The organism is Corynebacterium tuberculostearicum (assembly GCF_022347235.1).
GTDB classification, from domain to species: domain Bacteria; phylum Actinomycetota; class Actinomycetes; order Mycobacteriales; family Mycobacteriaceae; genus Corynebacterium; species Corynebacterium tuberculostearicum_F.
This window is the reverse complement of the sequence record NZ_JAKRDX010000017.1, coordinates 1-51,069: the sequence shown is the minus strand read 5'-3', so window position 1 is coordinate 51,069 and position 51,069 is coordinate 1. Positions and strand designations below refer to the sequence as shown.

Here is a 51,069-nt window from a genome sequence, read left to right as displayed (position 1 = left end):
AGACATCACTTTTTGTCGCGGCCGGGCAAATTTAACTTCAGAGTTTTCTACCGGATCGATGTAATGAGACATTAGTGCTGGTTAGACCGGAACTATCTCATAAGACATGCGGAACGATGTCTCCGAACCAGACACCGCCCCGGGCACCCTGAGCAGTTGAACAAACTGCGACACCGGAGGTAACAAACTCGAAAGGGTCCGTGACCTCCGGTTTTCCTAATTTTAGGCGTTGTCTTGGTCACCTGGGTGCGGTTGGGGGGGATCGACCTGGCGACTCAGATGAGGGGCCAAGTGTCGATGTAATTCCCAGACGAATTCGCGTTTGGTTTCGGACAGATTCCAGTCTTGCCTTAAAAACCTAAAACAGGTTATAACTCAGTCGGGGTATGGCAGTCTTAATTAGCGATATAGCGCTGTTACCTACTAGGGGTTTAGTCCATTTTGGGTTAGTACATCGGCGACCTGTTGGTAGGCTTCTGTACCTGCTTTCTCAGCGAAAGCTGCTCCAAAAGCTTTAAGGGAATCAATCGTCCATTGAATGCCTCGGCGTTTCGACTTTTGTTCCACTACCTCCAGGTCATCCAAAAGATCCTCCGTTGATTCTTCATCGAGTCCCTCGAGCTGGTCGACAATGTGGCGAAGTTCTTTGACCGTAACGGCAATGAGCTCTTCACTTGGCTTACTGACGTCAATCCGGTTGTGGGAACTTACAGACCCGTAGTTGGTGCCGTTGGATTGAGTTCCGATTACACCATGGTTGATTGAGTTGATATTCAAGGTGGTTGCTGCTCCTGACTGCATGATTTGGTCGAGACTCATATTGCTTCTCAGCACTCTGCGTCCTTCTGGGGTTATTTCCGGATGTAGAAAGCTGTTTTGCCAACTAGACATGCATTTAATTAGCTCGTGTGAGACGAGATCTTCTGCTGTTTCTTCGATTTCACGGATAGTTAGATCGCCGGAAAAGTCTTCGATGTAGGGGGTGTTTAGAATTTCGCCCAAGTTGGTGGGGCGTTTTGTCGAGTAAAGCCATTCCAAAATCCGACGCTGTGCAAGAGAAGCCCTATATCCGCTGTGCATTCGAGCCGCTTCTGCGAGACCTCTGTCACTAAAATGAAAGTCGAAAGAATTATCGGTTGTACGTGTATTAAGGATCATCGCAGCGGAAAGCAGTTCAACAAAGACTGACTCCTGATGTTCGTTTTCGACAACCTCAAATGGGAGACGAGATGCGTATGATTTGCGGTTTAAATAAAGCCAAAAAATGGCCCTCTCTGCATTAAATGTGAATCCCACTTCCAATCCTTTCATTGTTTTGTCAGGTCACCCTCTCGATGAATCGAAGGTGTGTACCAATATTACACTAAGTGGTGACTCGAGCTACGGTGCTGTTGCAAAGTTGGGTGGAGAACCGCGAACACTCCTTTCTTCGTCGCCTGGCCAGCATTATGGCCCAGCCTGCTTAGATATTCTGGAAGACCCGGTTGACGATCGCCGCGTCCGGGTTCGGGTGCCCGTAGGCAAACATCGCGCCTTGCCCTTTCCGCAATGAGTGCATCGCCTCCATCCCTTTCAACGTCCGATATACAGTGTCCGGTTCTTAAACGCGCCTTTCGGCCCGAGGATCCGCTTCAGCCGACCATGGTCGCCTTCCAAGATGTTGTTGAGGAATTTCACCTACCGGTGTTCCACTGTTGGCGGGCAGATTCCCTCTGACTTCAACTCGGCGATTACCCTGGCTAGGGAGGGTGCTTTATCGGTGTTGATCACTCTGGGATACCCGGCTGACGCATTGGATCTGAGGGCCTTGGCCAGGAAACGCTTCGCTGCGGCCACGTTCCGCTTCGGAGAGAGGTAAAAGTCCAGGGTCTGGCCACCGGCGGTGATCGCCCGATAGAGATAGCACCACCTGCCGCCGACCCGGATATAGGTCTCATCCACCCGCCAAGAACTAGCCTGCCAGTCAGGTACCTGCCGGTATCACCGTGTTTGCTTGTCCAGCTCAGGGGCGTATTTCTGGACCCAGCGGTAGATCGTGGCGTGATCGAATGGCACGCCCCGCTGAAGTCATCATTTCCTCCAGATCGCGGTAGCTCACCCCGTAGCGGCAGTACCACCCACTGCCCACAGAATGATGTCACGGGGGAAATGACGACCAGAGAAAATACCCAAGGCTGTGACTATTTCACGTCACTCTTCCTACTGCCCCAACTTTGCAACAGCACCATCCTAAAAGCAGCACGCCAGAATGGCTAATCATCTAACCTCGCCAACACATCCTGTCGTTTAGGCTGGGCTTTCTTTGCTCCAAGATCGTAGCAATTCGAGCAGTTCATCCTGTTGTGTACTGGACAGGTGGTTGAGGGCTTTTCGCTCAGCTGTGGCATGGGCTTCAACGATGGACATTATTCGGTCGTGTCCTTCTGGCGTTAGTGTCAGAGTTTTTCCTCGCTTATCGCTAAGATTCATTTCTTCATCAATGAGTCCTTGCTTTTTGAGCTTGTTAAGTCTTCCGGTAATTCCGGCCTTTGACAGAAGTAGGGCGTGTGCAAGTTGTCCCGGGGTGATGTTTTCCTGGCGGAGGATCGTTGCTAGAACATCGAAGTCGCCCGGAGCTAATTCAGCTTGTTCATGGATGGTCGTCACTTCGTTTTTGATTGCTCTTAACAGATGGGTGAGGCGAAGGGTTGTTTCCATTGCATCCACATCGACGTGGGGATTTATCCTCGTCCATTTGTTCATGGCTGTGGAGATGGGGTCCATTTTGTTCCTTTCGGGTTGCTGAAACTTAGTGTAGCGCTTGACAAAAGAAGTTCGGTAGCGAACTATATAGTTCGTCAGCGAACAACCAATGGAGATTTAAGATGTTAATTTCTGAACCCGAAATAGTGGCAGATGCTTCCTCCTCTCGCCTTCCGAAGGCAAGATTGCTGGTGGATGCCTCGGATGCAAAAGGAAATGTGAGTGTACAAAATATTCAACTTTTTGATGGGGGTGAGGGAGCCGTTCCACATTTTCATAAGATTTCGTGTGAGTTCTTCTACGTCACTAAAGGGGAACTGGAGTTTTGGGAGGATGGCCACATTTACCAGCTAGGTGCGGGTGATTGCGCATTGGTTCTTCCGGGTGTTCCTCATGCTTTTGGAGCCGCTAAGGGTAGCGATGCGGATGTACTGGTAACTATCGCACCCGGTGTGGAGAGGTTTGAGTATTTCCGTATCTTGGGACGGATAATGAGTGGCAAGGCGCCTGAAGATGAGCTTGCCCGTCGAGAAGATGAATTCGATACGTATTTTGTGGAAGCACAAGATTGGAAAGCGCATAGAGGAGGATAGGGAGCCAGAATCTACGTTGCTTGCACTCCGGATGTAGGGAGACCGGACTGCGAGCATTTTAGGAAGATTGATTATTGCCAATCATGTCGAATCGGAAATCGAAAGCAGATATACCAGTCCTACAATTGACAGGGTTAGCGTTTGCCGCTTTCTTGGCCATAATGACCGAGACCATTCCTACGGGGGTTTTGGTTGATATGGGTGAGTCCTTTGGAACGACAACGGGAAAAGTAGGACAGTTTCTAACCGCTTATGCAGCTGGATCTGTGGTGGCTGCAATACCGGTGATGACAGCAACTCGAAAAATGCCGCGTAAGCGTCTTTTGGTTATAGCTATCATGGGGCTTGGCGTTTTCAACGCTCTCACTGCTATTACTTCGTATTTGTGGTTAGCCTTTCTTGCTAGGTTTCTTGCCGGTATGGCTGGAGGCGTCGTTTGGGGCCTTGTGGCAAATTACGCTCGGAGTTTGGTCAGTTCGGAAAACCAAGGTCGCGCACTTGCCATTATCGGTTTTGGGCAGCCTTTCGCCTTAGCTTTTGGAGTCCCGCTTGGTGCATTAGGGGGTCAACACTTTGGTTGGAGATTGACGCTCGGCATGCTAACAGTTGCATCCATCGTTTTGGCGTTATGGATTATGTTTACAGTTCCTCCCCGGCCGGGACTTGTTGGAGATGGCCCAGGAACCAAAGTTCTTAAGAGATCGATTTTGATGCCTGGTGTGATGGGGGTGCTTGTAGCGCTCTTCGGCTGGACAGTAGCGCACAACATGGTTTACACGTACATTCAACCTTTAACCAGTGGTGTGGGAATAGCTCTTGGCGTAGATGTCGTGCTTCTATTTTTCGGGATTTCTGCGGGGATCAGTATTTTACTTACTGCTGTCGTTGTAGATAAGAGATTGTTCCTGACTGGTCTAATCTCAGGCGCGTTGATGCTTTTAGGATTCTTGCTCTTGTCGGTACCGGCAGCTCCCAACTATTTTTTCATTTCTGGAATAATCGTCTGGGGACTGGGGTTTGGTGGTGCACCGACAGTTCTGCAGACTGCCTTAGCCAGAAATGCAGTTAACTTGGCAGACATTGCACAGTCCTTTTTCGTTACTATCTTCAATTTTGGTGTAGGTATCGGTGGTGCGCTCGGAGGGGCAATATCGAGTCTTTGGGGTGTTTCTTCCCTTAGTATTGGTGCAGGGGTGATGTGTGTCTTAGTTTTCGGATTGCTCGTTGTGAGGAGTAGAGATTTTGGAAGGCAGCTTTGAGAGATAGGCCACACGCTCAGGCCGGGAAGTGCTTCTTAAAACAGGCTTGAACTTCCATCTTGAACATCACGCGTTGTGAAGTCTCACTTCAGTGTGCCAGTTTCCAGGGAGTGGATCCGGCAACGTGGCAAAAAGCGAATTGAACAAGTCTTCCAAACATGTTGCGCCACAAATCCGAGCAAACGCTTCTTGCTGCTTGGAGAAAACACCTTGTTGTAATTTTTCTTATTCCGTTTTCTATGCAGATGCCGGTTCCATCCGGTAATTCCCGGGAGATTTCATATCCGCAGCTCGGGATACGCTTCTTGAAAAGCAATGTTGAGCTGCCATCGTGAACATCCCACCATCGAAATCCGGAGATGGAAACCACAGAAGTTTCCACTCCGGCTCTTTTTATTTTTCCTAGTCGCTCCTTTTTCCTTAGTGCGCAGCATATCCATGCTCATCAATCATGTACTGGGTAGCAGTATTTAATTCCTGCTGGGAAATATCCCGCAAACTCGGCCCCGCCGCTGACCCTCCCCAGTGGTCGTAGTAGCGGGGGTTGGGGTGGAGTTCGGATAGTCCTGCGAAGTGCTCATAGCACTAAGGCAACCACACCCACGCCCGCTACGAAAGGCCAACCACACTAACCTTGTGGACAACCCGCACAGGGCTAGTGTGGTTATCCACAGAAATCCACGTTGGTTGCAGTGTTCGATAGCGTTTAGGTGGGCATGTCGGTATGGGCCTCTAGGTTTGAGGCCATGGGCTTTTTAGAAAACCTCCTCAACCGCTACGCCCCGCGCACACCGGGCAAGCCGGTCTTTGCGGTCATTGATGCCGAAACCACCGGCTTTAACAAGTGCTACGACCGCATCATTGAACTTGCTGCCGTGCACGCCGACGCATACTTCAATCCCGTCAACTCCTGGCACACATTGCTCAACCCTGACACCAACGCCGTGTCCACTACTCGGGGGCACCCCCGCCCACCTCGGCACTCAACCCTGCTGTGGGGGTTACTCGTAGCGAAGCGAGCTGAACATCCCGGTTTCCATGTGATAGGCGTTATGACAGTGAAATGCCCACTCACCGGGGTTGTCAGCGATCAGGTCGGCAATCATGGTTTCACCGTGGCGGAGAAGGACGGTGTCCTTGCGTAGCCCGCCGCTGCCGGGCAGCGCCCACGTGTGGCCGTGGATGTGCATGGGATGGGGCATCATGGTCCTGTTGCGCATGACCATCCGCAGGCGCTGGCCCTCCTGCACGGTCGCGGAGGAGGATTGGCCGTCGGTGAGAATGCTCCATTCATACGGCATCATCTGCCCGCCCAGGTCGATGCTGACTTCTCGGTCTGGTGTGTCCTCGGGCAGGAGTGCACGGTCTGCTGGCTTCAGGGAGGACAGAAGCAGTCCGGTGGACGACAACTCGGGGAAGTCGACATCGGGGTGGGGGGCCTGGCCGCCGGCGGTGCGGATGACGGCGAAGGCACGGTCGTCCTTACCCACCGCCAAAGCCGTGAGCGGGAAGATACCGTCGTCGAGGATGACCTCGACGTCGACACGCTCGCCCATCGACAGGTAGATCGATTCGGTCTCCCTGGGTTGGACAGGGAAGCCGTCGGTGTGGGTCACGGTCATGCGGTGGCCACCGAGGGCCACCTTGAAGATGGTGTCACCGCCGGAGTTGATAAACCGCAGGCGGGCCTTGTCGCCCGGGCGAGCCTCGAAGGTCCGGTGAGCACGGGGGATACGTCCGTTGATGAGGTAGTGCGGATACATCACATCGCCGGCATCCCCGCCCAGTACCCGGTCCGGGGTGCCGTGCATCATATGGCCGTGACCTCCCATCCCCTTCTTCCCGTTATGGTCACCCGAACCCATTCCGGTGAGCTTGTCGAGCTCATCGTCGGGAGTGCCCTGAATGCCATCGACCCAGTCGTCGAGCACGATGGTCCACTCGACGTCCTGGTCCTCAGCGTCTTGCGGGTCACGGATGATCAGTGGGGCGTGGAGGCCGCGATCAAGCTGCAGGCCGGAGTGGGAATGGTAGAAGTAGGTGCCACCGTGGGGGACTTCAAAAACATAGGAGAAAGACTTGCCAGGTTCAATGGGGTCCTGGGTCATGCCGGGCACACCGTCGGCTGCGTTGTGGAGTGCGATGCCATGCCAGTGGATGGAGGTGCTTTCAGGCAGTTCATTGGTGATATCGACCTGGAGGACGTCGCCGGCGGTGGCCTCAATGGCCGCATCCCCGGTGTCAGAGACGTATCCCCACGTCTTGGCTTCGATGCCGCCGATATCCAGAGAGAGGGGCCGGGCGTTCAGTGTCCGGCGCACCGTCGGCTCACCGAGCGCAGTGGGGGTGGGAGTGGGGCGAAGGGAGGGACCTGGTGCCGAGGCAGCGGGTCCAGGGTCGCTGGTGCAGGCGGCCACGGCCCCAGTGCCGGCGAGAACGAGCCCGCCGAGCAGAAACTGTCGTCGGGAAAACGCGTTCATCATGATTTGACCTTCCTTGGTGCTAGATTTCAGTGACACGGGAGACAGGCGCAGGTGAGGATCCTGCTGAGCCATTACGTCAGGCGCAGGTCTGTGACACAGGTGGCACCGTCGTCAGCGGTGGAAAACTCCGTGGTGCCGGTATGGCCCTGGTAGCTGACCTCAATCTGGCCGGTGGCATCATCGGGAAGCCAGAAGCCAATAAACCCGTTGTCGAAGGTGGTTGTCGTCTCGTCCACCAGCACCTCACCGGTCGCCTCATCGGTGATCGTGACCTGGATATCCTCATTGTCGAGTTCCCCCTGGCAGGTCGTGAGGCTGTGGTAGAAGCAGTCGTGGGTGGAGGTGAGATAGGGTGCGATCGAGACATACGTCTGATTGTCGGGAAGATCGAGCACAACTTCCTGGTCATCGCTCGAGAGCAGCAGTTCATCGGCACGTACTGAGGCGATCAGATCCGTGGGACGCTCAGTGACCTTCTGCCGGTCGAGGTGATCAATGATCTCCACCGCGTCCATGTCGGCCAGGCCATGGGCAGTCAGGAATGTGTCCTGGGACACCGTCCCATCGGCGGTGGGTTCCGGGTCGGCGGCCGAACACCCCGTGAGGGCGAGGGCAAGGGCGGCGGCTGCGATCGCTGCTCGTTTCACTTCAATCTCCTTGGATCGTGGTAAGGCCATAAGAAGACACCGCCTCAAGGTCGATGCCATACCTTTATCTAGCACGGGTGCCTGACGGACTAGAATTCAAAAACCCTGTTCACAGCCTTATAGCAGGGCAAAAAGAGGGTGAATTCGGTGGGCTGGGTCACCACCGGGACACCACCCCACAGCCGTGGGCGATGTCCTTCTACCCGCCCTGGGTATGCGGTGCAGGCAGTGAAATCCCTGGTGGTGCCTGCTGAACCGACCAGGGGGGCGATGCCGCCGGCCCGGGGTCGGGCACAGGGGTGACGGCGGTCGAAGGGTGATGTTTGAAGATTTGATAAAGATTTCCCCGCCGGGTACTGAGCGAGGGTGGTATTCCCCCCTGGCCGGAGCGATACTGGGGTCTATGGCTGACCGCACACCGACCACCGCTACGCCCCCGGGGCGGGTGCTGGTCGTCGATGATGAACAACCCTTGGCTCAGATGGTGGCTTCCTACCTCATCCGGGCCGGCTTCGATACCCGCCAAGCGCACACCGGTACCCAGGCCGTGGACGAGGCCCGTCGCTTTTCCCCCGATGTTGTGGTGCTGGATCTGGGGCTGCCCGAACTCGACGGCCTGGAGGTGTGCCGACGGATCCGCACCTTCTCGGACTGCTACATCCTCATGCTCACCGCGCGTGGCAGTGAGGACGACAAGATCAGCGGTTTGACCCTGGGGGCGGATGACTACATCACCAAACCTTTTAGCATCCGGGAACTGGTGACCCGGTTGCATGCGGTGTTGCGCCGCCCGCGCACCAGCATCACCCCACCGCAGGTGACCACCCCCTTGATCGTTGGGGACCTCATCCTTGACCCCGTCGCCCATGAGGTGCGGGTGGGGGAGACGACCGTGGAGCTCACCCGCACGGAGTTCGAGCTGCTGGTTGCCCTGGCCCTGCGCCCCGGCCAGGTGCTGACCCGCCACGACCTGGTCACCGAGGTCTGGGACACCACCTGGGTCGGTGATGAACGCATCGTCGATGTCCACATCGGCAACTTGCGTCGCAAGCTCGGCACCGACACCCGGGGCCGGGGGTTTATCGACACCGTGCGTGGCGTGGGCTACCGGGTGGGGCAGCCATGAATCACGGACCCGGCCTGACCTTCCGCTTCCTGGCCGCCCAGGTGTTGGTCGTGGTGATTAGCCTGCTGGTGGCCGCGGCCGTGGCCACGATGGTGGGTCCGACCCTGTTCCATGATCATATGTTGATGACCGGCCGGGAGGACCCCTCGCTGGAGCTGTTCCATGCCGAGCAGGCCTACCGGGGCGCCAACCTGATCACCCTGGCCGTCGCCCTGCCCACCGCCTTGATCAGCGCCCTGCTGGCCAGCCTGTGGTTATCGCGTCGTCTGCGCACCCCCCTGCAGGATCTCACCCACGCCGCTACCAGCCTGACGGCCGGCAACTCCCGTATCCGCGTGCCCGCCGGAAAAGCAGGCCCCGAGTTCACCACCCTGGCGCATGCCTTCAACACCATGGCCGACCGGCTGGAACACACCGAACAGGTCCGCCGCCAGATGCTCTCTGATCTGGCCCACGAAATGGGCACCCCCTTATCGGTGCTCACGGTCTACCTCGATGGTCTCCAGGACGGGGTCGTGGACTGGAATAATGCCACCCACACGATCATGGCTGACCAACTCACCCGCCTGACCCGGTTGATGGAAGACATCGACGATGTCTCCCGGGCCCAGGAACACCGGATCGATTTGGACCTGGCGGAGGAAGGGCTCGGGGATCTGCTCCATACCGCCGCTGTTGCCGCGGGGGAAGCTTATGCTGACAAAGGCGTCGATTTACAGGTCGAGAGCATTGCAGACACCGCCCGGGTGCTCGTGGACCGGCAACGCTTCGGCCAGGTGATGAGCAATCTCCTGTCGAACGCGCTACGGCACACCCCGGCCGGCGGGCAGGTCCGAATCAGCGTCCACCGACAGGGGGCGTCCACCGCGCTCATCCACGTCGCCGATGATGGCGAGGGCATCCCACTTGACCAGCTCGGACACATCTTCGAACGCTTCTACCGGGGGGATGCCGCCCGCAGCCGGGACAACGGCGGGGCCGGTATCGGTCTGACCATCTCCAAGGCATTGATCGAGGCCCACGGCGGCACTCTCACCGCCACCTCCCCCGGACCTGGTCGCGGAGCGGTGTTTGCCCTCCGCCTCCCGCTGTCCCCTCCCGAAAGTGAGGAGGCTGCTCGGTGACCACACCCTGCCCCGCGTGAGGGCCGTGCCCTCTACCCCTTGAAAATATACCCCCAGGGGGTATGCTGAAAATATACCCCCTGGGGGTATACGCTAGAGAGCGGCATCGCCGCACCCCACCGAACCGAAGGAGCTTTCCCATGATCACCTCCCCGCCCCGCCTCTTGCCGATGGCCTCCCACGGCTGCAGCTGTTGCGGACCTGCCTCACGTGCCGACACCGCCTCCACCCTTGCCACCAGCGACTCGTCAGCAGGAGGGTCCTCCCCTAGCTACCAGGTCACCGGCCTGACCTGCGGGCACTGCGCGAAAAGCGTGACCCAGGCCCTTCAGGCCCTTCCCCAGGTCGACGACGTCCAGATTGATCTCGCTGCTGGTGGTGTTTCCACCGTCACGGTCACCGGTGTCGTACCTCCGGAGATGGTTCGCCGGGCCATCGAGGAGGCCGGCTACACCGTCTTATCCTGATCAGTTTTACCCATCATCTCGACCCCGACCGGGTTGAGCGAAAGGAACGTCATGAGCACTCCCCACCATTCGGGTGATCACCATGGTGATCACCCCGCTCCGGAAACAGACCACACCCACCACCCGGATCATGCCGGCCACGAACACCACGCACATGCCGACACCCACGGCCAGGCGATGCCCCACGATCACCCGCACTCCGCCCTGGACGAAGACCACCACGTTCATGGTCACGGCGAACACGCCGGACACAGCACCGCAATGTTTCGGGACCGCTTCTGGTGGTCGCTGATTCTGTCCATTCCCGTCGTTATTTTCAGCCCCATGGTCGCCCAGCTGCTCGGCTACCACCTCCCGGCATTCCCCGGATCCACCTGGATTCCCCCGGTGCTGGGCACGATCATCTTCGTCTACGGCGGAACGCCTTTCCTCAAGGGCGGATGGAAAGAACTGAAATCCCGCCAACCCGGGATGATGCTCCTGATCGCCATGGCCATCACCGTGGCGTTTGTCGCCTCCTGGGTCACCACTCTGGGGCTGGGCGGTTTCGAGCTGGACTTCTGGTGGGAGCTGGCCCTGCTGGTGACCATCATGCTGCTGGGCCACTGGCTGGAGATGTCCGCTCTCGGGGCTGCGTCCTCCGCGCTTGACGCGCTGGCTGCCCTGCTGCCGGATGAGGCCGAGAAAGTCATCGACGGGACCACCCGCACCGTGGCCATCTCCGACCTGGTCGTCGACGACGTCGTGCTGGTGAGGGCCGGTGCCCGGGTGCCGGCCGACGGAACCATCCTCGATGGAGCCGCCGAATTCGATGAGGCGATGATCACCGGCGAATCCCGTCCCGTCTTCCGCGACACCGGTGACAAGGTGGTCGCCGGTACCGTGGCCACCGACAACACCGTCCGCATCCGGGTGGAGGCTACCGGCGGGGACACCGCCTTGGCCGGGATCCAACGCATGGTTGCCGACGCCCAGGAGTCCTCCTCCCGGGCCCAGGCCCTGGCGGATCGGGCGGCGGCGTTGTTGTTCTGGTTCGCGCTGATCTCCGCTCTGATCACTGCGGTGGTGTGGACCATCATCGGCAGCCCGGACGATGCCGTGGTGCGCACGGTCACGGTGCTGGTCATCGCCTGCCCGCATGCCCTGGGTCTGGCGATTCCGCTGGTCATTGCGATCTCCAGCGAGCGGGCCGCGAAATCCGGGGTGCTCATCAAGGACCGGATGGCGCTCGAGCGGATGCGCACCATCGACGTGGTTCTCTTCGACAAAACCGGCACCCTGACCGAGGGTGCGCACGCGGTCACCGGTGTCGCGGCAGCTGTTGGCGTCACCGAGGGCGAGCTGCTGGCCCTGGCCGCCGCCGCGGAGGCCGACAGTGAGCACCCCGTGGCCCGCGCCATCGTGGCGGCCGCGGCCGCCCATCCCGAGGCCTCCCGTCGGCAAATCCGTGCAACTGGTTTCAGCGCCGCCTCCGGCCGGGGGGTCCGGGCCACTGTCGATGGCGCTGAGATCCTCGTGGGTGGGCCGAACATGCTGCGCGAGTTCAACCTCACGACCCCGGCCGAGCTCACCGACACCACCAGCGCCTGGACCGGGCGTGGGGCCGGTGTGCTCCATATTGTCCGTGACGGTCAGATCATCGGTGCGGTGGCCGTCGAGGACAAGATCCGCCCCGAATCCCGCGCCGCCGTGAAAGCCCTGCAGGACCGCGGGGTGAAGGTCGCGATGATCACCGGCGACGCGCAGCAGGTGGCCCAGGCGGTTGGTCAGGACCTAGGCATTGATGAGGTCTTCGCCGAGGTCCTGCCCCAGGACAAAGACACCAAGGTCACGCAGCTGCAGGACCGGGGTTTGAGCGTGGCCATGGTCGGTGACGGTGTCAATGACGCCCCCGCTCTGACCCGCGCGGACGTCGGTATCGCCATCGGTGCCGGCACGGATGTGGCCATGGAATCTGCCGGGGTGGTCCTAGCCAGTGATGACCCGCGGGCAGTGCTGTCGATGATTGAGCTGTCCCAGGCCAGCTACCGCAAGATGATCCAGAACCTGATCTGGGCCTCTGGCTACAACATCCTCGCTGTGCCGCTGGCCGCCGGAGTGCTCGCCTCGATCGGGTTCGTGCTGTCCCCGGCCGTGGGCGCGATCTTGATGTCTGCCTCGACCATCGTGGTGGCCCTGAACGCCCAGCTGTTGCGCCGCATTGATCTGGATCCGGCTCACCTGGCTCCGACCGAGTCGAAAGAGGAACACGCCACGCCTACTCCGGCATCCACCGCCGTCCACTGATCCACCACTTCTCTCCACTGCCCCCATATGACCCTGAAAGGTGCTGTTGCAAAGTTGGGGCAGTAGGAAGAGTGACGTGAAATAGTCACAGCCATGGGCATCTTCTCCGGTCGTCATTTCCCCCGTGACATCATTCTATGGGCAGTGGGTGGTACTGCCGCTACGGGGTGAGCTACCGCGATCTGGAGGAAATGATGACTTCAGCGGGGCGTGCCGGTCGATCACACCACGATCTACCGCTGGGTCCAGAAATACGCCCGTGAGCTGGACAAGCAAACACGGTGGTCCCGACAGGTACCTGACTGGCAGGCTAGTTCCTGGCGGGTGGATGAGGCCTCTATCGGGCGGTCACCGCCGGTGGCCAGACCCTAGACTTTTACCTCTCTCCGAAGCGGAACGTGGCCGCAGCGAAGTGTTTTCTGGCTAAGGCCGTCAGATCCAATGCGTCAGCCGGGTATTCCAAAGTGATCAACGGTGATAAAGCACCCTCCCTAGCTAGGGCAATCGCCGAGTTGAAGTCAGAGGGAATCTGCCCGCCAACAGTGGAACACCGGCGGGTGAAATACCGCAACAACATCCTGGAAGGCGACTATGGTCGGCTGAAGCGGATCCTCGGGCCGAAAGGCGCGGTTAAGAACCGGACATCTGCATATCGGATGTTGAAAGAGATGGAGGCGATGCACTCATTGCGGAAAGGGCAAGGCGCAATGTTTGTCTACGGGCAACCGAACCCGGACGCGGTGATCGTCAACCGAGTCTTCGAGACGGCCTAACAACGCCCACACGCAGCGGCCATCAGGGAGTGAGAAACTGAGTCTTCGCTGCTCTCCGCCCAACTTTGCAACAGCACCTTTTTATTTTTTCTAGTCGCTGTTGTTTTGTTTGGTGCGCAGCATATCCATGCTCATCACAGCGCCGATGATGGCGGCGTGATGTTGCTCATTGAGGCCCGGCGTGATGCGCAGGCGGTACGTGTTTTTGCCCATGAAGAAATTACCCATGCCAGTCCATTCGTTAGAGACGTCAGCAAGCAGGCGATCTTCTGAAGTGATGGAAAGGTTCCAATCCCAGAAGTCGCCGTGAATTTCGACGTCAGGAAAGCCCTCCATGGTCAAGTCCAAGTTTGTCTTGAGCATGGAAAAGCGCTTGGTGATAACAGCCATGGGTTGCTCGATTCCCGGCAAGTGCACCTCGTAGGTATCCTGCAGAAAATTCGGCGGGTCCGAAATCGTCATGACCGTTTGTAGGGGGTTGCCTTCGGCATCCGTGAGTGCGACCTCTAGGCTGCGAGAGGATTTAAACACCATGTCTTTGAGACTGGTGGATTGCAGGATGGTGCCCACAGGGGTGCCATCTAGATCGGTGATCATGAACTGATCGTTGAGGAAGGACTTGGTCTGGGTAATTACGAGCTCGTCAAGTGCGAATAAATTTTGCGTCATGCCAGCCACTGTAGGGAAGCTGGCGGTTTTATTCCTCCTCCCTAGGGGTGGTTTTCTGCTGGCGCATGAGCTCTTGGGCCTCTTCATATGCTCGGGCGCGGTGTGCAGTCATGGTTTGGGCGAAGGTCTGCACCCAGTTCTTGTTCTTCTGCGCCAGCGGGCCGGAGGGCTCGGTGGTGGTCCAGGTGCCGTCCTCAAAAAGCCAGATGATGTCGCGCGAGTGTGGATCCATGACATAAAAGGCCCGGCCATCGGTCTTTATATTGTGGTGGTGCTGGCATAAGCAGGCGAGGTTTGCCGGCGTGGTCGGCCCGCCGTCCGCGTGGTTGATGCGGTGATCCTTCTGGCAGGCAGATGCCGGGCGGTTGCAGCCGGGGTAGCGGCAGGTGCCATCGACGCCTTCCAGGTACGCAGCCATGGCGGCGGGAGTAACATAGCCCTTGACCTCGTGGTTAGGGTTCATCTCCCGGATTTTGGTGTAGGGCAGCGCATTGGAGCGCGCCGGGTCGAGCCAGCCCACGGATTCGATAAACGCCGGGGAATTGGGCACGTCGGTGGCCTTGTAGGCGTTGAGGATGATCTCGGGGGCTTGGGTGCGGCCGGTGAGTAGTGCAACGGCGGCGTCGGCAAGCGAGCAATCTAGCTCCAGCGCGGTCTGCCGGATGCACTTATCGACGCTCGCGATAACCGCCGGGTCCGCACTCAAAGTCACCGCCGAGGTGTTATCGCCCCAGTTTTCCATGGTGTAGCGCGGCTGGGTGGGGCCCTGGGTGACGGCCAATGTGTCATCGGCGAGGTTGATGAGCTCGTTGAGCTTGCGCTTGATCTGTGCCTGCGTCCGCATGGTCTGGTTCGGCCGGGTAGGGGTGAGGTAGGCGGTGAGTTGCTCATCGATGCGCGCGACTACCTCCGGTGTGGGGTTGCCTAAGCGGTTGAGGGACTTATTGATGGCAATAATCCGGTCGAGGTCTAAGTGATAGAGGCGGTGCTGTAAGGCCTGCAGCTCAGGCAGCTCCTCCAAGCGGTGCAGTGCCATGAGGATATGGCCAATCCGGCCTTCATTGACGCCGGTGGTGCGGTAGAGGGAGTTGGTGACTAATTCGAAATCAGAATCGAGTTCTGGGACTTGGTTCACCCAGAACTCGTATTCCGCCTTTCGCATCTCAAAGGCTAAGCGTGTGGTGGGGTCGGTGGTGTTGGTCGTGGAAAAGTAGGGTTCTTCCATGGCGCATCGTACCTAAATTATCGTGTGAACTTGTGTACGATTCACACCTTATAACACCCCTCGGACACGAGCCTTTTTCTCCGCATTGAACCAGCTCAGGAGCTATATTCCGGATCTTTAGTTGGGAGGGAATTTTCGCTGCTTTGTGCCGCGTGTTTCTTGTCCTGCTTGCGCATGAATCGCAGGCCCCAAATGACCAGTGTCCACGTGATGAGGGCGATAAGGAGAATGGTCACCGGCCAATCACCCGCAATGATGGTCGAGGCATTGAATAGGGTATGCAGGGCGATGGCGGCCAGCCAGAATCCGGCCACCTGCCAGTAGCCGTGGCGCGCACCCGCATAGAGCTTGCCGACGCCCCACGCCGCAACCCCCGTATACAGCGCATGGCCAAAGGCGCCGGTGAAGATTCGCCCGGTACCGGTAATGAGTACGCCCCAGAGATCGCCATCCAGGTCATCGATGGCCGCGTTGAGGATGAACGGCACGTTTTCCATGGCATCGAAGCCCAGGCCTACCGCCATGCCGATCGCGGCGGCCTGGTACGGATGCCGCACGTTCCCAAAGGCCGCAATAATAATGACGACGCCAAGGAGCTTGATGGTTTCCTCCGGAAGCGGCGAGTAAAAGGCCCCGTCCAGGTAGGTGAGCCCCAGCTTGTCTGAAATCCCCACCATCTGGTCGTTGAGGCTTACCACTACCGGCTGGGCGAGCGCGCCCCATAGGATGCCCTGCCACATTGGCCGCGGCCTAAACCACCAGAATCCCAGTCCAAGCGTCAGGCCCGCACAGATGAGCGCGCCGAGGAGTCCGACCTCGGTAAAACGGCGATCAACAAAGAAAAAGCCGGAAACTACCAGGCCGAAAGCGATAGATAGCCAGTACAGATTCTTCATGCTTTTTCTACCTCCTGGGCAAGTTCTTCAGCCCGCGGTCCGTGCAAGGAGAGGAACGTGGTGAGGCCATCGCCCTCAATGCTGATGGCTACGAGGTCGCCATCGCTAAGCGTGCGCTTATCCCCGTCGCGGTCGATGTCTCCTTCCGGTATGGCCGTACCTTCCCCCATTGCCCGGAGGTACCGGCGGGTGGCTTGGTCTTTGTCCTGTACGCCGACTTCTTTAGCGCGGATCTGGGTGCCGTCACAGTCCCAGCGTGGTTCACTGCTGGTGGAGCCATCTTCTTCCGTGCAGGATAATCCGGGGATGCGGGCCGAGCCGACCTGCACTTCAGACGTAGGGTTGTCATAAAAGTCTGGCAGGAGTGCATTGGTGCCATAGATGGCGCCAAATACCACGCCCGCCGCGAGGATGAGTGGTGTGCTTTTCATGTACTCCACGCTAGGTATGCCCTGCTCATCGCGGTATCCTCCCCGGGGAGGATTAGGCCGACCACGGGGAGGATTTCTCCCCCATAAGTTCTGCCAAGCCCTGTGATAGGTTGGGTGCGTGTTTGAGGAGCTAGAAGAAGAAGCGGAAACGAAAGACGAGCCCAGCCGCGTCTGGTGGCAGTGGTGGGCGCCCATAGCCATGGCCGCGGTCTTCGTTGGCCTGCCGCCGGCTGTCTACCACCTTGTCCCCGGCCTCGCCTTGCTCATCCTCATGGCCGTGCTGACCGTGGCCATCGCTCTTGTCGACGGCGCCACTTTCCGCGCCTCCTGGACCATTTTCTGCGTGGCGGGGCTGGCGTATTTTGCAGCCATATCCCTCTACTTCAACGAGGGCACCTGGATATACCTCCCAGTATTTGTTTTCCTGGCATGGGCCGCGAGCAGGCTGGGCGCCCTGGTGGGCTCTAAGGAAGGGAAAAGCTAATGGAGAGGTGGCGCCTAGAGCACCCCGAGGTGGGCACCATTGAGGTGCAGCGCGGGTATGATGCCGAATTCGCGGAGATGGGCCAGTGGCCTAAGAAAGCGAAGGACTTCACCCCGGTTCCAGGCGATGCCACCCTGCCGGAACGCCTCCGGCTCTGGCGGAAGAACCCGAGCCCACGCTTGCAGATTGTGGTGAACGGTCAGGTACGCAGCCGCCACGATCGACCGCGTGCGGGCCGCTATTCGCTTAAGAAGAAGATCGAAAAAGACCTCACCCTGCTCGAGAACTCCGCCCCGCGCAGCAAACCTTATCTAGATATCCAAGCCTCCCCCTTTGGCGAGCTCCTCGACGTGTACTACCGCAATGGGGAGGAGGCAGTTGCCCTCGAGCCCCCGGCCGGCTCCGTGGGGGAAAAGCGCCGCCACGCCATGGAGGAAAGCTCCTTTAAGCGGGTGCTGTATCCGCTTTTGGGTGGCTTGGGAAAGTCCGGCTGGGCCATTGGCGTGATCGTGCTAGGCCCGATCATCAGCCGCATCTTGTCCCGATTGCTGCCGGATTGGGAGCTGCCGGAGATTAACCTGCCGGATATCGCGCTCCCGGTGCCGGAGTTTCCGCAGATAGAGCTGCCGGTGCCGAATTTCGACTTCAACATCGACATCGATCCGCCCGACTGGCTCGTATTCCTCATGGATTACAGCAAGGTGTGGGTACCGCTCATCATTGCCATCGTGGTGGGCATTCAGGCCGTGCGCAATGCCAAGAAATCAGAGGAAAAGAAACAGCAGTGGCAACAGGATGGCGCGTATGCTGACGGCCATGAAGATTCACGGCGCGATTGATACGGAGGGCCGGTGCAAGCATTGGCATTCGCCGCTGGATGTGGTGGCCAATAAGTGCGCTACGTGCGGGAAGTATTTTGCCTGCGCGCTGTGCCACGCCGAGCTCACTGAGCATGAGTTTGGGCCCATGCTTGTCGACGCCCCCTCGGTACTCTGCGGCGCCTGCCGCACCGAAATGAACTACCATGCCTACTCCGCTGCGCCTGCGTGTCCCCACTGTGGGCATAAATTTAATCCCGGCTGCAGTGCGCATGCCGGGATCTATTTTCAGCTAGACCGCTAAGCGGTCCGGCCAAGTGAGAATATTAGAAGGAAGACAGCTGCTGCAGCTGCTGGATCTGCGGGATCTGTGGCAGCTGGAACTGGGATACAGCGTTCTGGGCAATCTTGGCCGCATCTGGGATGCGGAAGGTCTGGCCCAGGAAGGGGACATCGACAGTCGGCTGGCCAGGGATGGTGCCCAGCTCGATGACCTTGGCGTTCTTGGCTGGCGCCGGGGCAGGGGCCGGTGCCGGGGCCGGCTTTGGTGCGGGGGCATTGCCGCGCTGGCCGCCGGTGTTGACCGGCTTGCCCTGACCAGTGGTGCCGTTCAGGCCGCAGCGAGCAATGGCCTCATCCATGCGGCCGATGGCGCCGCGGACTTCGTTGCCGCGTGGGTGCACGGTGGCAACGGCCAGGGCCTGGGACTTCTTCTGGTTGTAGTCAGCGGAGTTGGTCCAGTACTGCTGTGCCTGGGAGCAGGAAATCTGGCCGGCAGGCATCTTGTCGAGGAGGTTATCAACGGCGTCGGCATGGGCAGCGGCAGGGGCGGCGAGGGTTACGGTCAGGGCGGTAGCTGCAGATAGCAGCGCGGACTTACGTGCAAAGCTCATGCCAGACATCTTGCCACATTTGTTACGCCTGTGACAGGCCTAGGAAGCGATTGACCAGGCTGCGGTAGGCGCGGACGGTGAGCTCGAGGTCCTCTAGGTAGAGGTGCTCGTCGTGGCTGTGCAGCTGCGAATTGGCACTAGCCATATCGCGGCCCTCGGCGTGCATGGCAAAGCCATAGGCATTGCCGCCCTTGCGGCGAGCGAAGCGCAGGTCCGAGCCGCCGGTGGCGTGAACTGGGACAACGTCCTTGTCGGGGAAGAATTCCTTGGAGGTGGCCTCAATAGCGCGCCACAGTTCGGTATCGGTGGAGGATTGCGTGGCATCTTCGGTGATGAGGTGCTCGATTTCTACCTCATCGGCCATGTCCCCGAGCGCGCTGCGCAGGAAGTCATCCAGATCCTCCTGGGTCTGGCCGGGGAAGGGGCGCACGTCCATTTCCAGGTAGGCATGTGAAGGCAGCACGTTGATGGCACCGCCAGCGCGCAGGACGGTCTCGGCGATGGTGGTATGGCTAAAGGCGTGGGCATAGGCGTCGAGGTTGCCGAATTTGGAGTAGTCACCGGTGCCGTCGATAAGCTCCTGCTCCGTCTGGGGGTCGAACTTGAAGGTGCGCACAAAGCCCTCCCAGATCTCATTCGAGGCTGTGGGCGGCTCAGCGGTGGCGATGCGGCGGGCGACCTCACCGATCTTTACGATGGCAAAGTCCTTGCCATAAGGGGTGGAGCCATGGCCGGCATCGCCATGTACGTGCAGGCGGCGCTGACCGGCGCCCTTTTCTCCCACGTTGAAGCCCACCGCGCCGGGCAGGTGGCTGCCGCCGGTCTCAGACAGGCAGTTCTTCCAGGAAAAGGCATCGGGGTGGTTCTCGGACATAAAGCGCACGCCGAGGCCGCCGCGGGCCTCTTCATCGGCCATGCCGACGAAGGCGAGGGTGCCGCCCGTGTTACCGGCGCGGGCTACCTCGCGCGTGACGGCGGCCATGGTGGCGGTAATAAACAGCATGTCTACGGAACCGCGGCCGTAGAGCTTGCCGTCCTCGATAAGCGCCTCGAAAGGCGGCTTGGTCCATTTGGGCTCGTCCACGGGGACGACGTCCGTGTGGCCCATGAGGGTCAGCGGTTCCTGGTCCGGATCGCCGGGGACGGTCACCACGATGGAAACACGGCCCGGGTGGGACTCGAAGCGCTCAATCTGCACGTCTTCGCCCGCAAAGAATTTTTCCAGGCTATCCGCATTGCGCACCTCGTGGCCGGAGTCTGGCGTGAGGTCATTAACGCAGGCATTGCGGATCAGCTCTTGGAGGAGGGAGAGGGTGTCATCATAAAGCGTCATGCCCCCCGAGGGTAGTTCCGTATAGATTTATATGTGGTTTTAACCAAAGTTGAACGCCGTTCAAGTAGGGTTTAGCACCATGAGCATCGTTGACATCGCCCGTGAGAAAGCCCTGGAGCAAGGCAAAGGCCTTAACCAGGAAGAGCTACTGCAGGTATTGCAGGTTCCGGATTCCCAACTGGAGGAAATCGCTGATATCGCTCACCAGACCCGTCTGAAGTGGTGTGGTCCGGACGTATCGGTGGAAGGCATTATCTCCATTAAGACCGGCGGCTGCCCAGAGGACTGCCACTTCTGTTCCCAGTCCGGCCTCTTCGAGTCCCCGGTGCGCGCCGTGCGCTTGAACATCCCTGAGCTGGTGGAGGCAGCGCAAAAGACCGCTAAGTCCGGCGCTACCGAGTTCTGCATCGTCGCTGCGGTGAAGTCGCCGGACGATCGCTTGCTGGACCAGGTGGGCGAGGCCATTGCCGCGATTAATGACGCCGTCGATATTGAGATTTCCTGCTCCCTGGGCACCCTGACCCGCGAGCAGGCACAGCGCCTGAAGGATATGGGCGCCCAGCGTTATAACCACAACCTGGAGACCTCCCGCTCCTTCTTCCCCAATGTGGTCACCACCCACACCTGGGAGGAGCGCAAGCAGACCCTCGACTACGTGCGCGAGGTGGGCATGGAGGTTTGCTGCGGCGGCATCATCGGCATGGGCGAGTCCCTGGAGCAGCGCGCCGAGTTTGCAGCGCAGCTGGCAGAGATTGACCCGTGCGAGGTACCGATGAACTTCCTTGACCCGCGCCCGGGCACCCCCTTCGCGGACCGCCCGCTGGTTCCCTTGGGAGAGGGCCTGCGCGCCGTGGCGGCGTTCCGCCTGGCCATGCCGTCTACCACCTTGCGCTTTGCTGGTGGCCGCGAGCTTTCGCTTGGCGACGACGGCACTGAGCGCGGCCTCCTCGGCGGCATCAACGCCATTATCGCCGGCAACTACCTGACCACCCTGGGCCAGCAGATTGAAAAGGATGTGGACATGTTGCACCGCATCGACCTGCCGATTAAGGCCCTGTAGTGCCTGGTTTATCCGAGCCAACATCCGAATTGGCTGCCGCCGTGCTGGCTGGGGATGAGCCGATTTTCCATCCGAATACCGGCAAGCCGATCGAAGAGGTATTCACGCTGCACCCCGCGGCTGCAGCCGGCCTCGACGTGCCGCGCTACTGCCAGATCTGTGGCCGCCGCATGGTGGCCCAGGTGCGCCCCGATGGCTGGCACACTAAGTGCTCGCGCCACGGGGAGCTGGATTCGGAGTGGCTATACGTAGAGCACTTGCCCGAAAGCTAGCATCGGGGGCATGGATCCCGCCGTCTCCCTTGCCCACCAGTCTGCGCTGCGTTCGATCGCCCGAGTGGTCGAAGAATCGGCGCCGCATACGGAGGAAGGGAAGGCCTTAGGGGACGTCGTCAAGCAGCTGCGCGAGGGCCCAGTGATGGTGCTAACCGGGGCAGGTGTGTCTACGGAGTCGGGCGTGCCGGATTATCGGGGCCCGCGCGGCTCCCTTAGTAGGCACCGGCCGATGACCTATCAGGAATTTCGCCACGACCCGGCCGCGAGCCATAGGTATTGGGCCCGTAGCTTTGTGGGGTGGCGAGTCATGGATTCCGCGGTGCCGAACCGCACGCACTATGCGCTCGTAGAACTAGAGCGCGCCGGGCTGGTCAATGGTGTGGTCACGCAAAACGTGGATGGCCTGCATAAACAGGCGGGAACCGCGAACTTGGTGGCACTGCATGGCGACATGGAAACCGTCGTGTGCTTAATGTGTGGGCAGCGGGAGGCGCGGCCGCACTTCGATGCGCGCTTGGCCGCAGCAAATCCGGGGTACTTGGAGCGCCTCGTCGTGGAGGCGGACCAAGTGAACCCGGACGGTGACGTGACGCTTGATGAAGCTGACGTGGCTGCGTTCCGCATGGCAGGGTGCGAGCGCTGTGGTTCTGCATTATTGAAGCCGGACGTGGTCTACTTTGGTGAGCCCGTGCCGCCCGAGCGCCGCGATGCCGCTTTTGCCGTGCTAGGCCAGGCCCGCTCGCTCGTGGTGGCCGGCTCCTCGCTGGCGGTTATGAGCGGGTACCGCTTTGTGCTGGAGGCAAAGAAGCAGGGCAAGCGCGTGGCCGTTATCAATGGCGGGCCCGGCCGGGGTGATCAGAAAGTGGATACGCTGTGGCGCACCCAGGTGGGACCGGCCTTTGACGCGGTGCTGGATGAGCTGGGGCTATAACTAGCGCGGGATGCTCTCCACCAGTTCCAAAATGGTGCGCACGATGGCGTGGACGCGCTTATCCATGGGCATATCCTCGTGCATGACCACTGCTCGGCGGTCGAAGTCTTGGACATAAATATTTCGCACGGTGCCCTCTGCGACGCCGCGGGGGTCGAGGAAGCAGGTCTCGGGCGGGACCACGACGGCATCAGACCGCGTGGCAATGCAGGTATAGCTCACGCCGGATTCCAAGTCGCCATCGCGATTGGCCTCGCGTAGCGCTTCGCTGCCGACAATTTGGTCCATTCCCGCTGGTCCAAACCAGCCATCGATGACGGAGCGCATCACCGCCTCTTGGCGCGGGGTGCGAATGAGGCGGCTGACGATGCCTCCGTAAGTAGTTCCGTGGTTTGGCGCGCTGATGCACATCAGATGGAGGACATGCTCGGCGCCGCCAATCATGCGCATCCAATAGCGGGCGAGGAGTCCGCCCTGCGAGTGGCCGATGAGGATGACCTTGTCCGCGCCGGTGACCATGCGCACGGTGCGGATATAAGCATCGAGTTGCTCGGCGGATTCTGCAAGGGGCTGGGTGGCGCGACGGCCGTAGTCAGGGGCGAAGACCGCCCAGCCGTCTTGGCGCAGCTCATTGCCGAGGATTTGCCATACGCCCTTGGTATCGCAGGTGCCGTGAATGAGGATGACCGGCCAGGGGCGTTGTGCGGTAGGACGTGCGCCCCAGTCATCTTCGAAAACGCCGCGTGGCTTGATGCGGGCGCCTAGCGGGAGGGTAGCAGCGGCATCGGCGTCGAGGGCGGTATCGCCGGGGCTGGTCTTGACCTTCTGCGCTTTGATGAGGTCCGCGATTTCGGCCGCGACTTCCTCGCGCAGTGCCGTGGCCTCGGCAGGGGAGGCGACGCCGCGACGCGGGGAATCGGTCAATTCCTTCTCGTTGGCGCGCCAGAATTTGCGGAGTTGCTCGGAAATAGTGGATTTCAACTCAGCCATGGTTCCGGATTGTACTCGTTATTGCAGGTTAACTGTGTTTTTGTCAGGAGTTAAGAAATTTATGGGCAAACCCTTGACCATCCTACGAAAGGTTTATAAACTTAGGCTTGCCTAATCACGGGCGGTGCTTGCAGGAGGGTGCGCTCCACTCCCTCCTTGGGTACCGAGAGATTAGTCATGGGGAGAAGGCCCGCCGATGTGCTGTCGGCGGGCCTTCGTTGTGGATAAAGGGCGGTTCCCGGCCTGAAGAAAAGGTGGCGCACAAGGGGTGTAAAGGAAATATAAAAATTGCGAGCGAGAGGCGTAAAGATAGCGCAAAGATTGCCTAGGGCAGCGGGGGTGTGGTCCTAACGTTTGTGCGTAGCAGGTGCTGCCTTGGTACCGGCACCTGGCAGGCATATCTGTCAGGCACAGGAAAGTTTCACTCGCACAAGGGGGTTTCCCACATGTTAGACATCGTGGCAATCCTGATAGCCATCCTGACGGTTGGCTGTCCCTCCGTCCTCAACGAGCTTCTGGACGGTGATGCATAACCATGAACACCATTACAGCGGTCATTGGCCTCGTCATTGTTGTGGCCTTGGTGACCTACCTCATCATTTCCTTAGTTGATCCGGAGCGTTTCGCATGATCGCCGGCATTGGGGCGGTGTTACCGCAGTTCCTCGCCCTCGTCGTCTTGCTCGCGGCGGCATATGTTCCTTTGGGCAATTGGATCGCACGCAGCTACACCTCTGACAAGGACTGGGCGATAGAGCGTGCGGTGTATAAGGTCCTGCGCGTTGACCCAAACCGCGGGCATAACAGCAAGAATTACAGCCGTGCATTGCTTGGTTTCAGCTTGGCATCCGTACTCGTTCTTTACGCGGTGCAGCGCCTACAAACCGTTTTGCCTAGCTTTGGCAATTCCCGCTCCGCAGCGGTGGAACCGTGGATGGCGTTTAATACCGCGGCGTCATTCGTGTCCAATACCAACTGGCAGTCCTATTCGGGCGAAGAAACCCTGAGCAATGGTGCGCAGATGCTTGGCCTGACCGTTCAGAACTTCGCCTCCGCGGCTGTCGGCATGTGTGTGGCGGTTGCGCTCATTCGCGGTATCGGTCACTTGGGATATAGCCGAGACAAGCTGGGCACTGAGAGTGGGCAGCACCTCATCGGAAATTTCTGGGTTGACCTCACCCGCGGTTTGGTGCGCATTCTTTTGCCGCTTTCTCTATTGATTTCCTTCGTCCTCATCTTGGGCGGAACCATGCAAACCTTCGGGTCCAACCTGGTGAGCTCCGCGGGCGTGGATATTCCGCGCGCTCCGGTGGCTAGCCAGGAAGCAATTAAATTGCTGGGAACCAATGGTGGTGGCATCTTCGGTGCCAACTCGGCGCACCCTTTTGAGAACCCCACTGGTTTTACCAACCTGGTAGAAATCTTTTCTTTGCTGGTTATCTCTTTCTGCTTTATCCGTGCCTACGGAGTAATGCTGAAATCCCAAAAGCATGCATGGACCCTGCTTGGCGTCATCGGCGGCATTTGGACCGTAATGGTTGCTTTGGTGGTATGGGCGCAGCACACTACCACCGGTGCGGCAGCCCAAGCCGCGGGCGGCAACTTGGAGGGCATCGAACAGCGCCTAGGTATTGACGCTTCCGCACTCTTTGCGGTGTCTACCACGGGCACTTCTACCGGTGCGGTCGATTCGATGCACGATAGCTATTCACCATTGGGTGGCGGCTTGTTGATCCTCAATATGCTCCTGGGCGAAATTGCACCGGGCGGCGTGGGCACTGGCCTCTACGGTCTGCTGATGGTGGCAATCCTCGCCGTCTTTATCGGCGGCCTGCTCGTGGGGCGCACACCGGAGTTCATGGGCAATAAGGTCGGCCGCAAGGAAATCTCCGCGGTGAGCCTGTACATCCTCACCATGCCGGTCCTCGTCCTGGTAGGCGTGGGCGCATCGGTGGCTCAGCGCAAGCTGGTGGAGCTTTCCGCGACCAACTTCGGCGCGCCGGGAACCCCGGATAACGCGCACGGTCTCTCCGAGGTGCTCTATGCCTTTACCTCGGCGTCGAATAATAACGGCTCGGCCTTCGCGGGCCTGACGGTAACCGAGCCCTGGTGGCAAGTCACCCTCGGTATCGCCATGCTGTTGGGCCGCTTCCTCCCCATCGTTTTCACCCTGTACTTGGCGGGCAGCCTAGCCGGTCAACGCCGGCAGGCCACTACCGCCGGCAGCTTGCCGACGTCCGGCGTGACCTTCGCGCTGCTTACCATCGGCGTCATTGTGTTGGTCGCCGCCCTTACCTTCTTCCCCGTTCTTACCTTGGGTCCCATTTCGGAGGCACTCTCATGACAACACCAACTATGACCACTGAGCAACGCACTCCTCAGCGCCCTGCCACCAAAAACAGTGGGTTGGCTGCGGCAGCGTTAAAGTCGTTGCCGCACAAGATGTCCCCACTCGCCCAAGCCCGCAACCCCGTCATGTTCGTGGTGTGGGTAGGCGCCGCGCTGACTACCCTGTGGTCCATCTTTAGCCCCAGCGTTTATGGCTGGGTGGTAACCGTATGGTTGTGGTTTACCATTGCGTTCGCGGCGTTTGCTGAGGCATATGCCGAAGGCCGCGGTAAAGCCCAAGCGGATAGCTTGCGCGCCGTGCGTGATGACGCCACCGCTAACCTGGTTACCGATGGCGGCATCGAGGTCATTGCCGCTTCTGAGCTCACCAAGGGCGCTATCGTGCGCGTGGAGGCCGGAGAGACGATCCCGGGTGACGGCGACGTCATTGAAGGCGCGGCAACCGTCGATGAATCTGCCATTACCGGCGAGTCTGCTCCCGTGGTTCGCGAGGCCGGTGGCGATCGCTGTGCTGTAACCGGCGGAACCGTGGTCCTGTCTGATTCCATCTTGGTACAGATCACCTCGGAGCCGGGAGCAACCTTCGTCGATACGATGATTGCCTTGGTGGAGGGGGCGGAGCGACGCAAGACCCCGAATGAGATAGCGCTGAGCATCCTCCTGTCTACCCTGACTATCCTCTTCCTCATTGCGGTTACCGCACTGGCCCCAATGGGGTTGTTTACCGGCGCGGAGCTCTCCCCGCTCTCGCTGGTGGCCCTGTTGGTCTGCCTCATCCCAACCACCATCGCTGCCCTGCTATCCGCGGTGGGAATCGCGGGAATGAACCGGCTAGTACACCACAATGTTCTGGCTACGTCCGGACGCGCGGTAGAGGCGGCGGGCGACGTAGCGACCCTACTCATGGATAAAACCGGCACCATCACCTATGGCAACCGGCAGGCCACCGGGCTTATCGTTGCGCGCGGTGTCGATGAGCAGGAAGCTGCGGAGATAGCCCGCGTTGCTTCGGTTGCCGATGAGACCCCGGAAGGCCGCTCCATCGTGTCGTGGTTGACCGAAAACTACCACCTTTCTACCGCAGCAGGAGAGGAAGAAAAGACCGCCGAGGTCATTCCATTTAGCGCTTCTACCCGCATGTCCGGGCTTGACCTCAGAGGCCGAAAGCTGCGCAAAGGTGCCGGTGATGCTGTGCGCCAGTGGGTAACCGAGGCGGGTGGCGACTGGCCACAAGAAATTGAAGAGTCCGTGACCCAGATTGCAGAAGGTGGTGGAACCCCGCTGCCCGTTGCCGTGGAAGAATCCGACGGCACCCGCAGGGTTATTGCGGTGGTGCAACTCAGTGACGTCGTCAAGCCGGGCATGGCGGAGCGCTTCGCCGAACTGCGCCAGATGGGCATCAAAACCATCATGGTGACCGGCGATAACCCATTGACGGCAGCGGCCATTGCTAATGAGGCAGGCGTCGATGATTACATCGCGGAGGCCACCCCAGAAGACAAGCTGGCCAGGATCCGCGAGGAACAGGCGCACGGCCGCATGGTCGCTATGACCGGTGACGGTACCAACGATGCGCCGGCGCTGGCGCAGGCGGACGTGGGTGTGGCCATGAATACTGGTACCTCTGCAGCGAAGGAAGCCGCCAACATGGTGGACTTGGATTCTGATCCGACCAAGCTTATCGATGTCGTGCGCATTGGCAAGCAGTTGCTCATCACCCGTGGGGCGCTTACCACTTTCTCTTTGGCCAATGACTTAGCGAAGTACTTCGCCATCTTGCCGGCCCTGTTTTCTACCCAGCTTCCGCACCTCGAGCGCCTCAACGTGATGCACCTGCACTCGCCGCAATCCGCCATTGTGTCTGCAGTCGTATTCAACGCGCTCATCATCGTTGCTCTTATCCCATTGGCGCTCAAGGGCGTGGCCTATAAGCCGGCCTCTGCCTCGTCCCTGCTCCGCCGTAACCTGGGCATTTGGGGACTGGGCGGCGTGATCACCCCATTCCTAGGCATCTGGCTCATTGACCAGGTAGTCAACCTGCTTCCAGGTATATAGAAAAAGAAGGACCAAAAATGCGTGTCTATTTTCGTAACCTCGCCGCTGGATTCGTAGCCGTACTATTGTGCGTTGTCGCACTAGGAATGATCTATCCCGCTGCCGTGTGGGGAATCTCCCGCATCAAGCCGGACTCCGCCGAGGGCAACCTCATTTACCAAGGTGAGTGCCTAGCTGGTTCGACCCAGCTTCAAGATGGCCAGACCGAAGGCCCGTACTTCTTCCCCCGTTCCGAAGGCATGAGCAATTACGGCGCTAGCAGCTCCGAGCTAGAAAAAGCCGTGCAGGAGCGGCGCGGGGACATCGCCAAGCGCGAAGGCGCCGCCCCAGAAGATGTGCCCACCGATGCGGTAACCGGTTCCGGCTCTGGTGTCGATTCTGGCATTAGCCCTGCGTACGCTGAACTACAGGCTCCGCGTGTCGCACGAGAGCAGGGGATGAGCACCGAAGAAGTGCGAAGCCTCATCGAAGACAACACAGAGCATGCCAGCCTCGGGTTCCTGGGCGAAGACGCAGTCAACGTCACTACTCTCAACCGAGCACTGCCCATTCCACCGTCCTGCTCATAAGATGAGTGCCATATGAACGACAAGAAAGTTCCGGCGCGCACCAAGCGTGGCGCTTTGAAGATCTACCTCGGCGCGGCGCCTGGGTCTGGTAAGACCTGTGCAATGCTCAACGAGGCGCACGGCCTTGTGCTGGCCGGCCGCGATGTGGTCATTGGCATCGTGGAAGATCATGGGCGCGAATTCACTCGGGCGCTGTGTGATGGCCTTGAGACCATCCCGCGGCGCTACGCCGCCGGGCTATCTACCGGAGAACTCGATACTGCAGCCATCATCTCGCGCCAGCCGGAAACCGTTCTGGTCGATGAATTTGCCCATTCCAATCCGCGCGGTGAGGAACACGCTAAGCGCTGGGAAGACGTAGAGGAAATCCTAGCCGCAGGAATCGATGTGATTTCTACCCTGAATATCCAGCACCTTGAAAGCCTCAATGACGTAATAAACCAGATCACCGGTATTTCCCCGCAGGAGACGGTGCCAGACGAGGTGGTGCGTGCGGCGAACGAGATCGAGTTGGTGGATGTATCCCCGCAGCTCTTACGCACCCGCTTGAGGGATGGCCAAGTCTATAAAGAAGCGCGCATTGCCCCAGCCTTGAATAATTATTTTAGGGTGGGCAATCTGACTGCATTGCGGGAGCTTGCCCTGTTGTGGTTGGCGGACCAGGTTGATGAGGCTCTCGCGTCCTACCGCTCTGAACAAGACATTACTGATACCTGGGAAGCGCGGGAACGGGTGGTTGTGGCCATTCAGAACGTCGCGCACGCAGAACTGCTCATTCGCCGCGGGCGCCGCATCGCATCCAAATCCTCAGCCGAGCTACATGTGGTTCACGTAATTTTTGGGGATTCCTTTTCTTCCGGTGAATCTTCTGTTGCAGGTTCCGCTCAACAACTGTCCAAATTACAATCCTTGGCTCAGGACGTGGGTGCCCGTTTGCATCAGGTCACCGGTGACTCGGTGCCAGAAGCGCTGCTTAATTTTGCCCGCAGCGTCAACGCCACCCAGTTGGTCCTGGGGGTTTCACCACGGCGTCGCTTAGGCCTGCACTGGCGCGGCACCGTTGCTGAGGCCGTGTTGCGGGATTCAGGCAAGATCGATTGTCACATTGTTAATCTTCCGTCTGATAAACCCTCGCCTCTTTCACCACTGCTGCGACCATTGCATTCCCTCCCGCGCCGGGCGGTGTCTTGGGTGGGCGCGGCTGTCGCTTTCATCGCCTTGACCGCACTGTTGCAAGGCATCGACGGCTCGGCATTGGGAACAGGCACGTGTTCTGCTTTTTACTTTGCGCTGATCCTTCTCGTAAGCATGCTCGCTGGCCTGTGGCCGGCGGTAATTATTGCGTTTGCCTCGGGCTTGGCGGTCAATTGGTTCTTTACCGAGCCCCTGTACACGTTCGATATTGCTGAGCCAGCTAACGCTGTCATCCTCGTGGTCATGGTAGCCATTGCCCTGGCCGTGGGTTTACAAGTGCGGCGCACCAAAATAGAGCACCATAATGCGGCCATTGCCACGCGCGATGCTGAGCTCTTGACGGTCTTTTCCCGCGCAGCCCTCAACCGCCGTGCGGACGTATCTCCCATCGACGCAGTGCTTCGCAAGGTAGGAGAGACCTTCGGCTGCCATAAGGCCGTGCTTCTTGACGCCTCCGGGGACATACTCTCTACCTGGCACGCTTCGGCGGCCTCGCCCCGGCAAAGTAGACACCTGCATATCCCCGCAAAGACTCATAAACGTGAGGTAGAAACGTTGGTCTCCAGCGAGGACACTACGGTCCAGATTGTGATGGAAGGCCCAGCGTTATCCGCCCGCGACCGTGCTTTGGTGGCGGTTGTGGCAGGCTATTTAGCCGGCATCGTGCGCCGCGACAAGCTTTCGGCTGAAGCCGCACGTGCCGATGCCATTGCTGCCGCTGATGAATTGCGTCGTGCGCTGCTATCGAGCGTGAGCCACGATCTGCGCACGCCCCTAGCAACGGCCAAGCTGGCTGTGTCCTCTTTGCGGAATTCCGAAATCGAATTCAGTCCAGAGGATCAAGAAATACTGCTGGCGGAAACCGCAGCTAGCATCGATCAACTCACGCTGCTCGTGACCAACTTATTGGATCACTCGCGCTTGAGTGCAGGAGCGGTAACTGCACGCCGGGATACTGTGGAGTTATACGAGGTAGCCAATCGGGCTATTGCTTCCTGTGCCTTTGGACATAGCAAGGACCAACTTGGTCGCATTCATATTGGTTCTGGACTCCGTGGCCGCACCTGTTGCGCGGATAGCGTTTTGCTGGAACGCGTGCTGGCGAACCTATTCGATAACGCTTTGCGCTATGCGCCGAGCGGACCAGTCAACGTTGATGCGCAGGTTATAGATGAGCGCGTGGAGCTGAGTGTGAGCGATGAAGGGCCGGGAATTTCACCAGAAAAGCAGCAGGAGCTTTTCCAAGCTTTTCAGCGCTTGGGCGATACCAGCAATGACAACGGGGTGGGTTTAGGCCTCTCCGTCGTACGCGGATTTGTGGAGGCCATGGACGGTACTATCAACGTAGAGGCCACTCCAGGAGCGACCTTTATCCTGAGTTTCCCGCTGCGGGAGGAGAAAAGCCATGACTGATAAGAAGGCCACGATTGTCATTGTGGATGATGATCCGCGTTTGCTCACCACCTTGAGCATTAATTTTAAAGCGCGTGGGTATGAGGTGTATTCAGCCAGCACCGGGGCGGAGGGTCTGCAGGTGGTCTCCCAGCATCAGCCCGATGTGGTGATTTTGGATATGGGTCTGCCGGATATGGATGGGCGGGAGGTCCTCGATGGGATTCGAGGGTGGTCAGCAATTCCCGTTCTGATTCTTACGGCCCGGTCCGATCCCCTATTTAGTGCCTCGGCCCTAGATCGCGGTGCTGATGATTATGTGACCAAACCCTTTTCTATGGAAGAGCTCTTGGCCCGCGTGCGCGTGGCTTTGCGGCATGGCAGTCCCCAGCAGCCATCTGCTCAGCGGGAAGCCACGATGGTGCGGGCGGGTGATGTGCTTATCGACGTCCCTCGACACTCCATCACCAAGGCAGGAAAGCCCCTTCACCTGACCCCCACTGAGTGGGGCGTGCTTACGACGCTGCTGCGTGCCCACGGCGGTTTGGTGCGCAAAGAAGACCTCCTCGCAGAGATTTGGGGCCCGGGATTCGAAGGACAAAGTCACTACCTGCGCATCTATACCTCGCAGCTGCGCCGCAAACTGGAAACCGATCCATCTAATCCCCAATACCTGCTCACTGAACCCGGATTGGGATACCGCTTCATTACCTCCCCTGGGGTCTAGGAGTAGCTGACGCCATTTTCTGCAGGGAACTACTCTTGCAGTGGCAATTCTGTGCAGTGGAGGGGTGCGAGTTGGTATCCATAACGCTTATGCGTCGAGGGCTTCGGTGTGCCCTGCGCATTTAACCAACTGCAAGTGCGTGAGAACTAAACATTTCAACTGGTCACCAGCGATTGTTCGTTCTCTAAATCATTTCTGGTGCTGCAGATTAGTTGCTTTTCCCTGAAGAGGTGACGGTGTCTGTCATGCTTTCCTGACCAAAGAACTTTCGAGCATATTTTTGGGTAGAAGGGTCTATTAAATCAAGCTACGTTGTACGTACCGTTAGAAGAAGGAATAGGGCTCTCTACTTTCATAAACTTGGCTCGATTTATTGTGCCAACGTTGAAGGTTATGAATTAGAGACGTCTGGGGTTGAAAGCTTGGTATCTAAAAATAGAGCTCCTCAAGACTCCGGTGTTCATTTATCGCTGTCTGGGTGGGGCTTTATCTGCGCACCTGAATTCGTGCAAGAAATCTTGCACGAATCTCTCGGGTAGCTTACTGTGGTCAATCGTTCAGGAATTCTTGCACGATTGGAGTTGTGATGAGCCCACGAAAGTATGAGCATCCGGCCACCGAGGACCTTGAATTCGTCCGTGTTCTGGCTGCGGTAAGTGATCCCATCCGGTTAGAGATGGTTAGGCGCCTGGCAGACGGTCAGGAGCACGATAGTTTGACGCTCGCTGATGACCTGCCTCGATCTACCCTGACCTACCACACTCGGCAGCTGCGTGAAGCCGGTGTGACGTGGACAAGAAGCCAGGGACGAACTTGTGTTATCTCTTTGCGCAGAGGCGATCTAGACGAACGGTTCCCTGGTTTACTCGATATGGTGATTTCGAATGCTTAAACAGCTGTGGCCGTTAGTTTTGGGCAGTGTAGCGCTCGGATTGGACGCATATGTTATCGCTGGACTGCTATCACAGATTGCAAACGACTTGGGTACAAGTGGCAGTGTGATCGGCTTGGGTGTTACCGCCTTCACCGGCGCGTACGCAATATCTGGTCCGCTGTTCTCGGGTAGGGCAGGCAAAGATCCGCGGAGTGGTCTGCTTGGAGCTGTTGCTGTGTTTTCTTTGGCGAATGTCGTGACTGCAGTCTCGCCTACAGTGAGCGTTTTTCTCGTGTCGCGCTTGATCGCAGGTGCGGCAGCGGGAATTTATTCGCCGTTGTCCTCAGCCGTAGCGGGGATGTCCGTCCCAGCAAAGTATCGCGGGCGCGCACTGTCAATGGTGCTGGCTGGCTTAGCGGTGGGAACTGTCGTGGGCGTACCGGTGGGATTGGGGGTAGCTAAACAGCTAGGCTGGAGGGCTACCATCGGTTTGGTCTCGGCCATTGGAATAGTGGCGTTAGCGGGTCTAGCGTTGCGCAAAGCGAGTGTGGTACCAGCTGTGCCCTCTTCCTCGTTGGGGCAGCGACTCCGAGTCATCGGCCGAGTGGATAATTTCCTGACGATCTTAGTTACTTTCTTTGTTGGAGTGGGTTCGCTGGGGTTGTACACCTATATTCCTGTAGTGCTTGATCGTGTGCAGGTAGACACCATTGCTGGTATTTGGGTCTGGGGTATCGGCGGGGCAGCGGGTGCTTTTGGGATTGGGAGGGTGCTCGACAAGGTTAATAGTTCACGCAAACTAACGGTCATTATCATTGCATTACTCGTGACTGATTTCGCTCTACTGCTGCTCTTCCCTTCGAGCCACGTGGTGGCAGTGGTGTGTCTTTTTGCTTGGGGGCTTTTGGGGTGGTCGTCTATGGCACCGCAGCAGCATTCGATGCTTAGTGCAAACCCTGATGAAGGGGCGACTGCTGTTGCTGCTAATGCATCTGCGAACTACCTTGGCTCGGCAGTCGGCTCCGCAGTGGGTGGATTACTGTTGCCCTCCTCCACGGGAATCCTGTTAGGAGCATTAGGTGCAGTCCTAGTAGGAATCGTCTGCAGTATTGGGGCTAGTGCCTCTTCTCGCTCTCATACTGGGGACAATGTGAATTAGGAATACTTCGGATTGATGGGACGATGCCCGAGTTGACATAGTCGAGCTCTTCGTCGCATTCCCTTTGAGGCCTTTGCTTTGACACTCTTAGCAGCTTAAAGGACTGATCCTAGGTCTTTGATTTTCTCGCAGTAAATCATGTCAGTATTGGTATCACTGAAGCTACCGCGGAAAAGAATAAAGAACTGCGCGGACCGCTGCCGCGCTGCGAAGTCCCCGCTACACTCGCGCTTATGACCGATCTGCAGCATGTCCACTCCGTTGATGAGGCGGTAAACCGCCTGATCGAGATTTACGAGAATTCCTGCGAGCTCGCGCGCAAGACTTTGGAATCAGGAAACCTTGATGACTATCGCTATGTGGTTTATCCCAAGGTCACGGTGGATATCCGCAAATGGCAGCCGATCGATCGTTCCGAGCCCTTCGGCTACGTTAACGAGGCCGGCAAGTACTCGGCGGTAATCTCCAAGCCGCACATCATTCGGGACTACCTGCACGAGCAGCTGACTCGTTTGGCGGGGAATTATCCGTGCGATATCTTTGTTGGCCAATCCGACCAGCGCATTCCACCGGAGTACATCAAGGACACAAGGAAAGCCCCGCAGGAACGCGGGCCTATTCCGCGTCCGACGCTGGATGAGGTCAATGATGCAATCATTGATGGCGAATGGGATGCCTTCCACGGTGCGGAAAAGCCGCTATTCCACTTTGGCGCCCAGCGCTTCGATATCGCATGTGCGCGCATCGAGCATTACACCGGCATCGAGGTAGATACGGTACAGAAATACATTCTGTTTACTAACTACGCGATGCACACTACCGAGTTTGTGAAATTCGGTCTGCGCGAGCTGACCAAGGAAGACTCGCGCTATACCGCCTTGGTGCTGCCCAATGGGGAGACCATCCATCCCAACGATGCGGTGGACCTTGATGTGGACGGTCTGACCTTGACTTCCCGATACCAGATGCCGCGCTTTGACCTGATTACTGCCGGCGGCGATGGCATCACGATGATCAATATCGGCGTAGGCCCCTCGAATGCCAAGACCATTACGGATTGCTTGGCGGTGCTGCGGCCGGAAGCATGGATCATGATCGGCCACTGCGCTGGCATGGACGGCCGCATGCGCATCGGTGACCTGATTTTGGGCAATGCCTATCAGCGTAATGACCACATCTTGGACCAGAAGGTTGCGGCGACCTCTCCCATCCCGGCGATTCCGGAGGTGCAGCGCATGCTCGAGTCTGCGGTGAAGGCGGTATACGGCGACGACAACTCGCTCATGCGAACGGGCACGGTGCTCTCCACCGATGATCGCAATTGGGAGTGGCGCACTAACCGGGACTTGTGGGAGTGGCTGCGTACCTCCACCGCGGTGGCCGTGGATATGGAATCGTGCACGCTCGCGGCCAATGGTTACCGCTACCGCGTCCCTTATGGAACTCTCCTTTCCGTCTCTGACCTGCCGTTGCACGCCGTGCCGAAGTTGCCGGCGCAGGCGCAGGCTTTCTATTCCAATTCGAAGGAAGCTCACGTAATGTGCGCGGTGCGTGCGATGGAGCATCTAGCCGAAAATCCGGAGCGCCTGCGCACGCGCAAGCTACGCCGGACTTTGGGCGAGGTTCCCTTCCGGTAGGTGCCTTTTATTTGGCAGGCAATGCTCGTTAAACTACAAAGAAAGCCCATGACGCAAAAGGAGCCACACAATCGTGACTGAAAATTGGATCCACCCGGACCGGGAAAACCTCACCTGGGAGGTCTTCGGCGAGGCGAGCCGAAACCTATCGGAACAGATTGTGGAATCTGGCTGGTTCCCAGACCTCATCGTGGGCGTCGCCCGCGGCGGCCTGATCCCAGCCGGTGCTATCGGTTATGCCATCGGTGTTAAGGCCATGGGTGCTATCAATGTGGAGTTCTACACCGATATCGGCCAGACCCTAGACGAGCCTGTAATTCTGTCCCCGCAGCTGGATACGGATTCGCTGAAAGGCAAGAAGGTCCTGGTCGTCGATGACGTCGCGGACTCCGGCAAGACCTTGGATCTGGTGGTTAACCTGCTCAAGGAAACCGCAGACGATGTGCGCTCGGCCGTCATTTACACCAAGCCGAAGACCATCTTTGAGCCGGATTTCTCGTGGAAGAAGACCGATCAGTGGATCAACTTCGCGTGGTCCGTGCTGCCCGTGATTACCGCGGATGGCTCTTTTAAGGAAGGCTCCTAAAGTCCACTAGGATGTGCAGGCGTGATTAAAGAACAGCCTGCTCCTACCAGCGTCATCGCCAGTTTCCGCTATGCATTTTCCTCGCCTGCGCGCCTGCGCAAGGAGGTTTTTGGCGGCCTGGCGGTGGCGCTTGCTTTGATCCCGGAGGTCTTAAGCTTTTCCATCCTCGCAGGGTTGGATCCGCGGGTGGGATTGTTTTCTTCCGTGGTCATGGCCATGTCCATCGCCTTTACTGGCGGCAGGCCGGCGATGATTTCCGCGGCGGCCGGCGCGGTGGCGCTCGTTGTCTCACCGCTCGCGCATGAACATGGGCATGACTACGTGGTCGCTGCGGTGCTCTTGGCGGGAATTATGCAGGTGGTGCTGGCCGCGGTGGGCGTCGCCAAGCTCATGCGCTTTATCCCGCGCTCGGTGATGACGGGATTCGTCAATGCGCTGGGCATCATGATGTTTACTACGCAGCTGCCGCACCTTATTGATGTGCCGTGGATGGTGTATCTGCTGGTGGCCATTGGCCTGGCCATCATGCTGGGGCTGCCGCGGCTGACCACGGTGATTCCCGCCCCGCTGATTACCATTCTGGTGGTCAGCATTATTGCGGTGGCGGCCGGGTGGAAGGTGCCCGATGTGGCGGACCAGGGCGAGCTGCCTACCTCGCTGCCGGGGCTTTTCGTGCCGGATATTCCGTGGAATCTAGATACCCTGCAGCTGATTGCGCCCTATGCCTTTGGCATGGCATTGGTGGGCCTGATGGAATCGCTGCTGACGGCTAAGCTGGTCGATGACATTACGGATACCCACTCCGATAAGACGCGCGAGTCCTTTGGCCAGGGCGTGGGCAATATCCTCGCCGCGGCCATTGGCGGCATGGGCGTGTGCGCCATGATTGGCCAGACCATGATCGGCGTGAAGGCATCCCAGGCGCGCACGCGCTTGTCGACGTTCCTCGCGGGCGTCTTCCTCCTCATCCTCTGCCTGCTCTTTGGCGAGACCGTCGGTCGCATTCCGATGGCCGCCCTGGTGGCGGTGATGATCATCGTGGCCGCAACGACGGTGGATTGGCATTCGGTTAGCCCTCGCACTCTGAAGCTCATGCCGCTATCAGAAACGCTCGTGATGCTGGTGACGGTGGTAGGAACGCTGGCCACGCATAACTTGGCGGTGGGCGTGGTGCTCGGCGTGGTGGCAGCCTCGATCGGCTTTGCCCGCCGCGTGGCCCACCTGGTGGAGGTGGAGCACGTAGGCGATGCCGAGTATGCGGTGCGCGGCCAGCTCTTCTTCGCCTCCTCCAATGATTTGGTCTATGCCTTTGATTACACGCTGGATACCCAGCGCGTGGTGATTGATATGAGCAAGGCCGAGGTATGGGACGCCTCCACCGTGGCGACGCTGGATGCGGTGCAGAAGAAATACGCCGAGCGTGGCATCGAAGTAGAGTTCCGTGGCCTGGAAGGGGCGAGCGCGCAGCGCCTGAATCGCCTGAGCGGCCGCTTGGGTGATTAACATCACATTTTTAGCCTAGGGTGCGAAGGCTCAAGTAGTAGATGCCGAACTGGCCGCGGACTCGCGTCGGGATAAAAGCAGAGTATCCGCGATGACCTCGAGTTCTTAGGGGAACTTTGCCCGCGCTTGGGGGCTAGCTTTGTCTTGGCTAACTTAGGTTATCCAATCTAAAAAAGCATAATGACGTGCAAGTTTACTTAAGTAGGCCTTGCTGGATCACGGGAGAATCTTCGGTAGTGTAGTGTTTAGCACTTATTGATTTCCCTGCACAGAAAGGTTTTTACAATGGACGAGAAACTGCAAACCCTCCTGAATAACCAGGTCATTAGCGAGTACGGCGCTTCCATGGTCTATACCCAGCTGGCCTTCGAGATGGACAACCTCTCCTTCCCGGGTATGCGCGATTGGTTTATGGGCCAAGCCGCTGAAGAGCGCGTGCATGCCGAGAAGATTGCGGACCACTTGCTCTCCCGCGGTTATCGCGTAGAGCTCACTGACATCCCGGTTGGTTCCGTGAAGGCTGCTAACCCGCAGGATGCTTTCCAGGCTTCCCTGGAGCACGAGCAGAAGGTCTCCGAGGAAATCCGCACCATCGCTCGCGCGGCGCTGGACGCACAGGATCTGGAATCCCGCCAGCTCGTTGACTGGTTCCTGAGCGAGCAGGTGGAAGAAGAAGCTACCGTTTCTGAGATTCTGGACCAGATCAAGCTGGTGGGCAATGACGGCTCTGGCCTGCTGCGTATCGATGAGCGCCTGGCCGGCCGCCCCGATGGCGGTGCTGCCTAAGCGCGCGTGGGTGAATAACAAACCCATCAAGATTTAGCTCAATCCTCCCATGGCACTGCGGTGCGGTGGGAGGATTGTTTCTATGTCAACGCAACGCAAGGCTTTGTGCGCCATAACCCTGTTAGTTCTGGCGCTCTTTCTCATCGTGGGAGCGGCAATCATGTCCACGCACATGGCCTTGGGGGTATTTCTGACCACTGCGGCGCTGATGCTCGGCCCATTCGCCGGGCTCGCACTGCTGGTTTATGGCGTCGCCGGCAAGCGTGGGGTAGTCACGCGCTCGCTCTATAGCCTCGGCGGCATGCTGCTCCTCGGTGCCATCGGCGGCATCTTCGCTCTGTCCATGGACCAGGCTTCTGCGATGCTGCCTCTCTTTGTCGCTGGTGCGGGTGTGGGGATCGTAGCCGTGCTGACCCAAGCGCCGAAACGGGCATAAACTGGCCCCCGTTATGCCCAAACTCCTCTTTGATATGTACGGCGTGCTCATGCGCCCGGCCACCCCAGAAAGCCATGCGGACTTGGAGCGCCTCCTCGCGCCGCCAGATACAGAGGCGATGTGGGAGGCCTACGGGTTTTATCGGCCGGACTACGATGCCGGCATCTTTAGCGATAGCCACTACTGGAACGAGGTAGCGGCCCGCGCCGGGTTGGGGGAGGTTCCCGTCGCGGAGGCGGTAGCGTGCGAAAACAGTGGCCTACTGGAGGCGGATCCGGAGATGGTGGCGCTGGTCAAGGGGCTTATCGGGGAAGGCTATAGCGTGGGCATCTTGTCCAATATCCCCACCACGCTGGCGGGCCAAGTGCGAAAAAAGCAGCCGTGGCTGGAGGACTGCGCGGCGGTGACGTTTAGCTGCGATATTGGCGTGGCCAAGCCGCACCCAGAAGCCTATCGCGTGGCCGTGGATGCGCTCGCCGCGCAGCCGAAGGATACGCACTTTTTTGATGACCGCATCGACTACGTGGAGGGCGCGAACTACTGCGGGCTCAACGCCCACCTCTTCCGCGGCATCGACTCGGTACGCGAGGTCCTAAGCGTGCTGGAGTGAGCGGCCTAGCTCCAGCGGTTGGCGCAGGAGCTGGTCGGTGGCCACGGTGCGGGCTACCGCGCGGACAATCTCCTTATGGCCCGGAATCATGCGCAGCTGCAACTCATCGCCCGCGGAGGCGCGGACGGTGGCGGCGAATTGCTTGGGGGCTTTCGGGTCGTCGGTAAACGCGCCGCCGGCGATAACCACGGTGGCCGGGGAGTGGGCCTTGACCAGTTCCGCGGTGATGGCGCCCAATTGGCGGGCGCGCTCGTCCAAAATGGCGCGGACGGCGGGGTGGGAGTTGGCTGCCTGGGCGGCGTCGGCAAGCGAGGCTGCCTCCACGCCCTCGTGGCGTATCGCCTCCAGGATGTGCTGGGTGGCCAGCAGGTGCTCGGACGCGCCATAGCCTAGCAGCTCGGAGTGCGTCGGGGGCACGGGAATAATGGGGCTGACCTCGTCTTCCACGGAGAGGGCGGAGCCGATGGAATCGTCCGCGAAGAGGACCAGGACGCGCTCACTGGTGCCAATCTCGGCCGCCTGGGTCTCGGAGCCGAGGATGGCCGGGATGGCGGAGGAGACCACCACGGGCACGCCGAACTGGAAGCGCAGGCGCTCGGCAATGTCCACGCCGTGCCAATTGAGATTTTCCGCGGTGACCAGGCCGTTGTCATCCACGGTGCCCGAGGTAGTCACGCCGAGGGAGACCAAGCGGTGGTCCAGGTCCGTCATCATGCGGTTGATGCCGGCCATGATGTGCTCGAGGAAGTCATCCTCGCTGAGCGCGGCCACCGGGGTAGCTAGTTCTTCCTCGCTCAAGGTGCGGCCTTTGGTGTCATAGAGGCCGATGTAGGTCTGCTTGGTGCCCACGGAGATGCCGCCGAGCGCCCAGTCATTATCGGCCGCCTCGAGCGGCACGGTGGGCCGGCCGCGCCCGCGGGACTGGGTGAGGTCGGTGCGTTCCTGGATGAGGCCCGCGTTGAGTAGGGAAGTAGTAGCGCGCGTGATGGTGGGCTGGGAAAGTCCGGTGGCTTCCACCAGCTCGCTCCGGGTGATGATCGGGTTCAGGCGCACCAAATGGAGGCACTTCGCAGCCGGTGTGCGGGGCCGCGTGAACACTGGGCCAGATTTGATCATAAAAAGGAGTATAAGCATCCCAGACTGCTTTGTCTAACCTGATAAAAGGTTCATGTACCGAATAGTCTAAAGGTGGTGGTGGGGGCGCAGATATCTATGCTGGAGAGCATGCAGTCAGTAGCGGTTTATTGTGGTTCAGCAACAGGAAACTCCCCGGCCTACACTCAGGCGGCACAGGAATTGGGCACCGAACTGGCCCGACGCGGCCTGAACCTGGTGTATGGCGGCGGCAATATCGGCTTGATGCGCGAGGTGGCAGAGGCCTGCCTGGCCGCCGGCGGTACCGTCACCGGCGTGATGCCACAGTCCCTGGTGGATCTGGAGATTTCCCACCCCGGCCTGACCACTCTAGAGGTCGTGGGCTCCATGGCCGAGCGCAAGACCCGCATGGAGCAGCTTGCCGATGCCTATATTTGCCTCCCCGGCGGAGTTGGCACCCTGGAAGAACTTACTGAGGTACTCACCTTGCAGCAGCTGGGCCACATCCGCGGCCCGGTAGGCCTAGTTAATACCGCGGACTTTTGGCGTCCTTTCTACGCCATGTACGCCGCCATGGCCGAGTCCGGCTTCATCTTGCCGCGTTTTGTCGATGCCTTGGTGATGGAAGAGAAACCGCAGGATATCCTGGATGAATTCAGCAGCTGGAGCTATCCCGGAACAAAGTGGGACAACGATTAGTTAACAAGTTCGCAACTTCAGCCTCCCCGGGTGGCCTATAGGCGATACTTAGGGATAGACTTCCTCGTTATGAGTTCTGAGCAGACCGCTAAGCGCCAGCCCTCTCTACTGGACGCTTCGTGCGATAACTTCGTTCACGACCTAGCCGAGCTTTCCCCCACCGATGCCACCGCGTGGGGCATTGACGGCTACGAGGGCGAATTGCAGGATTTCTCCCCCGAATACTTCACCGCCATTGCAGACCGCACCCGTGAAATGGTGGCGGACTTGGATGCCCTGGATGACACCACCGATGAGTCTGATGATGAGGATGACTTTGATGACGTGGACTATGTCACCGCGGCCGTCCTGCGCGATCGCCTTTGCCTTGAACTAGATCTGCACCACCACAGCGAGGATGTGCGCTGCCTGAATAACATCGCCTCCCCGGTCCAGACCATCCGCGATACCCTGCTGCTTATGCCGCAGGACACGGACGAGGACCGCGATGCCATTCGCTCCCGCCTGTCCAAGGTGAAGACCTCCCTGGCCGGCTACCGCAGCTCCCTGGAAGAGGCAGCCTCCCACGGCATGGTGGCACCACACCGCCAGATCTCCGAGGTTATTGTGCAGTGCGAGCGGCTTGCCGACGCCGACTCGATGCTCGAGTCCCTCGGCCTCGACGCCGACTGCGCCGAGGTGCAGCAGGCCAAGGAAGCCTTTGGCGAGTTCTCCGATTGGCTCTCCAATGACCTGCAGCCCCAGGCACCCACCAAGGACGCCGTGGGTCGCGAGCGCTACGAGCGTTTTTCCAAGCTCTTTGTGGGCGATGCCGTTAACCTCGACGAGGCCTATGAATGGGGCCTGGACCAGGTGCGCAGCCTGCGCGCGGAGCAGGAAAAGATTGCCCACGAGCTCTACGGCTCTGAGTGTTCGGTGCGCTCGGCGATGCGCAAGCTTAACCACGAGGACCGCTACACCCTGCGCGGCACCGATGCGCTGGTGGAGTGGATGCAGTCCACCGCCGATGGCGTCATCGCTGAGCTCAACGGCAAGGAATTCGATATTCCAGAGGAAGTAGAAGAGATCGAGTGCTGCATCGATCCGGCCGGCACCGGCGGCATCTTCTATACCCCGCCGAGCGATGACTTCTCCCGCCCGGGCCGCATGTGGTGGTCCGTGCCGGAGGGCCAGGACACCTTCCACACCTGGCAAGAGCTGACCACCGTTCATCATGAAGGCGTGCCAGGCCACCACCTGCAGCTCGGCTCCGCACTGGTGCAGGAGGATCTCAACCTGTGGCGCCGCGCGGTGACGTGGAACTCTGGTCATGGCGAGGGCTGGGCTCTCTACGCCGAACAGCTCATGGCCGAGCTGGGATACATGGACGATCCGGGCTTCCGCATGGGCATGTTGGATGCGCAGCGCCTGCGCGCCGCCCGCGTGGTCGTAGACATCGGATTGCACTTGGGCAAGCAGCTGCCGGATTGCTCTACCTCCGGCGTGTGGGACAAGGCGCACGTGAAGACCTTCATGCGCGAGAACACCGCTATGGATGATGCGAACCTCAACTTTGAGGTCAATCGCTACCTCGGCTGGCCGGGCCAGGCGCCGTCCTATGCTTTGGGCCAGCGCCTGTGGCAGGAGACCCGCGCCGCGGCCGAGAAGCAGGGGATGAGCGCGCGCGAGTTCCACTCGGAGGCCCTCGCCCTTGGCTCCGTGCCGATGTCCGTGCTGCGCGAGGCCGTTCTGGGCAACTAGCGGCGCAGCAGCCGCTGGGCCAGGCGTAGCAGCTGTGGCAAGTAGCCCGCTACGACCAGTACCGCGATGAGGCGGGTGAGCTGGACTGCGATGACCGCTGGGCCGGCCCCGCCCTCCGCCGAGAGTGCGAGTACTGTCTCTAGCGCGCCGGGACTGGTGGCCAGGTAGGCCTCGAAGTAAGTGATGTGCAGCCACTTGGTTAGCGGCCAGGCGGTGGCCGCGCAGATGCCGATGATGACCACGATGAAAAGAACCGTGGCGGGCAATTGCTTGGCAAAGGCCTTGAGCGCCGGCAGCGAAAGCCCACCGCCGCAGACCCAACCAATGGACAAAAAGGCCATCACCTTAAAGGCATAGAGCGGTTCGAGCGTGTGGCCCTCCGGCAACACGAAAGAGGCTAGAACCGTCAGCAGCAAGGGGCCGAGGACTGCGGCGGCGGGGAGATGGAGGAACCTGCCTACCTTTTCTCCTATGAACGCAATGACAACCACTAGGGCAACTATCCACCAGGTGGTTTCGCCGTCAACCGAAAGATCCGCCCCCTCGCCGGCGGGCGTGTCCAATAAGGCGACCACGGCGGGTAGCGATATCGAAACCACCAATAGGCGCAGGTATTGGGTGAGGGCGACGTAGCGGAAGTCGGCACCGAGTTCGTCGGCAAGCGCGGGCATCAGCGACGCACCGCCCGGCAGCATGGATAAAATGCCGGTTTCGGAGGAGACATCGTCTGGCTGCGCGCGGTGTAAGAGTTGGCCGCCGATAACTCCCACCATCAAAGTGACAAAAGAGATCGTCAGGGCGGCAGGCAGGAAGCCCAGCAATTGGCCCACCGGCACCACGGTCAGCGGAATGGCAGCCATCATGCCGATAAAACCACGCGACATGGCATAAAAACTCCGGTTTACGCGCAGATCTTCCCCAGTAAAAAGCGCCATAGTGCCGGAGGAAAGGATCGCTGCCAAGATCCAGGCCGCGGGTACGTGCCACAGGCTAAAGAGCCAGCCCAGTACGACCGATGCCGGAACGACAACGGCCCACCGTGCCACGGTATGGGCACTGAGCCCGGCGCCTTCCTGCTGTGCCGCCATGCGAGCCTCCTAGTCCTGCTGCGACAAAAGTATAGTGCCTCTTTCTGCTCCCCTACGGAGAGGGCGATAGGCGGGTTATCACCTTACATCGTTCAAGATTTATGATCGTGGGCATGGAAATCGATGTAGCGCAGTGGGTGATTCTTTTCTTCGGTACCGCGGCCGCGGGGTGGGTCGATGCGGTCATTGGCGGTGGCGGGTTGATCCTGATTCCGATGCTGCTTGCGGTTCTGCCGGGCCTCGCGCCCGCGGCGGCACTGGGTACTAGCAAGCTTGCCGCGGTGACCGGCACCGGCTCTGCGGCCGTAACGCTTGCGCGCAAGGTGAAGCTGGACAAGGCGGAGATGGCGCGGTTCCTCCTCATCGCGCTGGTCTGTTCCGGGTTAGGGGCCAGCGTGGCCTCGAGCCTCGATAAGGACGTCATGCGCCCCATCATCATCGTGCTCATGGTGGCCGTGGGCATCTTCGTTGCCTTCAACCCAGATTTTGGCAGCAGCGATGCCGCCGGAACCCGTGGTGGTTGGCGGACCGTCGTGGTCTTGGTGCTCTCCGGCATCATTTCCTTTTATGATGGCATCTTCGGTCCGGGTACCGGAATGTTTTTGATCATGGCCTTCACCTCTATTTTTGCGCAGAACTTCCTGACTTCTGCAGCTATGGCCAAGGTGGTCAATACCGCTACCAACTTAGGTGCGCTCGTCGTGTTCATTATTGGCGGACACGTGTGGTGGACGCTCGGCATCGTGCTCGGCGTAGCCAATATCGCCGGCGCACTCCTCGGTGCACGTACCGTACTCGGTGGCGGGGCCAAATTCATCCGCTACGCGCTACTTACCTTGGTCGTGGTCATGAGCTGTTACCTGGGCTGGCAGCAGTGGGGCTAACTACATTCGGTTTTTGGTGCGCGCGGTAGCAACCGCATTCCACGGGTCCTCCGGCCATGGGTGCTTGGGGTAGCGCCCGCGCATATCGGCGCGCACGCCAGCATAAGGTCCGGACCAGAAGCTGGCGAGATCATCGGTCACCGCGAGCGGGCGGCCCGCGGGGGAGAGCAGATGGAATTGCACGCGGTGGCCGCAGTATTCGGGGGATTCGGCCAGGCCGAAGCATTCCTGCAGCTTGATGTGGACCACGGGGCGGTCGCCAGACCAGTCGATTCGTGCGTCTCGGCCGGAGGGGACTGGGAGGCGCTCGGGGGCGAGATCGTCGAGGTGGGTGGCTTCCGGCCAGGGAAGGAGGCGTTGTAGCGCGGGGTACATGTCGAGCTTGGCGGCGGGAGTTCCTTCCGCGATGCGGTGTAGTTCGGGGCCGAGCCACTCGGCGGGATCCGCGGAATCGACATCGGGCCACGGCTCGCCATAGTGGGCGTGCAGGTGGTGCAGGCGGTCTTTTAATCTTTGGGCCTTCTCGCTGAAGGTAAAGAGCCCTAGGCCTTCTTCACGGATGCCGGCGGCAAGCGCCTCCTCGGCTGCGGGGCCCGTGACTTTGACCGGGGTCTCGGAAAGAGTGATGGCACCCGCGGCCTTGACCTTGACGCCGCGCACACGGCCATCGCGCAGGAAGGCGCGGGTTTCTTCGGTGACGCCGATGGTGTCCAGCGCTGCGGTTTCCTCGATACGGGCGGCCGAGCGGATGATGGCATTGCCCGCATTGGACAGGGACACCTCTGCGATGGCGAGCCACGGGGAACCGGTGAGGCCCGAGTTATCGAGCAGGCGCGCGCGGGTGCCGCTGGCCAGCAGGTAATCCTCACCCATGCGCTTGGCCACCTGCTCGGGAAAGGCGGTGGCGACGACCTCCCCGGGATCGGCGGGGCCGAGATCGTCGACGAGGCGGGCGAGCCGCTTGACCTCTTTTTGAGGTGGGCGGTGACGGGTGAGATTGGGGGTTAAGGGGGCGTCGCCAAGCGAGGCAATGATGGGCGCGGCCTGGCTGCCGTGGCGGAGCAAAGAAGCGCCGAGGCGTGGATCGGTGGGCAGGAGGGCGAGTTCCTGCGTGGCACCAATGCGTTTGAGGGTCGCCTGTGCGGCCGCAAGAGCCTGGGCCGGCGGCGGATCGAGCAACGGGAAGTCCGGGCCTGCGCCCCAGCAGTCCAGAAACAGCGCGGCCTGGGTGAGGTCCGCGGAGAGGATCTCCGGGGTGGTATGCGGAGAAAAGTGCTGGTAATCATCCTGCGAGTAACAGCGGATTACGGTGCCGGGCGCCTCACGACCGGCACGACCAGCGCGCTGATCGGCACTCGATTTTGAGGTAGACACCGTCACCAACCCGGACATGCCACGCTGCGCATCGCGCCGGGGAACGCGGGAGAGCCCGGCATCTACCACCACGCGCACGCCCGGCACGGTCAGCGAGGACTCCGCGATGGAGGTAGCCACGACGATGCGCTGCTCCTCGGTATATAGCGCGGCGTCTTGCTCCGCGGTGGTCTGCTTGCCATGCAGGGGGAACACATTATGGCCTGCTAAGGCATCGCACACGAGGTTGACTTCGCGCACGCCGGGCACAAAGACCAGCGTTGATTCTTGCTGGCGGGCTGCCTGCTTGGCGACGTCCCCGTAAAACTCCCTCGTGCCCGCCGCCCTGCCCGGCATGGGGGCGTACTGGATATCGAGCGGATGGGTCACCGCCTCGGTCACGTGGACAGGCGCGTCCATAAGCTGGGAAAAGCGCTGCGCATCCACAGTTGCAGACATGGCGATGACGCGAAAGTCCTCGCGCAATTCGGCTAGCTCCAGGCACATGCCTAGCACGAGATCCGTATCGAGCTGACGCTCGTGAACCTCATCGATGGCAACGGCGGCCACGCCCTCGAGTTCCGGATCCTTCAATAGGCGACGCAGCAGCACGCCCGGCGTGACGAACTCGACCTCGCTGCCCTTGCGGGACTCGCCTCGGATGGCGAAGCCGACCTTGTTCGGGGTACCGCTAAGCGCGCTTAAGCGCTGCGCGGCCGCGCGCACGGCCACACGGCGTGGGGCGGTGACGATGACCTTGCCGCGCCCTGCCGCGTGATTGGCCAGCGCTGGTGGCACGAGCGTGGTCTTACCCGTACCGGGCGGGGCCTGGATGACGACGTTTCCGGTGCTAGGTAGCGAATCGATGGTCTCGGCTACGGGCAGTCCCGCGCCGATGCGAGCGAGATCAAACATTTACTTGGCGGCTCCAAAACCCTCGACGGGGCCGTTGAGATCCTGGCGCTCCCAAGCTTCCTTGTTATCTTCTAGTTTGCGCACCACGCGGCCAGGTGATCCCAGGACCAGCGAATTATCCGGAATATCGGTGGTAATAAGCGTGCCCGCGCCGACGACGCAATTCTTTCCAATCGTGATGCCCGGCAGCACGGTGACATTGGCACCGAGCCACGTGTTGTCACCGATGGTGATGGGCTTGGCTATCTCCCAGCCGCCGGCGCGCATCTCATGATCGTTGACCGGATGCCCCACCGTAATCAGGGAGCAATTGGGTCCCACCATGACACCATTGCCGAGCGTCACCTGGGTTTGGGCCAAAATGGTAGCGCCAAAATTAATGAAGACGTGCTCTCCGCACACCAAATTGCAGCCATACTCCAGGTTGAGCGGCACGTGCAGGCCCGGCACCGCAGATTCTTCCGGCAGTATTTCGCGCAGGATGTCCTTCGCGCGCTCCGGATCCGTATTCTGCAACTCATTGAGCTGCTTGACCAGCCGAAAGCCGTGCTGATGCTCTTCCTTCGCCTCCGGCATGCTCGGCAGGAACCACTGCCCACCGGTCATCCGCTCCCATGAGCCGTAGCGTTCCACGTCCTGCCGCTCCTGTGCATCCATGGGTGTCATTGTAGAGGGTGAGGCGCCCCTAGTTTTCTCTAAGTGGTTGGGCCATTGGGAGTATGCCCAACAAAGTTGATCAGGATGCAACGAACCGTATCCGCCTGGTGGCGGATCGCGGTGAGGTAGACAAGCATTCAATGGAGCTCACATGCCACGGAGCCGCACCGAAACCGGGAAAACTCTTAGACCGCACCCTGGCACTGGCCACAGAAAGTCGGCCGCAAAGGAAAAATTACTTAAATACTTTCCCGCGGGCATAGTTTCCGTGCTCTTGGTAGGAGGAAACCCTCTGGAACATAGTCGCCTGGTCAACCACGCAGATTCCGGTGCTTATGGTGTGCGGCCAATACGGCATCCCCTTAGCCAGTGAAAAGTATTGGTATCGGCTCATACAGACTCTGTCATGCCGCTGTGTATGACCGGTGTCTGGTCGCCGCAGGCAGAGGGCGGTCCACCTGGCACCACACATAAAGCAACGAGGGATCAGAAACATGACACGGCCTTGCCAATGATGGATTCCCAGCACCAAGAGCAGGCAACCTGTGGGAAGTGGACAATACATATGACAGATGAGGACAGGATCCGCATACACCGCCTGTTATCCTCGCAAGATTGCAGGCTGGGCACTATCAGGGATGCGATATGCTCTTTACCTTGGCCACCACAGCAACTCAACCAAGCCATTATGTAGACCAAGAAAACCGCAGGTCTTCTTCATCATTCGGATGGCGGGAAGCAATGCATCAGTACTGCCTACAATGGGAAGCTTGCTGTGTACGGCAAGGGCCGTTCTTACCGAGGGACACCCGGTGCCTGAAATGCAGCTGCTGTGGCCAATGGTCCGTTGATACCCCGATGGACAGCGTCGTTAGTGAGGAAAAATTCGCGACGTTTGAATAGATGAAATGGCCAAAAATTCCAGGCGTCGTAGCCTCTAAGGTCGCGCACCCTGCTGAAGCCCATTCAGAGTTCTAAAGCTGGAAACCAAAACCTTTCAGAACTCAAAGCAAATACCGATACCTAGGAACACACCGCAGCGCACGTCATTAGCTTGGGAACAAGATCCGGGGTGCTGCACATGAGAAACAATAGGGAAGAAACCTAAACCTTTACCCCTGACGAGGATCGTTGTGGCATTAGAAACGGGGTGATGCTTCCATGGTTAACGCTTCTGGTGGCTCAGACTGAGTGCAGCTCTAGGGCAGGCACAGCATGGATCGTTTCGACCAAGTTGCTAAGCATGACAGAAGCATTGGTGGGGCCCTGGCAGGCCCCATATATCAACGACAACTGCAACACCTATAGCGCGAAGCTCCAGGAGAGGGACCTCCTGAGCACTGCATGTTTGGGCTAAGTGACGCCCCCAGTGTTGAAGCTATAAGTCAAGAACAAGGTGGGGCTGGAATAGCTTTGTCGTCCACGACCTGCGAGACCCTGCCACCGGCACTGCCGGGCACGCTCCGGATGTGCAAACTGTATTAGGCATTTGTGCAGCTCTAACGAGAGACAAATCCTGCGGAATCGAAACGGTACGGGATTGCGCCCGCTAGGGCATGGCCGATGTACAAATGGAATCTGTTTCAAAAGGATCAGCGACTGATTTTTAGGGATTTCTCAGACGATTGAAGGTTGTTTTTAAAAACCGACAAAATGCCCTGTAGCTGTATTTATGCTGAAAAATGTATTACGCGCAGCTACCTAAATGGTGGTAATGTTCAAGATGCGCTAAAAGACTGATCGATAGCTTGGCTTTGGGGCCGTAATCAGGTGAGGTGTGCTCAGCATAGAAAACTGGCTGTGAGCAGCGAGATTCCCTGCTGATCGGAAAAATATAATTTGCCAATCTAAGAGGAAAAATGGATATTTCAAGAAGCTTGCCTCGAAAGAGGTGGACGCTCTTAACTGCAATTCTCGCTACAATTGCGGTGATTGCAGCCTTGCTGACTGTGCCATTAAACAATGCCAGCGCGGCGGAGCCGAAGGATTTTAAGCCCAACACTACGTTGGGTGATGAGACTGAAAAGAATCCCCTAAAAAAGCCTGCGACCGAAGGAGAAGAGGCTACATACAACGAGCGGGGAATAGACACCAGCTGGGGATACCTTGTTTGGGCGGGGGCACCGCAAATCCCCGAAGGGGCGGATTTTAAAAACAACAAGCCAAATCCGAAAAATGATGTGGGTTGGGGGTGGTGTGCCGAACCGGGACTTTTTACACCTTTTGAAACAACGCATTCTTACGAGAAGGCGAAGGCTAAGAGACTTAACCTTTCTACAGAGTATCGAGATCCCGCGATTCGACTCGCACGGATGTTGAAGAGCGCAGTTGCCAAAGGGGAGAAGGGTAAAGCGGCCAACTACTACGTCTACCTAGCTGCATTTACTTCTGCCAACCAAATGTCGAAATACAAGGTTGCAGGTACAATCACGGGCCTAGATCCGAAGTACAATACTCGTACCGGCGGTCTGAACTTTCCCAGCTATACAGGTACTCACGAAGAATTTACAGAACTTACAGGCTTCAAATTTGAGGGCCGGTATGTCGATTCCCAAAAACTGGTAAGAGTTAAATCGATCCCAAAGCAACCCAAAGACGCGTATATCACCATCGTGAATCCAGCCGGCAGTGGCTATGAGGACGCCCAACCTGTTATGCCGGTGGACCAGCCAGGTCTCCCGGATGATGGCGGCGGAAGCGGCTCTAACCCGTCCACTAATGATGAGTTGACGCCTAAGATTAGTACGAAGGTTGATCAGCTTGATGAGCATGAGGCTCTTAAGAAGGACACGGTTGTTACTGACCATGTTCACTATGAGGGTCTGGTTCCGGGTAAGGAATACGTTCTGAATGCGGAGCTGCGTAATAAGGCTGATGAGTCTGTTATTGGTAAGTCCAATCCTGACGAGCCGGTGAAGTTCACTCCGGAGTCTGCTTCGGGTGATGTTGATGTCAAGATCATTGTTAATGATGATGTTAAGGCTGGTTCTGTTAAGCAGGGCGTTGCCTATGAGTACTTGACGTCTACTGCGGTGGATGCGTCTGGTAAGGATTCCGAGTCTGGCGATGAGAATAAGATTGCTGAGCACACGGATATCAATGACAAGGCTCAGACTGTTGATTCTCATGATGAGTTGACGCCTAAGATTAGTACGAAGGTTGATCAGCTTGATGAGCATGAGGCTCTTAAGAAGGACACGGTTGTTACTGACCATGTTCACTATGAGGGTCTGGTTCCGGGTAAGGAATACGTTCTG

The 51,069-nt window shown here is 59.0% G+C and carries 45 protein-coding genes and 3 pseudogenes; 32 read left to right on the top strand and 16 right to left on the bottom strand.

Going from position 1 to position 51,069, the window contains the following annotated elements; all coding sequences use genetic code 11:
• Window positions 1-423 precede the first annotated feature (423 nt).
• From MHK09_RS09485 to MHK09_RS09475, 3 genes and pseudogenes are all read right to left on the bottom strand, one after another.
• Window positions 424-1,311 carry a hypothetical protein gene (locus MHK09_RS09485; protein WP_239279320.1) on the bottom strand — a complete coding sequence of 296 codons (888 nt, stop codon included), beginning with the start codon at window positions 1,309-1,311 and terminating at the stop codon, window positions 424-426.
• Window positions 1,312-1,462: 151 nt separating this feature from the next.
• Window positions 1,463-2,172: pseudogene (locus MHK09_RS09480) on the bottom strand (IS6 family transposase).
• A gap of 114 nt (window positions 2,173-2,286) precedes the next feature.
• On the bottom strand, window positions 2,287-2,763 hold the full coding sequence (locus MHK09_RS09475) for a MarR family winged helix-turn-helix transcriptional regulator (RefSeq protein WP_239279319.1): 477 nt from the start codon (window positions 2,761-2,763) through the stop codon (window positions 2,287-2,289).
• A gap of 101 nt (window positions 2,764-2,864) precedes the next feature.
• Between MHK09_RS09475 and MHK09_RS09470 the strand changes: the two genes are divergently transcribed.
• The 3 genes and pseudogenes from MHK09_RS09470 to MHK09_RS09460 form a co-directional block, all read left to right on the top strand.
• Window positions 2,865-3,335 (top strand): cupin domain-containing protein, encoded by a 471-nt coding sequence (locus tag MHK09_RS09470; protein ID WP_239279318.1) that lies wholly within the window; start codon window positions 2,865-2,867, stop codon window positions 3,333-3,335.
• A gap of 83 nt (window positions 3,336-3,418) precedes the next feature.
• Entirely contained in the window at window positions 3,419-4,594 is a 1,176-nt protein-coding gene (locus MHK09_RS09465; protein WP_255718269.1) for an MFS transporter, read from the top strand.
• 716 nt (window positions 4,595-5,310) lie between these two features.
• Window positions 5,311-5,475: pseudogene (locus MHK09_RS09460) on the top strand (3'-5' exonuclease); the annotation flags it as partial.
• 120 nt (window positions 5,476-5,595) lie between these two features.
• Here MHK09_RS09460 and MHK09_RS09455 read toward each other — a convergent pair.
• Both MHK09_RS09455 and MHK09_RS09450 read right to left on the bottom strand, forming a co-directional pair.
• Window positions 5,596-7,077: a multicopper oxidase family protein gene (locus MHK09_RS09455; RefSeq protein ID WP_250413397.1), complete on the bottom strand. Its 1,482-nt coding sequence runs from the start codon at window positions 7,075-7,077 to the stop codon at window positions 5,596-5,598.
• Between the two features lie 71 nt (window positions 7,078-7,148).
• On the bottom strand, window positions 7,149-7,724 hold the full coding sequence (locus tag MHK09_RS09450; RefSeq protein WP_040425527.1) for a CueP family metal-binding protein: 576 nt from the start codon (window positions 7,722-7,724) through the stop codon (window positions 7,149-7,151).
• A gap of 403 nt (window positions 7,725-8,127) precedes the next feature.
• Between MHK09_RS09450 and MHK09_RS09445 the strand changes: the two genes are divergently transcribed.
• The 5 genes and pseudogenes from MHK09_RS09445 to MHK09_RS09425 all read left to right on the top strand — a co-directional run bounded on the left by MHK09_RS09445 (window position 8,128) and on the right by MHK09_RS09425 (window position 13,500).
• A complete protein-coding gene (locus MHK09_RS09445; protein ID WP_250413395.1) occupies window positions 8,128-8,850 on the top strand; it encodes a response regulator transcription factor in 723 nt (240 codons plus the stop codon).
• On the top strand, window positions 8,847-9,974 hold the full coding sequence (locus MHK09_RS09440) for a sensor histidine kinase (RefSeq protein ID WP_250413394.1): 1,128 nt from the start codon (window positions 8,847-8,849) through the stop codon (window positions 9,972-9,974). The genes MHK09_RS09445 and MHK09_RS09440 overlap by 4 nt, the downstream gene beginning before the upstream one ends.
• A 140-nt stretch (window positions 9,975-10,114) precedes the next feature.
• Window positions 10,115-10,441 (top strand): heavy-metal-associated domain-containing protein, encoded by a 327-nt coding sequence (locus tag MHK09_RS09435; RefSeq protein WP_250413392.1) that lies wholly within the window; start codon window positions 10,115-10,117, stop codon window positions 10,439-10,441.
• A gap of 51 nt (window positions 10,442-10,492) precedes the next feature.
• Window positions 10,493-12,727 (top strand): copper-translocating P-type ATPase, encoded by a 2,235-nt coding sequence (locus MHK09_RS09430; RefSeq protein ID WP_250413390.1) that lies wholly within the window; start codon window positions 10,493-10,495, stop codon window positions 12,725-12,727.
• Window positions 12,728-12,820: 93 nt separating this feature from the next.
• A pseudogene (locus MHK09_RS09425) lies at window positions 12,821-13,500 on the top strand (IS6 family transposase).
• Window positions 13,501-13,590: 90 nt separating this feature from the next.
• Here the strand turns inward: MHK09_RS09425 and MHK09_RS09420 are convergent.
• The 4 genes from MHK09_RS09420 to MHK09_RS09405 all read right to left on the bottom strand — a co-directional run bounded on the left by MHK09_RS09420 (window position 13,591) and on the right by MHK09_RS09405 (window position 16,721).
• Entirely contained in the window at window positions 13,591-14,169 is a 579-nt protein-coding gene (locus MHK09_RS09420) for an LURP-one-related/scramblase family protein (protein WP_250413389.1), read from the bottom strand.
• A 28-nt stretch (window positions 14,170-14,197) separates the two neighbouring features.
• Window positions 14,198-15,394, bottom strand: coding sequence for an HNH endonuclease signature motif containing protein (locus tag MHK09_RS09415; protein WP_250413388.1), 1,197 nt, complete (start codon window positions 15,392-15,394; stop codon window positions 14,198-14,200).
• A gap of 95 nt (window positions 15,395-15,489) precedes the next feature.
• Complete coding sequence (locus tag MHK09_RS09410) at window positions 15,490-16,290, bottom strand: PrsW family intramembrane metalloprotease (RefSeq protein ID WP_239279313.1); 801 nt, start codon at window positions 16,288-16,290, stop codon at window positions 15,490-15,492.
• Entirely contained in the window at window positions 16,287-16,721 is a 435-nt protein-coding gene (locus MHK09_RS09405) for a hypothetical protein (RefSeq protein WP_179387217.1), read from the bottom strand. The genes MHK09_RS09410 and MHK09_RS09405 overlap by 4 nt, the downstream gene beginning before the upstream one ends.
• Window positions 16,722-16,839: 118 nt before the next feature.
• On the opposite strand from MHK09_RS09405, the gene MHK09_RS09400 reads away from it, so the two are divergent.
• The 3 genes from MHK09_RS09400 to MHK09_RS09390 are packed head-to-tail and all read left to right on the top strand — an operon-like array spanning window position 16,840 to window position 18,327.
• On the top strand, window positions 16,840-17,205 hold the full coding sequence (locus tag MHK09_RS09400; RefSeq protein ID WP_239279312.1) for a heme transporter: 366 nt from the start codon (window positions 16,840-16,842) through the stop codon (window positions 17,203-17,205).
• A complete protein-coding gene (locus MHK09_RS09395) occupies window positions 17,205-18,044 on the top strand; it encodes a hypothetical protein (protein ID WP_239279311.1) in 840 nt (279 codons plus the stop codon). The genes MHK09_RS09400 and MHK09_RS09395 overlap by 1 nt, the downstream gene beginning before the upstream one ends.
• Window positions 18,022-18,327, top strand: a complete 306-nt coding sequence (locus MHK09_RS09390) for a CHY zinc finger protein (protein WP_005326308.1) — start codon at window positions 18,022-18,024, stop codon at window positions 18,325-18,327. The genes MHK09_RS09395 and MHK09_RS09390 overlap by 23 nt, the downstream gene beginning before the upstream one ends.
• Before the next feature lie 22 nt (window positions 18,328-18,349).
• Here the strand turns inward: MHK09_RS09390 and MHK09_RS09385 are convergent, their stop codons facing one another.
• Window positions 18,350-18,916, bottom strand: coding sequence for a hypothetical protein (locus MHK09_RS09385; RefSeq protein WP_239454646.1), 567 nt, complete (start codon window positions 18,914-18,916; stop codon window positions 18,350-18,352).
• 22 nt (window positions 18,917-18,938) lie between these two features.
• Window positions 18,939-20,249 (bottom strand): M20/M25/M40 family metallo-hydrolase, encoded by a 1,311-nt coding sequence (locus MHK09_RS09380; protein WP_250413387.1) that lies wholly within the window; start codon window positions 20,247-20,249, stop codon window positions 18,939-18,941.
• 79 nt (window positions 20,250-20,328) lie between these two features.
• On the opposite strand from MHK09_RS09380, the gene bioB reads away from it, so the two are divergent.
• From bioB to MHK09_RS09365, 3 genes are read left to right on the top strand one after another with little or no spacing between them, the layout of a single operon-like run.
• Window positions 20,329-21,309, top strand: coding sequence for a biotin synthase BioB (gene bioB, locus MHK09_RS09375; protein WP_005326317.1), 981 nt, complete (start codon window positions 20,329-20,331; stop codon window positions 21,307-21,309).
• Window positions 21,309-21,581, top strand: a complete 273-nt coding sequence (gene bsaP / locus MHK09_RS09370) for a biotin synthase auxiliary protein BsaP (protein ID WP_150850254.1) — start codon at window positions 21,309-21,311, stop codon at window positions 21,579-21,581. Before bioB ends, bsaP begins: the two co-directional genes overlap by 1 nt.
• Window positions 21,582-21,591: 10 nt before the next feature.
• Complete coding sequence (locus MHK09_RS09365; RefSeq protein WP_250413385.1) at window positions 21,592-22,515, top strand: Sir2 family NAD-dependent protein deacetylase; 924 nt, start codon at window positions 21,592-21,594, stop codon at window positions 22,513-22,515.
• On the opposite strand, the gene MHK09_RS09360 is transcribed toward MHK09_RS09365, so the two are convergent.
• Window positions 22,516-23,505 carry a lipase family alpha/beta hydrolase gene (locus tag MHK09_RS09360; RefSeq protein ID WP_250413383.1) on the bottom strand — a complete coding sequence of 330 codons (990 nt, stop codon included), beginning with the start codon at window positions 23,503-23,505 and terminating at the stop codon, window positions 22,516-22,518.
• A gap of 535 nt (window positions 23,506-24,040) precedes the next feature.
• On the opposite strand from MHK09_RS09360, the gene kdpF reads away from it, so the two are divergent.
• From kdpF to MHK09_RS09290, 14 genes are all read left to right on the top strand, one after another.
• Window positions 24,041-24,136 carry a K(+)-transporting ATPase subunit F gene (gene kdpF, locus MHK09_RS09355; RefSeq protein WP_005328272.1) on the top strand — a complete coding sequence of 32 codons (96 nt, stop codon included), beginning with the start codon at window positions 24,041-24,043 and terminating at the stop codon, window positions 24,134-24,136.
• A complete protein-coding gene (gene kdpA, locus MHK09_RS09350; protein WP_005326333.1) occupies window positions 24,133-25,848 on the top strand; it encodes a potassium-transporting ATPase subunit KdpA in 1,716 nt (571 codons plus the stop codon). Before kdpF ends, kdpA begins: the two co-directional genes overlap by 4 nt.
• The gene (kdpB, locus tag MHK09_RS09345; protein WP_250413382.1) at window positions 25,845-27,908 is read left to right on the top strand and encodes a potassium-transporting ATPase subunit KdpB; all 2,064 of its coding nucleotides are present in this window, start codon (window positions 25,845-25,847) and stop codon (window positions 27,906-27,908) included. Before kdpA ends, kdpB begins: the two co-directional genes overlap by 4 nt.
• Before the next feature lie 17 nt (window positions 27,909-27,925).
• Entirely contained in the window at window positions 27,926-28,477 is a 552-nt protein-coding gene (locus tag MHK09_RS09340) for a potassium-transporting ATPase subunit C (protein ID WP_200436192.1), read from the top strand.
• Between the two features lie 12 nt (window positions 28,478-28,489).
• On the top strand, window positions 28,490-31,084 hold the full coding sequence (locus MHK09_RS09335) for an ATP-binding protein (RefSeq protein WP_250413381.1): 2,595 nt from the start codon (window positions 28,490-28,492) through the stop codon (window positions 31,082-31,084).
• The gene (locus MHK09_RS09330; protein ID WP_005326347.1) at window positions 31,077-31,790 is read left to right on the top strand and encodes a response regulator; all 714 of its coding nucleotides are present in this window, start codon (window positions 31,077-31,079) and stop codon (window positions 31,788-31,790) included. The genes MHK09_RS09335 and MHK09_RS09330 overlap by 8 nt, the downstream gene beginning before the upstream one ends.
• 586 nt (window positions 31,791-32,376) lie before the next feature.
• Entirely contained in the window at window positions 32,377-32,682 is a 306-nt protein-coding gene (locus MHK09_RS11885) for an ArsR/SmtB family transcription factor (RefSeq protein ID WP_005326349.1), read from the top strand.
• Entirely contained in the window at window positions 32,675-33,823 is a 1,149-nt protein-coding gene (locus MHK09_RS09320) for an MFS transporter (protein WP_005328255.1), read from the top strand. Before MHK09_RS11885 ends, MHK09_RS09320 begins: the two co-directional genes overlap by 8 nt.
• Before the next feature lie 233 nt (window positions 33,824-34,056).
• Window positions 34,057-35,460 carry an AMP nucleosidase gene (gene amn / locus MHK09_RS09315; protein WP_250413380.1) on the top strand — a complete coding sequence of 468 codons (1,404 nt, stop codon included), beginning with the start codon at window positions 34,057-34,059 and terminating at the stop codon, window positions 35,458-35,460.
• Between the two features lie 73 nt (window positions 35,461-35,533).
• Complete coding sequence (locus MHK09_RS09310) at window positions 35,534-36,046, top strand: phosphoribosyltransferase (RefSeq protein WP_150851023.1); 513 nt, start codon at window positions 35,534-35,536, stop codon at window positions 36,044-36,046.
• Between the two features lie 21 nt (window positions 36,047-36,067).
• Window positions 36,068-37,549 carry a SulP family inorganic anion transporter gene (locus MHK09_RS09305; protein ID WP_250413379.1) on the top strand — a complete coding sequence of 494 codons (1,482 nt, stop codon included), beginning with the start codon at window positions 36,068-36,070 and terminating at the stop codon, window positions 37,547-37,549.
• 285 nt (window positions 37,550-37,834) lie between these two features.
• On the top strand, window positions 37,835-38,335 hold the full coding sequence (locus MHK09_RS09300; RefSeq protein WP_005326358.1) for a ferritin: 501 nt from the start codon (window positions 37,835-37,837) through the stop codon (window positions 38,333-38,335).
• An 82-nt stretch (window positions 38,336-38,417) separates the two neighbouring features.
• The gene (locus tag MHK09_RS09295; protein WP_005326360.1) at window positions 38,418-38,771 is read left to right on the top strand and encodes a hypothetical protein; all 354 of its coding nucleotides are present in this window, start codon (window positions 38,418-38,420) and stop codon (window positions 38,769-38,771) included.
• Between the two features lie 13 nt (window positions 38,772-38,784).
• The gene (locus MHK09_RS09290) at window positions 38,785-39,381 is read left to right on the top strand and encodes an HAD-IA family hydrolase (RefSeq protein WP_005326362.1); all 597 of its coding nucleotides are present in this window, start codon (window positions 38,785-38,787) and stop codon (window positions 39,379-39,381) included.
• Here the strand turns inward: MHK09_RS09290 and MHK09_RS09285 are convergent.
• Window positions 39,364-40,497 carry an ROK family transcriptional regulator gene (locus tag MHK09_RS09285; protein ID WP_250413378.1) on the bottom strand — a complete coding sequence of 378 codons (1,134 nt, stop codon included), beginning with the start codon at window positions 40,495-40,497 and terminating at the stop codon, window positions 39,364-39,366. The genes MHK09_RS09290 and MHK09_RS09285 overlap by 18 nt on opposite strands.
• A gap of 108 nt (window positions 40,498-40,605) precedes the next feature.
• Between MHK09_RS09285 and MHK09_RS09280 the strand changes: the two genes are divergently transcribed.
• Together MHK09_RS09280 and MHK09_RS09275 are read left to right on the top strand one after the other, a co-directional pair.
• On the top strand, window positions 40,606-41,175 hold the full coding sequence (locus MHK09_RS09280) for an LOG family protein (RefSeq protein WP_250413377.1): 570 nt from the start codon (window positions 40,606-40,608) through the stop codon (window positions 41,173-41,175).
• A gap of 69 nt (window positions 41,176-41,244) precedes the next feature.
• Window positions 41,245-42,915 (top strand): DUF885 domain-containing protein, encoded by a 1,671-nt coding sequence (locus MHK09_RS09275; RefSeq protein WP_250413376.1) that lies wholly within the window; start codon window positions 41,245-41,247, stop codon window positions 42,913-42,915.
• On the opposite strand, the gene MHK09_RS09270 is transcribed toward MHK09_RS09275, so the two are convergent.
• Window positions 42,912-44,003 carry an AbrB family transcriptional regulator gene (locus MHK09_RS09270; protein WP_250413375.1) on the bottom strand — a complete coding sequence of 364 codons (1,092 nt, stop codon included), beginning with the start codon at window positions 44,001-44,003 and terminating at the stop codon, window positions 42,912-42,914. The two genes, MHK09_RS09275 and MHK09_RS09270, sit on opposite strands and share 4 nt — an antisense overlap.
• A 113-nt stretch (window positions 44,004-44,116) precedes the next feature.
• Between MHK09_RS09270 and MHK09_RS09265 the strand changes: the two genes are divergently transcribed.
• The gene (locus tag MHK09_RS09265) at window positions 44,117-44,887 is read left to right on the top strand and encodes a TSUP family transporter (RefSeq protein WP_250413374.1); all 771 of its coding nucleotides are present in this window, start codon (window positions 44,117-44,119) and stop codon (window positions 44,885-44,887) included.
• Here MHK09_RS09265 and MHK09_RS09260 read toward each other — a convergent pair whose 3' ends face one another.
• Window positions 44,888-47,155 carry an ATP-dependent RNA helicase gene (locus MHK09_RS09260; RefSeq protein ID WP_250413372.1) on the bottom strand — a complete coding sequence of 756 codons (2,268 nt, stop codon included), beginning with the start codon at window positions 47,153-47,155 and terminating at the stop codon, window positions 44,888-44,890.
• Window positions 47,156-47,821 (bottom strand): sugar O-acetyltransferase, encoded by a 666-nt coding sequence (locus MHK09_RS09255; protein ID WP_250413371.1) that lies wholly within the window; start codon window positions 47,819-47,821, stop codon window positions 47,156-47,158.
• Window positions 47,822-49,671: 1,850 nt separating this feature from the next.
• On the opposite strand from MHK09_RS09255, the gene MHK09_RS09250 reads away from it, so the two are divergent.
• On the top strand, window positions 49,672-51,069 hold a 1,398-nt coding region (locus MHK09_RS09250), incomplete at its 3' end, for a VaFE repeat-containing surface-anchored protein (RefSeq protein ID WP_250413370.1).

What these genes read in the sequence shown, in the direction of transcription:
- MHK09_RS09485 (WP_239279320.1), bottom strand. Translation starts at nt 1,311, where the DNA reads ATGAAAGGATTGGAAGTGGGATTCACATTTAATGCAGAGAGGGCCATT.
- MHK09_RS09475 (WP_239279319.1), bottom strand. Translation starts at nt 2,763, where the DNA reads ATGGACCCCATCTCCACAGCCATGAACAAATGGACGAGGATAAATCCC.
- MHK09_RS09470 (WP_239279318.1), top strand. Translation starts at nt 2,865, where the DNA reads ATGTTAATTTCTGAACCCGAAATAGTGGCAGATGCTTCCTCCTCTCGC.
- MHK09_RS09465 (WP_255718269.1), top strand. Translation starts at nt 3,419, where the DNA reads ATGTCGAATCGGAAATCGAAAGCAGATATACCAGTCCTACAATTGACA.
- MHK09_RS09455 (WP_250413397.1), bottom strand. Translation starts at nt 7,077, where the DNA reads ATGATGAACGCGTTTTCCCGACGACAGTTTCTGCTCGGCGGGCTCGTT.
- MHK09_RS09445 (WP_250413395.1), top strand. Translation starts at nt 8,128, where the DNA reads ATGGCTGACCGCACACCGACCACCGCTACGCCCCCGGGGCGGGTGCTG.
- MHK09_RS09440 (WP_250413394.1), top strand. Translation starts at nt 8,847, where the DNA reads ATGAATCACGGACCCGGCCTGACCTTCCGCTTCCTGGCCGCCCAGGTG.
- MHK09_RS09435 (WP_250413392.1), top strand. Translation starts at nt 10,115, where the DNA reads ATGATCACCTCCCCGCCCCGCCTCTTGCCGATGGCCTCCCACGGCTGC.
- MHK09_RS09430 (WP_250413390.1), top strand. Translation starts at nt 10,493, where the DNA reads ATGAGCACTCCCCACCATTCGGGTGATCACCATGGTGATCACCCCGCT.
- MHK09_RS09420 (WP_250413389.1), bottom strand. Translation starts at nt 14,169, where the DNA reads ATGACGCAAAATTTATTCGCACTTGACGAGCTCGTAATTACCCAGACC.
- MHK09_RS09415 (WP_250413388.1), bottom strand. Translation starts at nt 15,394, where the DNA reads ATGGAAGAACCCTACTTTTCCACGACCAACACCACCGACCCCACCACA.
- MHK09_RS09410 (WP_239279313.1), bottom strand. Translation starts at nt 16,290, where the DNA reads ATGAAGAATCTGTACTGGCTATCTATCGCTTTCGGCCTGGTAGTTTCC.
- MHK09_RS09405 (WP_179387217.1), bottom strand. Translation starts at nt 16,721, where the DNA reads ATGAAAAGCACACCACTCATCCTCGCGGCGGGCGTGGTATTTGGCGCC.
- MHK09_RS09395 (WP_239279311.1), top strand. Translation starts at nt 17,205, where the DNA reads ATGGAGAGGTGGCGCCTAGAGCACCCCGAGGTGGGCACCATTGAGGTG.
- MHK09_RS09390 (WP_005326308.1), top strand. Translation starts at nt 18,022, where the DNA reads ATGAAGATTCACGGCGCGATTGATACGGAGGGCCGGTGCAAGCATTGG.
- MHK09_RS09385 (WP_239454646.1), bottom strand. Translation starts at nt 18,916, where the DNA reads ATGAGCTTTGCACGTAAGTCCGCGCTGCTATCTGCAGCTACCGCCCTG.
- MHK09_RS09380 (WP_250413387.1), bottom strand. Translation starts at nt 20,249, where the DNA reads ATGACGCTTTATGATGACACCCTCTCCCTCCTCCAAGAGCTGATCCGC.
- bioB (WP_005326317.1), top strand. Translation starts at nt 20,329, where the DNA reads ATGAGCATCGTTGACATCGCCCGTGAGAAAGCCCTGGAGCAAGGCAAA.
- MHK09_RS09365 (WP_250413385.1), top strand. Translation starts at nt 21,592, where the DNA reads ATGGATCCCGCCGTCTCCCTTGCCCACCAGTCTGCGCTGCGTTCGATC.
- MHK09_RS09360 (WP_250413383.1), bottom strand. Translation starts at nt 23,505, where the DNA reads ATGGCTGAGTTGAAATCCACTATTTCCGAGCAACTCCGCAAATTCTGG.
- kdpF (WP_005328272.1), top strand. Translation starts at nt 24,041, where the DNA reads ATGAACACCATTACAGCGGTCATTGGCCTCGTCATTGTTGTGGCCTTG.
- kdpA (WP_005326333.1), top strand. Translation starts at nt 24,133, where the DNA reads ATGATCGCCGGCATTGGGGCGGTGTTACCGCAGTTCCTCGCCCTCGTC.
- kdpB (WP_250413382.1), top strand. Translation starts at nt 25,845, where the DNA reads ATGACAACACCAACTATGACCACTGAGCAACGCACTCCTCAGCGCCCT.
- MHK09_RS09340 (WP_200436192.1), top strand. Translation starts at nt 27,926, where the DNA reads ATGCGTGTCTATTTTCGTAACCTCGCCGCTGGATTCGTAGCCGTACTA.
- MHK09_RS09335 (WP_250413381.1), top strand. Translation starts at nt 28,490, where the DNA reads ATGAACGACAAGAAAGTTCCGGCGCGCACCAAGCGTGGCGCTTTGAAG.
- MHK09_RS09330 (WP_005326347.1), top strand. Translation starts at nt 31,077, where the DNA reads ATGACTGATAAGAAGGCCACGATTGTCATTGTGGATGATGATCCGCGT.
- MHK09_RS11885 (WP_005326349.1), top strand. Translation starts at nt 32,377, where the DNA reads ATGAGCCCACGAAAGTATGAGCATCCGGCCACCGAGGACCTTGAATTC.
- MHK09_RS09320 (WP_005328255.1), top strand. Translation starts at nt 32,675, where the DNA reads ATGCTTAAACAGCTGTGGCCGTTAGTTTTGGGCAGTGTAGCGCTCGGA.
- amn (WP_250413380.1), top strand. Translation starts at nt 34,057, where the DNA reads ATGACCGATCTGCAGCATGTCCACTCCGTTGATGAGGCGGTAAACCGC.
- MHK09_RS09300 (WP_005326358.1), top strand. Translation starts at nt 37,835, where the DNA reads ATGGACGAGAAACTGCAAACCCTCCTGAATAACCAGGTCATTAGCGAG.
- MHK09_RS09295 (WP_005326360.1), top strand. Translation starts at nt 38,418, where the DNA reads ATGTCAACGCAACGCAAGGCTTTGTGCGCCATAACCCTGTTAGTTCTG.
- MHK09_RS09290 (WP_005326362.1), top strand. Translation starts at nt 38,785, where the DNA reads ATGCCCAAACTCCTCTTTGATATGTACGGCGTGCTCATGCGCCCGGCC.
- MHK09_RS09285 (WP_250413378.1), bottom strand. Translation starts at nt 40,497, where the DNA reads ATGATCAAATCTGGCCCAGTGTTCACGCGGCCCCGCACACCGGCTGCG.
- MHK09_RS09280 (WP_250413377.1), top strand. Translation starts at nt 40,606, where the DNA reads ATGCAGTCAGTAGCGGTTTATTGTGGTTCAGCAACAGGAAACTCCCCG.
- MHK09_RS09275 (WP_250413376.1), top strand. Translation starts at nt 41,245, where the DNA reads ATGAGTTCTGAGCAGACCGCTAAGCGCCAGCCCTCTCTACTGGACGCT.
- MHK09_RS09270 (WP_250413375.1), bottom strand. Translation starts at nt 44,003, where the DNA reads ATGGCGGCACAGCAGGAAGGCGCCGGGCTCAGTGCCCATACCGTGGCA.
- MHK09_RS09265 (WP_250413374.1), top strand. Translation starts at nt 44,117, where the DNA reads ATGGAAATCGATGTAGCGCAGTGGGTGATTCTTTTCTTCGGTACCGCG.
- MHK09_RS09260 (WP_250413372.1), bottom strand. Translation starts at nt 47,155, where the DNA reads ATGTTTGATCTCGCTCGCATCGGCGCGGGACTGCCCGTAGCCGAGACC.
- MHK09_RS09255 (WP_250413371.1), bottom strand. Translation starts at nt 47,821, where the DNA reads ATGACACCCATGGATGCACAGGAGCGGCAGGACGTGGAACGCTACGGC.